This window comes from Halomonas sp. GXIMD04776 (assembly GCF_049808615.1).
In the GTDB taxonomy this organism is placed as follows: Bacteria; Pseudomonadota; Gammaproteobacteria; order Pseudomonadales; family Halomonadaceae; genus Modicisalibacter.
Genome location: NZ_JBNCAN010000028.1, coordinates 1 through 50,115, shown reverse-complemented (window position 1 = coordinate 50,115; position 50,115 = coordinate 1). Strand labels below are relative to the sequence as shown.

The following is a 50,115-nucleotide window of genomic DNA, read 5'->3' as shown; positions in this document are numbered from 1 at the left end:
CGTTCTGAAACCAAAGAACTGATCAAAAAACCATCAAATTAGAGGCTTGGGCGCGGCAACGGCCCGCGCCCTCGGAATCTGGGCGCTGCTGACCAGCCCGGTGCAATATCCGGGCTAGCCGTGATTCATAAAAGGCGGCATGTGAAGCCAGAAGATATTTTGAGGGAGAGCTAGAGGGCGGGCTCAGTGGTCACATTCAACACCTGACCCATCGGGGGCCATGTCTCAAGAACCGTTTTGCCACTTTTCTATCTGCGCCCGTTCGACATTAATCCGCCATAAAAGCAGCGAATCGCGATACGTGACCAACGACTGGATCAGATAAAAAAACCGACGCCAGGGTTTCTGGCGTCGGAAATGTTCATGATCAATGAACATGAAGCGAACTTACATCGACAGGCTTGGCTTCGAGAGCCACCTTTTTACTGACGATTTCTTAAAACGAGTAGCGCAGGCCGGCAGCAAAGGTATCGGCTTCCATATCGTCCAGATAGTCGGCGGTATCGATGTCGTGGATGCGCTCCCAGCGGCCGTAGGCGGCCACGGTGTCGGTGAACTGGAATGATGCGCCCAGGCCGTAGGTGGCGGTGAAATCGGAGTCGCTGTCGGAGCCACCAATACGCGTCCCGGATCTTGGGACTTCGCCGCGCAGCCCTTCCTCAGCGTGATAATCGGTATCGACGTAGGCGACACCCAGCAGGGCTTCCAGCGAGAAGCTCTCGGTGATCGGCAGGATGCCGACCCCGCGCAAAATCACTGCGTCCGACTCATAGCCGCCGTCGAAGTAGCCAGAGCCATCGACATTGCCTCCGATCGGATCGGTGCCGGCGATGGCTACTTCACTACCGTAGGTAGCTTCACCGAGGTCCTTGTAGGCCAGTTCTGCAGCGAAGTTTTCATGGAAACGGAAGCCGATGCCGATTCCGAAGCCGGAATCGCTGTCGTCAGAAGAATCGTTGCGGGTTCCGGTCAGATCCCCACCGAGATCATTCCCTTCCTGTACCCATCCATCTAGTTCGTTCGCAACAGAATCGGCAATTGCTTCGCCTTCGCTCGATTCGAGTTGAGAGTGATTGTATTCACCAAACACATAGACGCCCTGAGCCTGAGCGGCGGTTGAAACCGAAGCGGCGGTGGCAATGGCGAGGGCGATGGCGATGGCGACTTTCTTCATTTTCTTTTCCTACGCTGCTTGAATAGTGCTGAGATTAAGTGAATGTCCCAAACTAATAACGGCAACGAGAAAATGAACTTTAGAAATTAATTGAAAAAGGCTTGCCCCATTCACGGGGCAAGCCTTTGCCTTAAAAACCCGCTCAACACTTCAGCGCTTACGCCGCGGCTCCTTGGGTTTGCGCATGGCGCGCACCGGGCGGCGCTTGTTCTTGTCGCGGCTCCAGCGGTTCTGTTCCTCCGGGGTCATGTCCGGCACCTTGCGCGGCTCCAGACCCGCCAGATTGGAAAGATCGTCGATCTCGTCCTGGGTGAGTTCGACCCATTCGCCGGCCTTGGCCCGCTTGTCGATGAAGATATTGCCGTAGCGCACCCGCTTCAGGCGGCTGACAGTGAGCCCCTGGGACTCCCACAGCCTACGCACCTCGCGGTTGCGCCCTTCCATGATCACCACGTGAAACCAGGTGTTGATGCCTTCGCCGCCGAACTCCTGCACGTCGGTGAAGCGCGCCGGGCCATCCTCGAGCATCACGCCCTCGACCATGGCCACGACCTGCTCGCGCTTGACCTCGCCCATCACCCGCACGGCGTATTCGCGCTCCACCTGAGTCGAGGGGTGCATCAGGCGGTTGGCCAGTTCGCCGTCGGTGGTGAACAGCAACAGACCACTGGTGTTGATGTCCAGGCGGCCGATGGCGATCCAGCGCTCGCCCTTGAGGCGCGGCAGACGCTCGAACACGGTGCGCCGGCCTTCCGGGTCCTTGCGGGTGCACAGCTCGCCTTCGGGCTTGTTGTACATGATGACCCGGCGCGGCACTTCCTCGGCGCCGCGCAGGTTGAGCGGGCGATCGTCGAAGGTGACCTTGTCCCGCGCCTCGATGCGATCGCCCAGGGTGGCGACCTGGCCGTTGACCTTGACGCGCCCGGCGCTGATGGCGGTTTCCATCTCGCGGCGCGATCCCAGGCCGGCGCGGGCGAGAACCTTCTGCAGTTTTTCGGTGGTGCTGCTGGGGGTAGTCATGAGTCGGACGTTTTCTCGTCTGATGAGTGTTCCACGCCCGCGAGGCCGTCATCGTCGCTTTCGCTCTCGACGGTCTGCTTGGTGCGGGCGCGTTCGGCCAAGCGCGCTTCGAGATCGGCGAAGCTGAGTCTCGGCCGGTCGGACGCCATCCCGGCGTGGGTTTCGTCGTCGGCCGTCCCGGCCGTCGGTTGCTGTTCTTCCAATGGCTGCAGCGTTTCTATGCGCTGTGGCATTCGCTCCTGTTCTTGCTGCTCGTCTTTCCTGGGTTCGTCTTGCCTGGGTTCGTATTGCCCGGCTGCATCTTCCTGCGGCTGCGCTTGCGATTCCCCCGTGTCATCCGCGGGGGTAGTCGCTCTCGCGGCCTGGGCATCGAGTTCGTCCTCGTAGTGTGTCTCTTCGAACATGTCGAAGCCCTTGAGTTCGTGCATCGGCGGCAAGGCGTCCAGGGTCTTCAGGCCGAAGTCGTCGAGGAACTGACGGGTCGTGGCATAGACCGCCGGGCGCCCCGGCACATCGCGATGGCCAACCACGCGAATCCAGCCCCGTTCGCTCAGGGTGCGCATGATCGAGCTACTGACCGCGACGCCGCGCACTTCCTCGATGTCGCCGCGGGTGACCGGCTGGCGATAGGCGATCAGCGCCAGGGTTTCGAGCAGCGCTCGCGAATAACGCTGCGGGCGCTCGTCCCACAACCGCGAGACCCAGGGCGACAGACGCTGACGGATGCGCACCTGGAAGCCGGAGGCGGATTCGATCAACTCCAGCGCCGAGTTCTCCAACCGAGTGGCCAGTTCCGCCAGGGCATCGCGCAACTCGCTGCGGGGAGGGCATTCCCGTTCATCGAACAGTCCTTCCAGACGCTCCACCGGTAGTGGCTCGCCCGCCGCCAATAGCGCCGCTTCGAGAATCTCGTCGAGCCGAACGCTATCGTTCATGCGTCCTCCTCGAAAGCGCTTTCGCCGTCTTGGTCGTCGCCGACCACGATATCATCGAGATCCTCTAATGCCTCCACGGGCTGACGCGCTCGCACATGGATCGACGATAGCGGCGCATTCTGCACGATCTCGATCATCATCTCCTTGGCCAGTTCCAGGATCGCCATGAAGGTCACGATTACTCCGGCGCGCCCTTCCTCGAGGCTGAACAACGACTCGAAGGAGGTGAAGTGTTCGTGATTGAGGCGCTCCATGATGGCCAGCATGCGATCTCGGGTCGAGAGCACCTCGCGGCTAATGGTGTGGGACTGGTTGAGCTCCGCGCGGCGAAGAATACCCGACAGGGCGCTCAGAAGCTCGTCGAGCTCGACCTCCGGATGCACCACGCGGGTTTCCAGCGCCGGCAGCCCCGCACTGGCGCCGAACCAGTCCCGGCCCAGGCGGGGCAGCTCGTCGAGCCCTTCCGCGGCGAGTTTCAAGCGTTCGTATTCTTGCAAGCGCCGAATCAACTCGGCGCGAGGATCCTCTTCACCATCCTCGTGGTCTTCCTTGGGCGGGCGCGGCAGCAGCGTTCGCGACTTGATCTCGGCGAGCATCGCCGCCATCAGCAGATACTCGCCGGCCAGCTCGATCGCCATCGCCTTCATCAACTCGACGTACTCGATGTACTGATGGGTGATGGCGGCGACATCGACAGTGAGGATATCCAGGTTCTGGCGGCGAATCAGATAGAGCAGCAGATCCAGCGGCCCCTCGAAGGTCTCGAGGAAAACCCGTAGCGCCTCCGGCGGAATGTACAGATCCTGGGGCAGCTCGGTGATCGGTTGATCGTGCAGACGCGCCAACACCGCCGCCGTTTCCTGAACGGCGGCCTGATCCGGCGATTCGACGATATCCGACATGTCACTCACGCTTGCAGGCACTCCTGGCTGATTCCGCGCCTGCAGAGTGTAACGAAACTAGACGCTGGGCAGAACGCCGAATTGCCATGCTTTCATGCTTCTTCCCCAGCGGCGGCGGCCTTGCGATAACGCCCTGTGTAATTGAAAAGCTTCTCCCGCACCTGCCAGTGGCGCCCTACCCGACGACCGATGACAAAATCCGGTGCCTTGAGACGCCGCTGCTCGGCGATGACCGCTTCCGGCGAGGTCGGCCGCCAATCCGTTCCGGGTGCCCGCAGATGATGGCGGAGAAAGGCCGCGACGAAGGCACCGCGTTGAGCAGACGTTTCCAGGGCGAACCATTCATTCAGGGTCGCACCGTCCTCGTCATGATAGGTCACCTTGAGTCGAGGCAGACCGCGACCATTCACGGTCGCGTCGAGTTGCATACCGCTGACTCGCAGCACCCGGGCCTCTTTCAGGCGCAGTGCATCCTTCAGCTTGTCGTCCGGGTCCACCAGCCGTTCGCCACAGCCGTGACAGCGACGCGCGGCGATGTCGTTCTCGGCACCGCAGGCCTCGCAGGTCTTGAAGCGAAAGCGGAACGAACATTGCTCTAGCGCAGGCGAAGTCGGTTTTGATTTTGTGCTTTTAGCGCGTGGTCGGGCGCTATCAAAAGCGCGGGGATGGGCGCGATTAGAAAGCACAAGCCCTTGGCAGCGCCGACCATGATGCTCGATGACGATATCACCATCCCGCTTGCCCCAGAACAGGTTGGCATGACCGCAGGCCGGGCATTCCACCTGCACCGGTTCGCTGTCGCTGTCGGGTTTGGGAGCGCCGATCTCCGGGGCATAGAGATCCCAAGGGTTGCCGGCGTAATCGAGGATCAGACAATCCGTCTTGTTCGGTGCCAGGCGCAGTCCACGTCCGACGATCTGCTGATAGAGCCCCACGGATTCCGTGGGCCGCAGGATGGCAATCAGATCGACATGGGGCGCATCGAATCCGGTGGTCAGCACCGAGACATTGACCAGATACTTCAATTGCTGCGCCTTGAACGCCCCGATCAGCCGTTGACGCTCTTTCGAGGATGTTGCTCCTGTGATCAGCGCCGCCTCACCGCCAGGTAGATAACCGAGAATTTCCTCCGCGTGATCCACGGTGGCGGCGAACAGCATCACCCCGCGGCGATCTCGGGCACGAGCGACGATCTCCTCGATGATGGTAGGTGTGGCCCGGTTACCGCGTACCACCCGATTGAGTTCTTCCTCGGCGAACAAGCCCCGCACGTTGGTCGCAAGTTGAGAAAAGTCGTAACGTTCGACCGCTGCATCAATGCGCGTCGGTGGCGCTAGATAACCCTGTTTGACCATCAAGCGTAGGGGCTGTTCGAACACACAGGTCTGGAAGAAGCAGTCCGCCTCGCCTCGTACCATGCCGTGATAATGACGGTGATAGATGAAGCCCTGACCCAGGCGATAAGGGGTGGCGGTCAGGCCGAGAATCTTGAGCCGCGGATTGGCCTGACGCAGATGATCGATGACCTGACGGTAGCTGGCGTCCTCGTCCGGCGACACGCGGTGGCACTCATCGATCACCAGCAGGGTGAAGCCACCGTCATTAAAGGCATCCAGGTTGCGCACCACGGACTGCACGGAACCGAACACCACCTGGCGGCTGGACTCCTTGCGCTTGAGACCCGCGCTGAAGATGTCCGCTTGCAGACCATAGGCCTGGTACTTGGCGTGATTCTGCTCCACCAGTTCGCGCACATGGGCCAGCACCAGCACCCGCCCCCGGGCCAGTCGTGCCAGCTCCGCGATCACCAATGACTTGCCGCTGCCGGTGGGCAACACGACCACCGCCGGGTCGTCGGTCTCGCGGAAATGCTCGATCACCCGCGTCACGGCCTGGTGCTGATAGGGCCGCAACGCAGGCGGTGTGATGGCCTTGAGAGTGCTATCCGGCATGACGCTCCTTGGTTAGGGGATCGCTGAATATTCAGTCAGTGGTTCCCAAAGGGCGTCATTCTACTGCGGATAGGCCATCCATCCATCGCCTTTCAAACGGATGTAGGGCGTCTCATTCACCGGCATCACCACCACGCCTTCATTGGATGACACCGGCTCGGTGGTAGGCAGATCCGCGGTCAATGCCTGCCAGTCCACTTCCCGCTGCGCGTAGACATCTTGCTCCAGGAAACGCTCGACCAGCTCGGATACCGCCAGATAGCTGCTCGGCGCCTCGATGTGGATGGGCGCTCCCTCCCGGGGCTGCTCCAGACCGGTGAGTTTGACGCCGACGGGCACATGGGTGATCGATGGCGTCGGTATCTCGCGCATGCCGGCGAACTGCATCTTGTCGCCGCTGAGGGCCGCCCCGTGTTCCGGTACGATCAACACTGCCACCTGACGCCCTTCGCTCTCCAGGCGTTGTAAAAACGCCAGCAGATCATCGAAGAGTTGACGCAGCAACGGCTCGTAATCGGCAAAGCCCTTTTCGCCGACGATACGATTGCCGTCGTGCAACGTGACCGTGTTGTAGAAAGTGGCGGTGGGGTTGTCCCAGTCCTGCTGCGCCATCCAGGTATCGAACATATCGCGGTCGCGGTATATCGGTGAGTCGTCGAAGGCGGTCATCTGCGGCTTGAGGCTATTCTGGGGTAGCATGGGTGCCTCGAGACCGCCCTGCTCGCGAATCGTCTTGAGATAGTCGTCGAACACACCGTCGTGGTTGAGCGCCAACTCCGTGGCAAACCCGTGCTCGGCCAGGTTCTCGAACAGATGGCACTGCTGTGGCGTCTGGCCGTAGAGTTCGCCGTGAGGAATCTGGCCACAGCTGGCACGCAGTAGGCGCAGGCTGGCAGGACCACTGTAGGAGGTGGCCGAGTTGAAGTTGTCGAAGACCACGTCCAGATAGTCGAACAACGGGTGATTCGTGACCCCGGCTTCCGACATGTCATCCCAGGACAGCGAACAGACATTGACGATCAGCACATCGAAGGGCTGCCCCGGAGCTGTGGAAAAAGGCGTCTGACGTTCGCTCTCGCTGCGGTAGAAGGCCTTGAGTTGAGCATCGAGTTCGGCGTCATTCGGGGTGGCAGAAGCACGGGGCGCGGGCGCTGCATTCTGCTCGACCGCCGCCACACCGTTGGCGCTCTCCTCCGCTGGAACCGTGGTGACGGTTGCCGGGGTGGGTAAAAAAGAAGTCGCGCTGACCATGCTCAGCACCGGCAACAGGGCAATCCAGATCAACCCCAGTACCACCGGCACCGTGACGCGAACCCAGCTTGCAATGAAGGCATAGCCCACCGCCAGCACGAACAGCACCGCCATCCAGTCCCAATTGATAAAACGGCTGGCCAGCTCCAATAGATAGTCGAGGCTGAAGGCGGATACCTGGGAGGACTGGGCCAGTAAGCGACTGAAGGGCGGCAACCAACTATCCTGATAGAACAGGGCCACCCCGATGGGAATGGCTACGAGGTGGCGCAGCCGATGCAGCCAGCGCGGCGGCAGGGGCACCAGCAGGAAGGCGGCAAAGGCAAGATTGGGCAGCGCCTGAAACCCGATCACCCCCTGCCAGTAGAGGGCCAGTTTGAAAATGAAATAAACATTCCAGGCTCCCAACCCACGCCAGTAGCGACCGGTTGGGGAAGACGTTGTTTCCATCGTCTGTTCAGCGTGACTCATCGACACTTACATCCTTGTTGACCGCCGCTTCCTTGCCATCCATCCGCCGTCGCACACCGAGCCGAATCAGATGGCGCGGGCGACGCGGCCAGGCCCGAAACAGGCGGTGCCCTATCCAAGACAATGCCACACCCAGTAAAACGCCCCCCAGTGCGATCAGCGCCAGTAGCTCATTCATGACGGCGTCTCCACCGCCAATGTCAGGGGCGAGGTTCTAGGGACGGTGTGGTAGTGCTCGAGCCGTGCTTCATTCATGACATCGGAGCCATGCTCAACCTCTGCCACTGCGGGCAGGCTTTGCCGCTGCGTCCAGCCAAGCCGCGTCAAACGCTGTATTTCCTCAGCGATCGCGGCATGGCCTTCGAACACAGTACGTTCGCGGAAGAGCGTCGAGATGGGTAGACCAAACAGACGCTGCAGCGCCATATCGCTGTCGCTAGGTCGGCAGCCGAAAAGAAACAGATAGACACGCCCTTCCATTAGAGTAATGACATCCCCCTGCCGATGAATGTGACAGTGAGCAATCACCCGAGAACCCGATAGTCCTCCCGCAGGAACGAGCGTCACCAGGAGTCCTGGCGCCAGGCGAGCGGACTCACTTTCCAACCAGACCCGCAATTGATCGATGAACGCTGCCGGCGCACAGCGCCCATTGGCACCGACAGGGCGCATCGCCTTGATCAGCCTCTCCACGTCGTCATTCACTGGGCGCGTCAAGCGCTGACCTTGCAAGGCTTCGAGACTGCTCAAGAGATGAGAGAACCTCATCTTGCTGCGCACCACCATATTGATACCACTCAGGATCAGTAGTCGCTCGTCCTGATAGCGCAGGCACGGCACGATTTCACGCACCACCAGCTTGAGCGCACCACCCCGGGATTTGCGCAGGCCGTGCAGCTTACGCACCAGCGACTCGATGTCCTCGCTTTGTTCGATACTGACGATCACCGTAGCCGCCCGCGCTCGCAAGGCTCGGGCGATGACCTCATCGACCTGTTCGAAAACTTGCCAATCGCCAAAGGACATCGGCGTGTTGGCAAACGCCGAACGCTGAACGAGATACAGGTGTTCGTCACTGCTCCCACGAGGGGAAGACGCAGTATCGTGCTCTCTGCGCCAGCCGACAGAGGCCGGAGTAAGGAGCATGTCGTCCACACCGCAGACACCATGGTCGCTGCGCCAATAAAGCAGATGACACTGTGCTTGATCGGCATTGGGCTGCAGATGCATCAAGCCATCCATGACGTCGTTGTAGGTCTCGAATCGCTCGCGCAGCGCCAGGCTTTCGGCGCCATACGCCAAGAGCAACAGACACATGCCTCGCTTGGCGAGCCACAGATGCCAACGCCAGCACCAGCGCCGTAATGCCCGCGGCTTGAACGCGACCAAGGCCGATGCCGGTATCTCGAGAACGATCAGGCGCGGGGCACCGCGCTTGCTACGTATCCCCGAAAGATCCTCGGGTAGCGCGTGGAGCGCCTCGTCCAGGCGCTTGTCGGGTAACGACCACTGCGTCAGTGTCTTCGGTCCGGCATCGACAGGCAGCACCTGAAGCACATCACGAACATGCTCGTTTAGCGCTATCCAGTCAGCAAGCGTATCACCGGGTTGGGCCAGCAATACGCCCTGGGCCATACGCTCAGCCTGATCCATTGAATCCGCCAGCACGGCATAAAAGCCCGGACAACGCAGAGCATCGAATTCCGGCAATGCCTCTTGCAATCCCAAGGGGAGATGATGGCGCTTCGATACAGTATGCAATCCCTGCATGCGGTGAGATTCCCATTACTTATTTAATTAAACCAATATTATTGTAAACAAAACTTACTGGGCTTAAAATTACGCGCCTTTGAATAATTCACTGAAACGTAACAAAAAATTCATAAAAACATGAATTCATTCCATTTTTAAATTATTAATTAACCCGGTAATTTGATTTTTAATATGATTAAAGAAAAATCGTTTATAAAAACAAACCAAAAAGAATTAATAAAATACGACGAAGATATTTATTTGTTGTTAGAAAAATCAGACTTGACAGAATTCAACTATCGCAATCTGGCACAGCTCGAACGGATAAAAGCGATCGCCGCACGTTGGCCCCTGCTCGCAGAGCTCAGGCTACAGCATCGAGATCCTTCGCAATGATCGTCGTGGCAGTCCAAGGCTGTCGCGGCGGTACCGGTGCCAGCAGCATCGTGGCAGGGCTAGCCCAGGCGCTGGTCCAGGCAGGGGAACGCGTATTGTGCATCGATCTTGATCCGCACAATTTGCTGCGTCTGCATTTTAACCACGACTGGCATGACGACCGGGGTTGGGCCAATGCCGTGAACGCCGGTCAGGCCTGGCACACCCATTCCTTCGCACTGGGATCGCTCCTGCACTTCTTGCCCTATGGCTACGGTGATAGTGAATCTTCGGCAGCGATGCAATCCGCTTCACAAGGAGACGCCTGGTCGCGACGTTTGAGAGAGCTCGACGGTGATACTTATCGCTGGGTGTTGCTCGATATGCCCGTCACTGCGTTCACGCGGCGGCAAGATGACTCCTTGACGGATATGGTTCTGACGGTGGCTCATGCCGACCCTGCCTGTCACGCCCTGCTGGCCAGACGCGAATTTCACGAAACCGATTATCTACTGGTCAATCGCTTTGCGCCTTCCAGCGCCTTGCAGAACGATCTGTACACGCTGTGGCAGGCACAGTATTCCGATTGGCTACTGCCCTGGACCATTCATCGGGATGAAGCGATGTTCGAGGCATTGGCACACAAACAGAGCATCATCGCTCATCGACCCGACAGCCTTGCGGCTCAGGGGGTTCGCAATCTGGCGTCATGGCTACTGGCCCGCCATGAGGAAGCCGCATGAGCTTTTGGTTGCACCCCGGCGCAGGAGACCGCTGGAAGCATCACTATCGCCACCTGCGTGATGAGCGCGGCGCTACCCCGCTGACGGCGGCGACACTGACTCTGGCCTGGGTCATTGCCTGGTGTCTTTTGCCGCTGGAATCCAAGCGCTGGCAACGCCTTCTCTCGACGCATTCCGGAAGCTTTGCGCACTTGCAGCAACGCCGCCCGGGTATTGCCGATCCGTTGCGCTATGGCCTTCAGCTAGTGTGGCTGATGCTCGTGCGTCCACGCCGCTCCGCGGATACGCCTCGGCATGAACGATTCAAACCAGTGAGCCGTGCTCGCGAGGCTCTGCATTCCTGGGCAAGGAAGGTAGCGCAACCTATCTCCGGCCACCTGCGCCCAACGCTACGCAATCTTGATCCCGTGGATCGCGCAAGCAGCACTACACAGAACACCCCTTGGCTCCTGGTTTTGATGGGGGGAACGACCGCCATATTAATGCTGCTGGTCATCACCCAGCCCTTTACTCTGCCAGCCCAGGCCTTGTTTTCCGTGCTGCTATGGATCATGGCGTTGATCGTGCGCCGGTTACCCGGGCGTTTCTCCACCCTGATACTGATCGTGCTGTCGCTGACGGTGTCCTGTCGTTATCTATGGTGGCGCTACACCTCGACGCTCAACTGGGACGACGCCCTGGACATGACCTTCGGCTTGCTTCTGCTAGGTGCCGAAACCTATTCCTGGCTGGTGCTCGTACTGGGGTATTTCCAGACCCTATGGCCGCTCAACCGCAAGCCGGTAGCCTTGCCCGAGGATACCCACGAGTGGCCAAGCGTCGATCTGATGATTCCTACCTACAATGAGTCTCTCGAGGTGGTGCGGCCCACGGTGCTGGCGGCACTAGGACTCGACTGGCCCAAGGACAAGCTCAACATCTACCTGCTCGACGACGGTAAGCGTTCGTCATTTCGTGACTTTGCTGCAGAGGTAGGGATCGGTTACATCACCCGCAACGACAACAACCATGCCAAGGCGGGCAATCTCAATCATGCGCTGACCCTGACCCAAGGGGATTACATCGCCATCTTTGACTGCGATCACGTCCCGCAACGCTCCTTCCTGCAGATGACCATGGGCTGGTTTTTGAAGGACCCCAGGCTCGGCCTGGTACAGACACCGCACCATTTCTTCTCACCAGACCCCTTCGAGCGCAATCTCGATCGCTTCCGGCGCATGCCCAACGAGGGCACCCTGTTCTACGGCCTGGTTCAGGATGGCAACGATCTGTGGGACGCAGCCTTCTTCTGCGGTTCCTGTGCCGTGCTCAAGCGTCGTGCCATCGAGGCTATCGGCGGCTTCGCGGTGGAGACCGTCACCGAGGACGCCCATACTTCGCTGCGCCTGCATCGCAAGGGCTTCACCTCCGCCTATCTGCGCATTCCGCAGGCCGCGGGGCTTGCCACCGAGAGCGTATCGGCTCACATCGGTCAGCGCATTCGCTGGGCGCGGGGCATGGTCCAGATATTTCGACTCGACAATCCGCTTTTCGGGCCTGGCCTGCGCCTGAGCCAGCGACTGTGCTACGTCAATGCCATGTTGCACTTCTTGGCGGGGGTGCCGCGACTGATCTTCCTGACCGCGCCGCTGGCCTTCCTCTTGCTGCATGCCTACATCATCTACGCACCGGCCTTCTTGCTGCTGGCCTTCGTGATCCCGCACATGCTGCATTCCGGTCTCACCAACTCGCATGTCCAGGGGCGCTATCGTCACAGCTTCTGGAGCGAGGTCTACGATACGGTGCTGGCCTGGTACATCGCTCTGCCCACCACCGTGGCGCTGATCAATCCACGCAAGGGCAAGTTCAACGTCACGGCCAAGGGCGGTCTGGTGGACAAGCAGTACTTCGACTGGGGCATTTCGCGCCCCTACCTGTTGCTGATCCTGCTCAATCTGTCGGGCGTCGTGGCCGCGGCCTGGCGCTTGCAGAATGGGCCCGCCGACGAGATTCCCACGGTACTGGTGAGCCTGGTCTGGGTGTTCTACAACCTGGTGATTCTGGGTGGCGCCATCGCCGTGGCGGCGGAGGCACGTCAGGTAAGACGTAATCATCGTGTCAGGGTCACGCTGCCCGCGGCGGTACAGCTCCCTGGCGGCTACGCCTATCCCTGCACGCTGCAGGACTATGCTGAAGGCGGCCTGGGCATCTACCTGCCGGCGGCCGACCTGGTGAAAGTCGGCGACACCCTCACCCTCCTGTTGCGCCGTGGTCAGCAAGAGCACGCCTTCACTGTCCGAGTAGTCAATGCCAGCGGTGAGCGGGCCGGGCTGGAACTGGAGAAGATGTCTCTCGCTCAGCACATCGACTATATCCAATGCACCTTCGCCCGGGCGGACACCTGGTCCTTGTGGCGTGATGACCTACCACAGGATCGCCCCATGAAAAGCATGGTGGACGTGATCTGCCTGGGTTTCGAAGGCTACCGCCGGCTCTTTCAGCATGCGCCTCGTGGCGTGCGCGCCCCTGTCTCCTGGCTAGGGTCTTTCATACCGCAACGCCCCCGCGAGGCGACTGGATCGTCATCCATATAACGGACTAAGTCTCATCGAATAGGAATGTTCACGACATGCGTCATCGCTGGATTTTATTGTCATTGTTGATTGCCCTGCCGGCCTGGGCGCAATCGCCATCGTCTCCTTCCGTCAATGCCCCGGAGGCTGCCCGGCAAGGGGCACCGACGAAGAAGCACACCTTGTCTCTCGCGGAGCTGTCTCAGCGCGATTTGGAACTGAGTGGCATGTCGCCTCAGCGCCTGATCGAATTCAAGATACGCAGCGATCAATTGGTGAGCGAAGCCACGCTGGAACTCGGCTATACCCCCTCGCCTTCGCTATTGGCAGATGTGTCCCACCTCAAGGTCTACCTCAATGATGAATTGATGGGTGTGGCGCCCATCGAGGCAGGCGCACCGGGGGAAACCCAACGCCAGACGCTATCCCTCGATCCTCGCTTGATCAGCGATTTCAACCGCTTGCGTCTGGAACTGGTCGGCCATTACAGCAAGATCTGTGAGGATCCGACCCATTCCAGTGTCTGGGTCAATGTCGCCGGCGACAGCACGCTGACCCTGCAGCAGCAGACGCTCCCGGTGGCCAACGATCTGGCCAATCTGCCGTTGCCCTTCTTCGACGACAGCGACGACTCCCCTCTGGAACTGCCCTTGGTGTTACCTCCCAGCCCGTCCCTGGACGCTCAGCGCGCGGGCGGTATCGTGGCTTCTTATTTTGGTGCCCAGGCCAATTGGCGCGGGCAACGTTTCCCGGTCTCCTTCGATACGCCTCCGGCGCAACACGCCATCGTACTGGCGACCAACGAGCATCGGCCAGCCGTGCTGGCCGATTACCCCGCCGTCGACGGACCCACTATCGAAATGATCAGTCATCCCGACTCGCCCTATGACAAGCTGCTCGTGCTGATGGGGCGCGACGACGCCGAGCTGGTCACCGCCGCTCAGGCACTGGCCCTGGGCAATACGTTACTGCGGGGCCAAAGCGCGCGTATCGACGGGCTCGACACCCTGGAACCCCGCAAGCCCTACGATGCACCGGCCTGGATAGTCACGGATCGACCGATAACCTTTGCCGAACTGATCGACTATCCCGAGCAGCTGCAGACCCAGGGCCGCACCCCCAGACCCCTGAACGTCGATCTACGCCTGCCGCCGGATCTGTTCATCTGGCAAAACGAGTTGATCAAGCTGAAACTCGATTATCGCTACAGCCAGCCGGTGAAGGACGCCACTTCCCGGCTCGATGTCAGCATCAATGACGAGTTCCTGAAATCCTTCGTACTCGATCAGGATGGCAGCGAGGGTGAGCGCAGCCTGCTGCAGGTGCCGCTGCTCAAGAACTGGCTATTGCCTGAACAGGAAGCGGACATTCCGGCCTTGAAGGTCGGCACCCGCAATCATCTAACCTTCGACTTTGCGTATGCCAATCGTGTCGGCATGTCCGGCTCCGAGGAGCAGTGTCGTCCGCTCATCTCGGTGCCTCATCAGGCCGGCATCGACAAGAGCTCGAGCCTCGACTTCTCGAGCTATCCGCACTATCTGTCCATGCCCGCCCTGCGCACCTTCACCCATGCCGGCTTCCCTTTCAGCCGACTGGCGGATCTTTCTCAGACCCTGGTGATCATGCCCACGTCACCTTCTGAGCTCGAGCTGACGGCACTGTTCGACAGCCTGGGGCGTATCGGCGCCCAGACCGGCTACCCCGGGGTGGCGCTGAAGCTCAGCGACGATTGGGCGAGTGCCGAGAAGACCGATGCGGACATTCTCGCCCTCGGTTCCCTCCCGGACAACCTGGATGACAGCGCTCAGATCGTGGCCCTGGGCGATGATGCCCGCAGTCGCTTGCGCCTGGTCTCGATCAGCGAGGATGACAACACACCTGATGCAACGCAGACCGATGCCGTAGATCGAGAGGTCAGTGTAACCGCTCATGGCCCCATCGCCGCCTTGGTCGGGCTGAAGTCACCCTACTTCGATCAGCGCAGTATCGTTGCTCTGTTGGCCAAGACGCCGGGCGACTATCGTCTGCTCAATGCCTCCATGAACGATCCTGTGGTGATTTCCCAGATACGCGGCTCGATCGCGGTGATCCGCGATTCCGGCGTGCGCAGCGACGTGGTGGGCGAACGCTATCATGTGGGCGAACTGCCCTGGGCCACCTGGCTGTGGTATCACCTTTCCACCCATCCCAAGCTGATGGCCGCCATCGCTGTGATTGCTATTGTGTTGATGGCGCTGTTGCTGTGGGTGCTGCTGCGTCGTTTGGGTACGCGGCGCCTGAGTCGTGACGAGGACTGACCATGCGCATGTTGCTGTGTCTATTGGGGCTCTGGTTGTTGGCGCCAAGTACCCAGGCCGCAAGCGTCGAATGGCCAGCCTGGGAGCGTTTCAAGAGCGCCCTGATCAGCGATGACGGTCGGGTGATCGATGTCTCCGACGAGCGTCTGATCACCACCTCGGAAGGCCAGTCCTATGCGCTGTTCTTCGCCTTGGTGGCGAATGATCAGGACACCTTCGCGCGTCTGCTCGCCTGGACTCAGAATAACCTCGCCAAGAGCGACCTTGGGGCAAGGCTGCCGGCCTGGCTGTGGGGACACGACAAGGATGACAATCGCTGGGGGGTGCTGGATGCCAACAGTGCTTCGGACGCGGACCTGTGGATTGCCTATTCCCTCCTGGAAGCCGGACGCCTATGGCAGCGCCGCGACTATCAGGTGCTGGGCACGCGCCTGGCTCGGCTCGTCGCCGAGCAGGAAGTCGCCGATCTCGAAGGCTTTGGGCCCATGCTGCTACCCGGCAACACGGGGTTCGCAGACCCTCCCCTGTGGCGTGTCAATCCAAGCTATGTACCGCCTCAGCTGCTCCGCCGTCTGAGCGTGCTGGGAGCCCCCTGGCCCGCCATCGCCGATAACGTGCCGGCCTTGCTCAAGGGCACCGCACCCAAAGGATTGGCACCGGACTGGGCAGCTTGGCATGCAGATCACGGCTGGCAACCCGATCCAGTGCATGGCGTCGAGGGCGACTATGACGCCATCCGGGTCTATCTATGGCTGGGCATGCTGGCCGAGGACGCGCCCGGTCGCGAGTCGTTACTGGTGCATTTTGCCCCCATGGCACTACTGACCAAACGTCTCGGCGCACCGCCGGAAAGCATCGATGCCCAGAGCGGCGAGCATGACAACACCGCCAACACCAGCTTCTCCGCGGCGTTATTGCCCTTGCTTGCCGACACCTCATTGCTCGAAGAACAGCGCCAGCGCCTGCTCGACAATCCCCCCGCGGATGATGCCTATTACGCTCAGGTACTGACCCTGTTCGGGCTGGGCTGGGACCGCGGACGATATCGTTTTGCCAATGATGGCACTTTGCAACCTGAATGGAGTTCACCGTGAAGCCGACCCCCCGCTCCCATTGGCCCTTTTCGCTGTGTCTACTGGCCAGCGGCATGACCGCGGCCCCGCTGCATGCCCAGACCGGCATGGAGCCCCTCCCTAATGAAAATCAGGCCAATGATGCCCGAGCCGATAAAGCGCTAGCGAATGAGAGCCAGGCCGTGGCCCCGCAAGAATGGCTGCTGCAACAGCTGCGCCTAGGGGAGGCACGTCACAACGATGTATTGGTGAAGCAGGCCCTCGAACGCCTGCAGATCATCGCTCCGAACGATCCCCGGGTGCTTCAGGCCCAGGTTCGCAAGGCAGTGCGCGAAGGCGATCTGGAAGAAGCGCAGCGTCTGGTGGATCGTCTGGCTGAGGAAGCGCCGAACAGCGACGCCTATCGCATGGCTCGGCTCAATCTTGCCTTGACCGACCCCGAACAGCGAAGTGCTCTGAGCAAGGCGCGGTTGCTTGCCACCACCGGTCAGGCGGAACAGGCCAAGTCCATTTACGACGACGTGCTGGCAGAGGGGCTGCCGACGTTGCCCCTGGCGCTGGAATACTGGCAAGTCGTCGCCCAGTTGCCCGATGGCACACCCCGGGCCATTAACGAGCTGCAAGCCTTGGACAACCGCTATCCGCAAAGCCCGGAGCTGCGCTTTGCCCTGGCGCGCCTGCTGTTCAGCGTCGATCGCAACGAAGAGGCTTTCACGCGTCTGGAACAACTCGCCGACAATCCCTATTCCCGTAAGGACGCCGCTCGCCAGTGGCGTGATGCCCTGCGTGAAATGGAGGCAAGCGAGGAGAGTGTGGCCGCCTGGCAGCGGTTTTTAAATGTGTTCGGCGACACGGATTACGCCGAGGAGGCCCAGCAAACCCTGACAGATCATCGCGATCTGCTTGCCGATCCCAACTATCAGGCCCGCCTGCGTGGTCTGGCGCGTAATGAAACCGAGGGCGGTGACGCGGGCGAGGCCGACATACAACGCGCCCTGGCAGCATATCCAGAGGATATCGAACTACTCGACGCACTGGGCACCATTCGTCTACGTCAAGGCCGTCACGAAGACGCCCTGGCACTGTTTCGGCGTGGTCAGCAACTCGACGACAGCCCCTACGCCAGTGATAAATGGAACAATCTGATCGCCACCGCCACCTACTGGCAACAGATCGAGCGGGGTGATGAAGCTCTGGCCAACGGAGATGATCAGAGCGCCGAACAGGCTTTCGAACTGGCTCGACAACAGATTCCCAAGGCCAACGAAGCCTGGCTCGGCCTGGGGGATGTGGCCCGCTACCGCAATGAGCGGGACAATGCCGAGCGCGCCTACCGCCAGGCGCTGCGTCTCGAGCCCGGCTACACCACGGCGCTGGAACGACTAGCGGCACTGTATGCCGAGCAATCTCCCCGGGCTGGGCTCGATTTCATCGAAAGCCTGCCTCCTTCGCAACAGGCCGCTCTGGAAGGCACCCGGCGCCGTTTGCAGATCGCCGTACTGCGCGCGGAGGGTGAAGAGCTGATCGCCCAGTCGCGTTGGTCCGAGGCCAGCGGACGCTTCGCGCAGGCCAGAAAGCTCGACCCAAGCGATGTCTGGGTGACCTATGCCCTGGCCAATGCGCTGGCGGCCCAGAGGCGCCAGACCGACGCGGATCAGGCTTTCCGCGAGCTCTTCTCCCATCTTGAGACACCGGAAGAACGCGCCCAGGGTCGTTATGCCCAGGCGCTCTATCTTTCCAGCGACGATCGCGACATTCTGGCCCTCGATGCCCTGGATCGTATTCCAGAAGATCAGCGGGACGACAGTGTCCTGGGTCTGCAGACACGACTCGAACGCAGCCAGTTGCTGGAACACGCCGAGCAACGCCGTGCCCAGGGTAACGAAGCCGGCGCCATCGCCATGTTGCAGGGCGCCCCTACCCATGTCGATGTGACCTTGCGTTTGGGCGATTGGGCTCTGGAACGCAACGATTACGCCACAGCGCAGGGGTATTATCAGCGCGCCCTGCAACTCGACACCGACGATACCGCCGCGCGCCTGGGCCTGATCGACACTGCCCTCGCCCGAGGCGACCGGAGCGTCGCTCGCCGCCAACTCGAGACGCTCGACCCGGCACCGGAGGACTTGAATGCGCGGCGGCGTCAGATCAATGCCTGGGCGGCGCTGGGCGAAACGAGGCGCGCCCAGAGCATGATGGACGAACTGCTCGCCGATGAAACGGCATCACAGGATGCACTGACCCTGCGTGATGCGGGTCGTCTGGCCGAGGCTCAAGGCCAATCGTCTCAGGCGCTTCAGCGTTATCGTCAGGCCATGGTTGCCGCGGAGCTGGGCGATCAGGAAAGCCTGGCCGACGATGCCGCCTTCACCCGCCAGACACGCCCCCGCCCGGGAGACGACTGGCTGGTGTCCAGCCTGCGCTCCTCTGCAGCCGAGGTTTATCAATCCCAGAACACTCGGGTTCGTTACGGTCATCAACGGGAAGACGAAAGTGGTACCGCGGGGGTCTCCGAGCTGACCACGGACGTCGACATGCTCGAAGTCGATACTCCGCTGGCCGGGGGACGCGGGCTCCTGCGTATCGATCGAGTGCGACTCGATGCAGGGCGCTTGGACGCCGAGGCAGACGGTTTCAATCGCGACACCTTCGGCACCTGCGCCGAGGCCGGTTGCAACGACGACTTCAATCAGCAGCAGACCGGGGTCAGCGTGGGGATAGGCTGGTACAACGAGACCTGGCGCGTCGACATCGGCACGACCCCGATGGGATTCGAGGTCACCGATGTGGTTGGCGGCATTCAATACAACGGCGACGCGGGTCCGCTGTGGTTCGATGCCACGATGTCCCGGCGCGCGCTGGACGATTCGCTACTGGCCTATGCCGGGGTCGAGGACCCTCGTACCGGCATCACCTGGGGCGGGGTGCGCGCCACCGGCGCAAGCCTCGGGCTGGGCTATGACCAGGGCGGCCCCTGGGGCGTCTGGTCGAAGTTCGGCGCTCACCATCTCGACGGGGAGAATGTCGAGGACAACACTCGCCTGCAGGCCATGGGGGGTGTTTATCGCAAGCTGATCAATCGTCCGGACGAACGCTTGAGTGTGGGGGTCAGCGCGATGTTCATGCATTACGACAAGGAACTCGGCGGCTACAGCCTGGGTCAAGGTGGATACTACAGTCCTCAACGTTATGCTTCGCTGGCACTGCCGGTCACCTATGCCCGACGCACCGAGGAGTGGTCCTGGGAGGTCGGCGCCTCGGTCTCGCACTCCTGGACCGATAGCGACGACAGCCAACGCTATCCGCTCGGGGGCAGTGAGGTGGCATCCCTGAGCGATGCCAATGCCTTGCGCACCGGCGGTAGCGGAGGCGATGTGGGCTATGGCCTCAGTGGCCAGGTCGAGCGCCGGTTGGGCAACCACTGGGCGGCGAGTGTGGGCTTTGCGCTACAGGAGGCTGAGGACTATTCACCCAACATGTTCAATCTGACACTGCGCTACAACTTCGCTGCCTGGCAAGGCGAGCTTGATATTCCGCCATCGGCCCTATCGCCTTACTCGGAGTTCGATTGATCCTGCGGTGATGGCGTAGACTGTGCCACCCACTAGACTGAAGACTAGGCTCTGTCTGAAAAGTCGGCGAGCGAAGACCAGACAAGGCAAAATTGGCGAAAGAGCGCAGTTTACATGAAGTAAATGAGCATCTTGAGGCGATTTTTAACGCCGTATGGTCGAGCGCAGCCAGTTTTCAGACAAAGCCTAGGGCAGGCCCTCGTGCCTGCTCTGAACCATAGAGGAGATAGCGATCATGAAATTTCCCGCCAAGGCTGCAACCGGGCCCGGCTGCCCCGAATGTGGGAGCGAGGAGAAGCGCTTCCCCCCTGGCCGCGAAGGGCAATACCATGTCTTCTGCGAGCAGTGTGGATACGACTTCGGTCGTTACGACAGCCTGGTCAACGACTATAAACACATCCTCGACGACCTGGAACACAAGCTCGGAATCGATCATGCCCCCCTGGACGAACGGGGCAAGCCTGTTCAGGGTCAATAGCGGGGAGGGAAGGGATCCACCCCCTGGCGGGTGGCGGATCTCTTTGGCGAAGCGGACGATGACTGGCTCAGACTAGCCCAGCCACACCCTCGCATTGCGGAATAGTCTCAACCAGGCGCCGTCCCGGGTCCATTCCAACGGCCGCCAGGAGTTGGTCACCGCCCGGGCCACCCGTTCCGGGTGCGGCATCATCGTCGTGACCCGGCCGTCCGGCGTGGTCAGCCCGGTGATACCCGCCGGTGAGCCATTAGGATTGGCGGGATAGCGCGTGGTGACCTGCCCGTAGTTGTCCACATAGCGCAGGGCGATCTGCCCACTGCTCTGCATGCTACGCAGGTGCGCACTGTCCCGGAATTCTGCGCGACCTTCCCCATGAGCCACGGCGATCGGCAGCCGCGAGCCTTCCATTCCGGCCAGAAGAATCGATGGGCTCTTTTCGACCTGGACCATGGAGAGGCGCGCCTCGAACTGCTCGGACTCGTTACGCACGAAGCGCGGCCAGTTCTCGGCACCGGGGATCAGTTCCCTGAGTTGGGAGAGCATCTGGCAGCCGTTGCAGACCCCCAGTGCGAAGCTGTCGTCCCGGGCAAAGAAGCCGGCGAACTGCTCCCGGGCGCGAGGATTGAACAGCACCGACTTGGCCCAGCCGCCACCGGCACCCAGCACGTCGCCGAAGGAGAAGCCGCCACAGGCCACCAGCCCCTTGAAATTATCCAGCGACTGCCGCCCGGCGAGAATATCGCTCATGTGCACGTCGACGGCCTCGAAGCCGGCCTTATCGAAGGCCGCCGCCATCTCGACATGCCCATTGACACCCTGCTCCCGCAGGATCGCCACGCGTGGCCTGGTCGTGTTGATCTGGGGGGCGCTGATATAGCGCGCGGCGATATCCTCCTCCACCTCGAAGCTCGGCATGGCGGTGAGTCCCGGGTCGCGCAGATCGAGCAGGTCGTCGAACTCGGACTTGGCGCAATCCGGATTGTCGCGCAGCGCCTGCAAGCGATAGCTGGTCTCGGCCCAGGTACGCTGAGTCAAAGCGCGGGTGGTTTCGAGCAGCGGTTGCTCGAACAGCGTCACGCGTATCTGATCATCGTAGCGGGGCCGGGCGATGACGCCGCAGGTATCGATGCCTGCCGCGGCAAACTGCGCCAACACGAACTCGGTATCCTGGCGGTTGACCTGGATCACCGCCCCCAGTTCTTCCGCAAATAGCGCACCGACCGCCTCGTAGGCATCGTCGACCAGCCAATCGAGCTTGATCTCGAGCCCACCGCGACCGGCAAAGGCCATTTCCAGCAGGGTGACCAGGAGTCCGCCGTCACTGCGGTCGTGATAGGCCAGCAGCTTGTCGTCGGCATTCAGGCCCTGAATCACAGTGAAGAATGCCTTCAGGTCTTCCGCATCGTCGAGATCCGGGCACTCGTTCCCGACCTGGCCATACACTTGAGCAAGAGCCGAACCGCCCAGGCGATTCTTGCTGTCACCCAGGTCGATCAAAATCAGATCGCTCTCATCCTGGTCCAGGCGCATCTGGGGGGTCAGTGTCTTGAGCGCGTCCGTCACCGGGGCGAAGCCGGTCACGTTCAACGACAGCGGCGCGGTGACTGCCTTGGATTCGGCCTCTCCGTCCTTAAGTTCAGACTCCCCCTCCTGCCAGGCGGTGCGCATCGACATGGAGTCCTTGCCCACCGGAATGGCGATACCCAGCGCTGGGCACAGCTCCATGCCCACCGCCTGCACGGCATCGAACAGCGCCTGGTTCTCACCGGGATGATTCGCGGCGCTCATCCAGTTGGCGGAGAGTTTGACGTCACCAAGCTTGGCGATCGGTGCCGCGGCCAGATTGGTGATCGCCTCGGCCACCGCCAGGCGAGCGCTGGCAGCAGGGTCGATCAGCGCCACCGGTGGGCGCTCGCCGAGCGCCATGGCCTCGCCGGCGTGGGTGTCGAAACTGGCGGTGGTCACCGCCACGTCCGCCACCGGCACCTGCCAGGGGCCGACCATCTGATCCCGCGCCACAAGACCGGTGATCGAACGATCGCCAATGGTGATCAGAAAACTCTTGGAGCCTACCGCCGGCAAGCGCAGCACGCGATCCAGGGCTTCGCGCAGGTCGAGATTGTCGAAGTCGGCGCCGGGCATCTCCAGGCGCTGGCGCTGGAACTCGCGCTGCATCTTCGGCGGCTTGCCGAACAGCACGCTCATCGGCAGGTCGATGGGGGTGGATTCGAAATGCGCGTCCTGCACCGTCAGATGGTGTGACTCGATGGCCTCGCCGACCACCGCATAAGGGCAGCGCTCCCGGTCGCAGAGAGCGTCGAAGGTGTCGAGATCCTGCGGCGCCACCGCCAATACGTAGCGCTCCTGGGCCTCGTTGCACCAGATTTCCAAGGGGCTCATGCCCGGCTCGGCGTTGGGCACTGCGCGCAGTTCGAAACGCCCGCCACGGTCGCCATCCTTGACCAGTTCCGGCAAGGCATTGGAAAGCCCGCCGGCACCGACATCGTGGATGAAACGTATGGGGTTTTCTTCCCCCAACGCCCAACAGCGGTCGATGACCTCCTGGGCCCGGCGCTCCATCTCCGGGTTGTCGCGCTGCACCGAGGCAAAGTCCAGATCGGCGCTGGAACGCCCGGAGGCCATGCTCGAGGCGGCGCCGCCGCCCAGACCGATCAGCATGGCCGGCCCACCCATCACGATCAGTTTGGCGCCAACGGGAATCTCGCCCTTTTGTACGTGGCCTTCACGGATATTGCCGTAGCCGCCGGCGAGCATGATCGGCTTGTGATAGCCGCGACGCTCGATGCCCTCGAGCCCGACGATATCCTGCTCGTAGGTGCGAAAGTAGCCGGCCAGATTGGGCCGTCCGAACTCGTTGTTGAAGGCCGCGCCGCCAATCGGGGCTTCCAGCATGATGTCCAGCGCCGACTTGATGCGCTCCGGCTTGCCGTAGTCGAAGGCTTCCCAGGGCTGCACGAACTCGGGAATTCGCAGATTGGAGACCGCGAAGCCGGTCAACCCCGCCTTGGGCTTGCCACCGATGCCGGTCGCGCCTTCATCGCGGATCTCGCCCCCAGAGCCGGTAGCCGCGCCGGGAAATGGCGCAATGGCGGTGGGATGATTGTGGGTCTCGACCTTCATCAGGATATGAATCGGCTCCTGATGCGCCGCGTAGACGGCCTGTTCGTCGGTCCGATCTGTCAATGGCGCCGCAAAGAAACGCCCGGCCTCGCTGCCCCTGATGACCGCAGCGTTGTCGCTATAGGCCGAGAGGATGTCACCGTCGGCGCACTCGTAGGTGTGCTTGATCATCTGGAACAGCGAATGCGGTTGCGCTTCGCCGTCGATGACCCAGTCGGCGTTGAAGATCTTGTGCCGGCAGTGCTCGGAGTTGGCCTGGGCGAACATCATCAGCTCGACGTCGCTGGGATTACGGCCGAGCTCCTCGAAGGCCCTCATCAGGTAGTCGATCTCGTCTTCGGCCAGGGCCAGACCCAGTTCGCCATTGGCGACCTCCAGCGCCGTACGACCACCGCTCAGAACATCCACCTGCCCCAGCGGCGCCGGCTCTCGATGAGAAAACAGCTTGACCGCGTCCGAGGCGTTGGCCAGTACTGACTCGGTCATGCGATCGTGCAAGGTGGCGATAATGGCGTCAAACGCCTCCTCGCTCAGCACACCTCGCAGATTGACCCGATAGGCGATGCCACGTTCGATACGATGCACCTGAGTCAGGCCGCAGTTACGGACGATGTCGGTGGCCTTGGATGACCAGGGCGACAGAGTGCCCAAACGCGGCACGACCAGGAATAGATGTCCGCGAGCGGCGTTTGGCTTGTCGTGCTCCCCACTCTGGGGATGGGTGGAATAGGCGAGCAGGCTTTCCAGCTTGCTGCGCGCATCAGCTGCCAACTCTCCCTCATGATCGATGAAATGGACATAGTCCGCCGTGAGAGAGTCAACCTCGGGAACCCTCTCCTGCAGGGTGTTCAGCAGCTTGGTGTGGCGGAAAGCGGAAAGGGCGGGCGCTCCTCGCAGTTCGAGCATCTCGGGAAAAGCCTCTGAAGAAAGCCGAATGGGGGGCCGCAAGCGGCGGCAACGAGGGCCACATGATACTGGAAAGCGAGGCCGGCGAGAAATCCACCACATGCGTGACATGACAGCGCCTCGAACCAACGGTATCGTACGAATTCCTTACTAGTCGATTAAGATGCATGCACAAGGTTTTCACCCGCGATCCGCGCTGGTGGCGAATTTCGCTAAGCATTCTGGTCTTGACCCTGGTGCCGAATGTCGCCTGGAAGCCGGATGATCCCTTGCTGAAGGACATTCGCACGCGGGATTTTCTTCAGGCTATTACTCGCGATACCCCGACCACCTACTATCAGGGCAGACAAGGGCCGACTGGCTTCGAGTTCGAGTTGATGCGTCGTTTCGCGGATCACCTGGGGGTCAGTCTGGCTATCGATACCACCGAAAGCATCAACGGTGTGCTGACGGCCGTCCGCGAAGGCGAGGCGGATGTGGGCGCGGCGGCCCTGCCCATGGGGCCGATTTCGTCCGGCGTCCATTACAGCCGTCCCATACTCGTGCTACAGCCTCTGGTGGTCTATCGTCGCAGCCTGCCGGTGGTGCGCGGCCCGGAGGATCTGACCGGGCTCAAGATAGGGGCTATTCGCGGCTCCGGTGCCGGCACTGCGCTACGTAAACTGCAGGCCCGCATGCCCAAGCTTAGCTGGCAGGAGTCCACCGGGCTCGAGGTCGCCGATCTTTTATACATGATCGAGCAGGGCAAACTCGATGCCGCGGTCATCTACGCGCATCAGTTCAAGCTCAACCGCCTGTTCTATCCCGGTGTCGAGGATGCCTTCCCTATTGGCAAGCCGTTGAGCCTGGTGTGGGCCTTTCCCTCAAAAGATGGTCTCGCGCTGCTGCAGGAAGCCAATCGCTTTCTCGATGAATTGCGCAGCCAAGGGACTCTCGATACGCTGATCGACCGCTACTTCGGCCATGACGACTATCTCGAGTACGTCGGCGCTCGCTTGTTCATCCGTCATGTTCTAAAGCGCCTGCCCCAGTACGAGAGCGCCTTCAAGAAAGCCGCCCGAGAGACCGGGTTCGACTGGAAACTGCTGGCGGCGCTAGGATATCAGGAGTCGCACTGGAAGCCTGAGGCGACCTCCCCCACGGGGGTTCGCGGACTGATGATGCTGACCGAATCCACCGCCAAACAGGTGGGCATCGCGAATCGACTCGACCCGCTACAGAGCATCGACGGCGGAGCACGCTATCTGGTCAGTGTGAAGGAACGGCTGCAACCGCAAATCAAGGAGCCCGACCGCACCTGGATGGCCCTCGCGGCCTACAATGTCGGCCTGGGTCATGTTTACGACGCACAGAAAATTGCCGATATTCGCGGCGGCGACCCCTATAGTTGGGACGATGTGCGCGAGGCATTACCGCTTCTGCAGGAACGCAAATGGTACTCAAAGGGACGTTATGGCTATGCCCGCGGTGGTGAACCGGTCATCTATGTGCGTAACATCCGGCGTTATTACGAGATTCTCAACTACGTCAGCCGCAGCCAACAAGAGTTCTATCAAATCAATCGGCGCCCACCGAACGATCAGGAAACGAGTCAACTATTCGATATCGTGCCACCGGTACTTTGATCGCGTCGCTGCTCGAAAAACGTCTGCAGCAGTCGCTTCGAACGCGCCGCCAGCACACCGCCTTCGACGATGATCGTGTGGTTATGCCAGGGCTGGGCGATGAGATTGGCGCGAGATTCGATCATGCCGGTACGAGGCTCCGGCGCCGCATAGACCAACCGCGCCAGGCGGGCATGGATAATCGCGCCGCTACACATCATGCAGGGTTCCAGCGTCACGTAAAGCGTGCAGCCATCCAGACGATAATTGCCAAGGCGGGTTGCGGCGTCGCGCAGTGCCTGAATCTCGGCATGGGCGCTGGGGTCGCGGCGGGCAATCGGTGCGTTGTAGCCGGCACCCAGTATATCGCCCTGGGCATCCACTACTATTGCGCCCACCGGCACCTCACCGGCAGACAGCGCTTCCCGGGCCTGATCCAATGCCCGATGCATGTAGAATTCGTCGCTGCGCATGACATCGCTCTCCAGTATGCTGCAGCCGGTATGCTGCCGCCATTCGAACAGTTTAAACGCCTGTTTGAGCCCGATACTCTCACAGCATGATCGCAGCGTTTCATCAGGATTCAATCAAAGAGATACCGATATGACCCACGCACTCGATACCCTCGTCACCTTGTTGGGGCTCGAACCCCTGGAGGAAAACCTGTTCCGCGGCCATAGCCAGGATCTGGGCTTTCCCCAGTTGTTCGGCGGTCAGGTACTTGGGCAGGCACTCTCCGCGGCCAGTCAAACGGTGGACCCGTCACGTCGCGTTCATTCCCTGCACGGCTACTTCCTGCGCCCCGGTGATGCCAAACGCCCGGTCGTGTATCAGGTCGATCGCGTGCGCGACGGCGGCAGCTTCACTACCCGGCGCGTCAGCGCCATCCAGAACGGCAAGACGATTTTCTTTTGCAGTGCTTCTTTTCACGGTGAAGAAGAAGGCCTCCATCATCAGTCGACGATGCCCGACCTATCCAGGCCCGATGAGCTGATGGCCTCGGGAATGGACGTGGTCAGCTTCAAGGGCCATCCCATCGAGTTCCTGCATTTTCCGGATGATGAGAGCGTTCCACAAAAACGTCTCTGGTTTCGTCTGGCCGGCGACCTTCCCGAGGATACGATCCTCAATCGCTACCTGCTCGCCTACAGCTCCGACTTCAACCTGCTGACCAGTAGCCTGGTACCGCATGGCATCAAGTTTGGCGACCCAAGGCTGCAGATCGCCAGTCTCGATCATGCGCTATGGTTCCATCGCGACGTCAAGGTCAACGACTGGCTGCTGTACGACATGGAAAGCCCATGGGCGGGCGGTGCTCGTGGCTTCGCTCGCGGCAGCATCTACAGCCAGCAGGGCCAACTGGTGGCGTCCAGTGCTCAGGAAGGGCTGATCCGCATGCGGGGTTGAGAATCCAGCCCAGGACAAGGCACGGGGTGTCTCTGTTTCGTTCATGGCTTATCTCTAGGCGCGCCTGCCTCGCATTTCACGCACTCGAGCTCGAACCCGAGCATTGCCGCTCGTCCTTGTACGGTCGTGACCCAAGGCCGGACCACCCAGGGCGGCGTATGGCGTACATGCTGAAAGTGACCGCAGGCCAGCTCCGCCACCCAATGATCCTCTTCATCCTTGTGATAGCCGGTAATGGGCTGCTTCATTCGTTGATACCCCAAATGCCTATGCACATCTTCCTTCCCTACCACCCTACTACGCTAACGACTCTGGGCTGCAGGATCGAATATTAGAAACTATGATTAGCGGAGGCGGATCGAGCGATATTCCATGCCTATTTTTTGCGCAACTCATAGGAAAAGGACAACCCTCATGAACAAACCCCTCTCGATGTTCACTGTTTCGGCCCTCGCCTTGAGCATGGCGGGGCCGATCAGCGCTGCGGATACGACAGAAAGCATCAAGCGCGACACCCTACAGAACCTGCAGCAAACCTACGCCGAGACGTCCTTCGACAGCTTCGAGGACTTTCTCGAGCAGGTGCAAGGCGAGACCGACAACGATGCCCTGAAGAGCGCGATTGATCGCTATCGTCAAGATGAAACCCTCGAAGGGACGGACTTCATCAACGTTTATCGTCTGCTGGGGCTATACACCCGCCTGCACTACGGTGATGACGTCGTTGACCTGTTGAGTGACATGGTGGCCATTCGCACCGGCAAGCAAGGCGATACTCCTCAACACGAAAACCCGGGTATTGCCGAGTTCGGAGAGCTGGTCAAGGCCAAGGCCGAGGCATTCGGACTGGAATTTCGCAATGTCGATAACCGCATTTTCGAGGTGACGCTCCCGGGCAGTAGCGATGAGGCCTTCGGTATTCTGACCCACAGCGATACCGTCCCTGCCAACCCTGCAGACTGGGTCCTGGAGGACGGCACGCAACTCGATCCCTTCACCACCACGATCAAGGACGGCAAGATCTACGGCCGGGGCACCGAGGACGATAAGGCCTCCATTGCCGCCTCGCTCTACGCCATGAAGGCCATCGAGGAGAACGATGTCCCGCTCAAACGCAGTATCCGGCTGATGATCGAAACCACGGAGGAGACCGGCGGCGAGGGGTTCGAGTACTACAAGGAACACGCCGACCTGCCCGCCTATAATATCGTGCTCGACAGCGGCTACCCGGCGATCACCGCGGAAAAGGGCTTCGGCACCATCGATGCCTACTTTCCCATGGTCGAGCCGAGGGACGAAAACCCGGTCATTACCAAGATCACCGGCGGGCTAGCCACCAATCAGATCCCCTCCACTTCGATCGCCACCATTCAAAGTGACGATCCCGAGGGGCTGAGCAAGAAACTGCAGGCCCAGGGCCAGGCCTACGCGGGTGACAATGGTGGCGACTTCGAGGTTTCCACGGACGTCATGGATGATACCGTCACCCTGACGGTCAAGGGGCAGTCCGCTCACTCCTCTCGACCACAGTCCGGGGTCAATCCGGTGCCGCGCATGGCGGGTCTATTAGCGGAATCCGACATTGACTTTCAAGACAATCACTATGCCCAGGCCATTCATTATATTGACGACAACTACGGCCTGGATTTTCAGGGCGAGAAACTGGATGTCGGCTATAGTCACGACTTCATGGGCCCCTTGACCCTCACCCCCACCTACCTGGAAGAGCAAGGTGATAAGCTTCGGGTAGCGGTCAACGTGCGTGCTCCCAAGGGCGAGCAATCCGTGGAAGAACTGGCCCAGACCATTGAAGACAAACTCAAGGCCTATGCGGAACAGAACGCTCAGGACATGAACGTCGAGGTGGAAATCAGCGACTGGATGCTACGCGATCCCAGCGGTGAGTGGCTGCAGACCCTGCTCAATATCTTCGGTGATACCACGGGACAAAAAGCAGAGCCGATCTCCTCCGCCGGCAGCACCACCGCCAAGCAGTTGCCCAACGCCGTCAACTTCGGCCCCTCCATGCCGGGTGAGGAATACACCGGCCACACCGCCAACGAGTTCAAGAAGGTGGATAACCTGATGCTGGATATCCAGATGTTCACGGAAATGCTCGCGCGTATCGGCAATCAGGAACAGCTGGACTGAAGGTACGTTCTTTACCCACGTTACTCGCCAACACGTCCCCGACCGGCCGGTCGGGGACGTCTATCGAGACTTTCTTCAAGATCCTCTTCAAGATTCTCTTCAGGACTTACCGCGTAAATAACCCTGTTCCCTGTTTCCGTCGTTGCGTAAAATCCAACTTTCGAACACGACGTCACAGGAACGCAACATGGGCAGGGCCTTCCAGAACCGTAAGGAATCCATGGCCAAGACGGCCGACGCCAAGACCAAGGTGTACAGTAAATACGGTCGCGAGATTTACGTCTGCGCCAAGGCCGGTGGCACCGATCCCGCGAGCAATCTGACTCTTCGTGGCCTGATCGATCGTGCCAAGAAGGATCAGGTGCCCTCCCACGTCATCGACAAGGCGTTGGACAAGGCCGCTGGTACCGGCGGCGAGGACTTCTCTCCGGCCCGCTACGAAGGCTTTGGGCCCGGTAGCTGCATGGTGATCGTCGAGTGCCTGACCGATAACCCCAATCGCACCTTCGGTGATGTGCGAGGCTGTTTCACCAAGACCAAGAGCAAGATCGGTACGCCGGGCAGCGTCAGCCATCTGTTCGATCATTGCGCTGTGTTCGCTTTTGCCGGCAACGACGAAGACGCCGTACTGGAGGCGTTGATGGACGCGGATGTGGACGTCACGGATATCGAAAACGAAGCCGGCCGCCTGACCGTGTTCGCCCCCCATACCGAATATGCCAAGACCAGGCAGGCACTGATCGACGCCTTCGGCGAAGTCGACTTCGAAATTGACGAGATTCAGTTTCTGCCGCAGACCACTACGCCACTGGAAGGCGACGACGTGGCGATGTTCGAGAAGCTCCTCGATCTGCTCAACGACCTGGACGACGTTCAGAACGTCTATCACAACGCCGAGGTATGAGCCGAAGTCATCGTCGGGGCAATTCGACCCTCATGGTCTCGCCGCCGTAGCCGTGAACCTGGTCCCGCGCCTGTACGATCACGCCCCGCACCTCCGGCGGAATATCGACACCAGACAGGCGTCGTGTAAACGGCTGCTCATCTGCATGGTCATGCAGCAATTCGCGTACACCATACACGTCGCCATCGTCGCTCATGACGCGAAAGGCATCCGCATAGCGCTTGGTGGAATCGTAGGGTGAGGACACGGTGACGTCGAAATCGAAGCGATTCTCGCCGCTGGACATGGCCTCAACGCCGACGACATCCGGATATCTTTGCTGGTCCGGATTATCGGATTCGGCAACAGCGAAGCTTGATGTAGCGAAGACCAGTACGGCAATGATGGACCTGGCAATGGACGTCATGTTGGCTCCGTTGTAAACATCATCTCTTGGAATGTGTGATCTTTGACAGAATTCATCTAGCTCAAAAAAGCACGATACGCCTCTAACGCATCTTCCACCCCAGCTTCCAGGAAGCGCTGGCCGTGCTCGACGCAGGCCAAGGACGGCGCCGACCCCATGCGGCCATCCGGAAAGCGCTTTCGGAAGGTCAAGGCATCGCATTGGGCGCTTCCCTCGGGAGCCACATGGGGCGACATGGCCGCTTCCTTGACCGCCTCGGGATAGGCCGCCCAGGACAGTGACACCTCGGAAGGCGTAGCGTGGCCACCTTCCGCATCGCCATAGAGCTCCTTGGCGATCTCGCGCCCACGCCGTCCCATGAACCAGTTGAACAGTGTCAGTTGCAGATCGCCATTCGGCTGCCCACCCAGGCTGCGCTCGGACAGGCTTCTCTCGGACAAGATTTCGGCAAAGGCCGCATTCACCGTGGCGATATTGCCACCGTGGCCGTTGAGGAAGAACACATGAGTGAAGCCGTGATGCGCCAAGGAGCTCACAGTATCCCGCAGCACCTCGATCAGCGTGCTGGGGCGCAGGCTGACGGTGCCCGGAAAGGCCAGATGATGCTGCGCCATGCCCAGGTTCTGGGTCGGTCCGATCAAGACATCATGGCGCTCACCCAAGGCCCAGGCAATCGCCTCGGGGCAGATCGCATCGGTACCTACCAGCCCGTTGGGCCCGTGCTGTTCGGTGGAGCCGATGGGCATGATGATGCCCGTGGAGCGCTGGAGGTAGGCCTCCACTTCCTGCCAGGTGGCCAGTTGCAGTCGCATGATTCAACTCCTTTTCATATCCGTCTAGTTGGACGGTGTCTTTGCACTCTTCAATTCCTGCTCGCTGAGTATTGTCGGGGTGACCACACACTTACCGGACTGCGCATGGAAGAAAGGTGTCTGTTTGTAGCGTCCATCGAGACGAGCCTTGGTAATCATGCCAGCCGCCTGGGCGCCACAGCCAAGCAGGCCTTGGGACGAAGGCTTGGGCTCCCCCAGCGCGGATTTGGTAAATACCCGCATGCGCACCGGGCCGAAAGCCTCATTTAGAGAAGAGTCCAGAAAGCCCGATTCAGGCCGCAGACACGCATGGATCAATCCCACGAAAGGCATATTGTAGTTTGACGGGGTATTCGCAATAGGCATGTTGCAACAGCTGGCATACCAGCGTAGCAGCCCTTTTGGCGTCAACCGCAAGCAGGCCAGATTGTCGGTACCTTCATTGAACGTCACATTATCCGGGGTGGTTTGGACGAGTTCGGTACCACCGTCGGCGTCGAGCACCTCGTTTTCCCGATCCAGGAAACGGGGAAACGCCTGACAATCCGTGCAATAGCACACGCAATGAATGAAGTTATTGACGGGCCCGAGCGTGCCTTTCAGATTACCGCACCGGCATTCGATGGTGTGGATCATGGTTGCCATCCCTGTTGTCATAAAATATGCAAGAGATGCTGACCGTCAGTGAACAGCGATCAAAGTGAGCTCTTCCATAGCCAGAAGCCTACCTGTTTTTACCCCCATCACTCACCCGCCAGATAACGTTGCCCACATCGTCCGCCACCAGCAATCCACCCCGCTGATCGATGGCCACACCCACCGGCCTGCCTTGCGCCTTACCCTCCTCGTCGAGGAACCCGGTCAATACATCGACCGGCTCGCCGGCGGGCATGCCGTTCTCAAAGGGTACGAAGATCACCTTGTAGCCGCTGCGGGGCTTGCGATTCCAGGAGCCGTGCTGGCCGACGAACATGCCATCGCTGAACCGTTCGGGCAGACGATTGCCTTCCGCGGCAGTCAGACCCAAGGACGCGGTGTGCGGCCCGAGGGCGTAATCCGGCACGATGGCACTGGCGACGAGATCGGGCTTTTGCGGCTTTACCCGCTCATCCACGTGCTGACCGTAATAGCTGAAGGGCCAGCCATAGAAGCCGCCGTCTTGAACGGAGGTCATGTAATCCGGCACCAGATCGCTGCCCAGCTCATCCCGCTCGTTGACCGCCACCCAGAGCGCGCCGCTCTCGGGTTGCCAGGTCATACCCACCGGATTACGCAGCCCCGAGGCGAAGACCCGGTGTTTGCCGCTTTCGGGATCGATCTCCCAGATCGCTGCGCGGCCTTCCTCGTTTTCCAACCCGTTCTCGCCCACGTTGCTATTGGAGCCCACCCCGACATAGAGCCTGCCACCGTCCGGACTCGCTATCAGGCTCTTGGTCCAGTGATGATTGATCGGACCTGCCGGCAGATCGACGACCTTCTGTCCCGGTGCGGTGATCAGCGTCTGGCCTTCCTGATAGGGAAAGCGCACCACCGCGTCCGTATTGGCCACATAGAAGTCGTTGCCAACCAGCGCCATGCCGAAAGGCGAATGCAAGCCTTCGAGAAAGATCGAGCGCTGGTCCGCCACCCCATCGGCATCGGCATCTCTCAACAGGGTGATGCGATCGGCACTTTCGCCACCGGCACCGGCCCGCTTCATGAACCAGCCCATGACCCAGGCTCTGATGCCGCCCGCCTCCTTGGGCGGACGGTTGGTTTCCGCCACCAAGACATCGCCATTGGGTAGCACATAGAGCCAGCGTGGATGATCGAGCCCATCGGCAAACGCGGTCACCTCGGCACCCTCGATGGCCGTCGGCTTGGCGCCGGACGGCCATCCCGTGGCCGGAGCAATATTCACCGTCGGTATCAATGTCTCATTGGGCTCGGGTAGCTGCGGGTTGGGCCCGGTACCGGCGGATACCGGCAACTTGGCCGTTTCGCCGCAGCCCACCAGAGTAAATGCAAAAAACCCGAAGACAATCAAACGCAAGGCAATCATGGTGACGTCCTGTTCCGACAAACGGTGGTTATTGTTGTAGCACCGAGATCAGTGTCGACCAAAATTACCGATTCTGCACAAGAGACTGCAGCTTCTTGAAGACCTTTGAATCCTGCCGCAGGCCGTCGTGTTCGAATTCGTTGGTCAGCCAATAGGTCAGATTATCGACCACCTCGGCGGTCGGCAGCGATAGCTCCACATCGACGTACATATCATCGTAGTAAATGGCGGCGGCTACCGGCACAGTGTTGTGCGCCAGTCGCTCTCGATCATAGAAGGCCCTGGGCAGCGGTTTATGGGCAAGCGCGTTGACTGCATCCTTGAAAGACCTCAGAGCGCTTATCTCCTCGAACATCCACGGATAGATCATCTCCCCGGTCAGATAAAGGGGTCGATGATCCTCGGAAAATTCAGGATGCCGCTGTCGTTCGCGCTCTGCCGACCAGGCGCACTGCGCACCCGGCGATGCATAAATGTGCTCATGCAGAGCGGCGAACAACGGATTTTCATCAAAGCCTGTCAACATCATCACCTCATTGAGGAAATGACGGTTCAGTTCGCTTTTTTGCTCATCGACGAAAGCCTCTTCTATCAACCAATGAAGCCGCTCCGCTCCGTCTCCCATGCCGATCATGAGCCCCAGGCTCTGAAAACGCCGGACCGTAAGCACGTCCCCATTGGGCAAGCGAGGCTCATTGGCTTGAATATGATCGGCAATATCGTTGAGCTTTTGCGCGTCCGAGGGAAAGCGCGCGTAGTAGGCCCGCATCTTCTTTGCCACCTGAGGATAGGTGCGCCGATAGACTTCGTCAGCATTGGGGGACAGGCTGGGAATGCCCCCGGCGATATAGCATTTCGTAAGACCTTGTGGTGCATAGGAAAGATAGGTCAAGGTCAGAAAGCCGCCGTAGCTTTGCCCCAGGGTTTCCCAGCACGCGCCCTGATAGGCATTTTTCCTGATGTGTTCCAGATCCGAGACAATGGCATGGGCGTCGAAATGGGAAAGATAGTCAGCGGCCGCCTGGGCATCATTCATCGCCTCCATGGTGGTACCGGTGATTCGGCTGCTTCGGCCGGTGCCGCGTTGATCCGGCAGAATGACCCGGTATTTCTTTACTGCTTCCAATAGCCAACCGGGGCCGTTCGAGGTGGGCCTGGGAGATTTGCCGCCGGGCCCTCCTTGAAGAAACACCAGCAGCGGAAGTTGAGCGTCTTTTTGCACAGGATCGCAGATCTCCCGAAAGAAGACGGAGATAATCCTGCCATCATCCGGATTCATCCAGTCGAGCGGCACCTCCAGATGATGATCGGTGACATGCAATCCGGAAAAGCGATAGTCGTCAATTTCCATGGTGAAAGGCTCCATCAGCGAGTGCAGTAGACCGTGGACAGGCTCTCAGTCCGCGCCTTGAGTCGCCCGCCTGATAAAGGGAAGACACACCAACAGCAAGACAGCGGTCAACATCCCGATTACCGCCATGGCGATGAAGTAGCCCACTTCCGTCTCTTCTGTATAAAACGTGCCCAGCTTGCCCCCTGCGGCAAATCCAAGCGCCAGGGACATGAAAAACAGCGCAAGCATCTGGGTTTGAAAAGCGCCAGGGGCCAGTTTGGTGGATACCGAAAGCCCAATGGGCGACAGGCATAGCTCCGAGGCAGTAAAGCCGATCAGCAAAATGACCAACATGATCAATGGCATGCTTTCCCCCTGGGCGCCGAGATAAGGAAGATACCCCAGGAAAGTGAGTCCGATGATGACCATTGCGATGATGAACTTGGCTGTGGAGGATGGCTGGCGCTTCCCGAGAGTCGTCCATAGCCAGGCAAAGACACCGGAGAAAACGATGACGGACAGCGCCTGAATCGATACCAGCCAACCTACTGGAACTGTCCAACCAAAGAGCGTGCGATCCACTCGCTGATCGAAGAACGCTGTGATCACGGTGTAGGACTGGCTATACAGTGCCCAATAAACCGCGCTGGTCAGAAACAGCGGAACAAAGGCATAGACCCGACGGCGCTCTTCCGGAGTGACTCGACTCGAACGCAAAATGATATAGAAATAAATGGCGGACACGATCGCAATAATGCCCAGCAATACGTCCGCCAGGTTGTCGGCGCGAACCCAGCCTAGGCTAATGGCCAGTAATAGCATTGCGATGGCGATGACACCGCCCGCGACATGATATTTGGCGCTTCCGGCCTCCAGCGGCATTGGGGGTTTTCGTTGGGAGTCAGGAAGCAACTTGCGCCCCTGGGCGTATTGGAAGAGCCCAATCGCCATACCGATAGCGGCAATACCGAAGCCATAGTGAAAGCCGGCGTTCTGCTGCAGCAGCCCTGTCAGCAGTGGCCCGACGAACCCGCCTATATTGATACCGAGATAAAAGATCGAAAAGCCAGCATCGCGCCTTGGACTCCCGGCTTCATATAATGAACCGACCAGCGATGAACAGGTCGATTTGACACCGCCACTGCCGAGGGCCACGAGGATAAGACCCGTGGTGACGCCATACACGCCGGGTAAAATCGCCAAGGCGATATGCCCCAGCATGACAATGATGCCGGAGTAGAAAAGCGTGCGTTCCGCGCCGAACACTCGATCGGCGAACCAGCCCCCAAGAATTGCCGCTAGATAAACACCGCTGCCATAGGCCCCGACGATACCGATGGCAACGGGCTGGCGGATGCCTAGTCCACCTTGGGCCGTCTCGTAATAGAGATAGATGAGCAGGATCGCCTGCATCCCGTAAAAGGAGAAGCGCTCCCACACCTCCATACCGAATAACGTGGCAAGTGGCCAAGGATGGCCGAAGAAGCGTCGCTCTCCTTGGGTACTGGCGGTGTCTTGGGTATTGCTCATCATTTCTCCGTGTGATTTGTCAGAAAATATCGTCGATCTAAAGGCTCTGTCGTAGAACGTGTTGCACGACGCCATTGAATTGCAGTCATCGATAAACTCAGGTGCCGACAACCCTTTCATTCACATCATGGGAACTACAGCATTTTTTGGTAAAACAGCAAATTCTTGTCGGTTTCCTGCACTTGATCGATGTCTTTCCAGCGAAAGGTGGCCATCGTATGAGGTATTGGCTGGTAACCAAAATGCTGCCAGATGCTATCCAGCGGCTGATAACCGACCGGTCGCAACGGATGATCGGCGGGACGCTGTACCGCACAGAACACACTCATTCGTTTACCTAGGCGGCGCGCATGGGCCTCGCGTTCGTCGAAAAAGGCCCGATACAACCCCCGCCCACGATACTCGGGCAACAGAGTGGATTCGGCACAGTAAAAAATCGATTCGACATCCCAGCCGGCATCGCAAAGGGGCTGACGAAACTCCTTGGTCTCATCTGCCATTGCCAGGCCTGTGGAGGCCCCCACCACTCGCTCACCGTCCAGCGCAAGCACACAGATCGACGTGTCTGTCTCGGTATAGGTACGCAAATAGTCCTGTTCGTAGTCCCGCGAGCCATCATAAAGATAAGGAAAGTCGCGAAAGACTCCTATACGAAGATCCGCGACATCCCTCAGCCAGGGCTTCAGCTCATCTCCCTTCACGACCAGTGTGCGCATCGTATCCGACATTCGCTTGTCCTCCCGATCCTCGAGCTTGCTGCGGTACTCAACAAACATTAGCAACAAAAAGGCCCGCTCACCTTGCAGTGAACAGGCCTGAAACTTGCCTGAGTGAAAAGCGATCAGCCTTCCTTCACGGCTTTCTCAATGCGCGCACCGATATCCTTATCGATATTCTTCCAGTATTCGAATACGCGGGACAGCACGGGTTCTTTCACACCATCCTTGATATGCCCCGCTGCGTTGTTGACCAGTCGTTCGCGCGCGGCGTCATCCATCACCTGATTGATCAGCGCATTGGCCTGGCCGAAATCGTCGTCATCTTCACGCAGGGTATAGGCGGCACGCATCAATTCGCCGTCGGCGTACCAGGTCGTATCCTCCGGGTAGCGCTCCGGGTCCGCTGCCGGGCCGCCCTTGCTGTTGGGCGCATACACCGGATCGGAAACCTTGTTGATGCGCATGGCACCATCCTTGGAGTAGCTGTGCACCGGTGCGGTGGGCGCATTCACCGGAATCTGCTTGTAATTGGCTCCCAAACGAGCACGGTGGGCATCGGCGTAAGAGAAGCCACGAGCCAGCAGCATCTTGTCCGGCGAAAGCCCGATGCCTGGCACCAAGTTGTTGGGTTCGAAGGCAGCCTGCTCGATCTCGGCGTGATTGTCCGTCGGATTGCGATCTAGAGTCATCTTGCCGACCTTGATCAGCGGATAATCCTCGTGAGGCCATACCTTGGTCAGATCGAAGGGATTGAGCCGGTAGGTCTTGGCCTCCTCGAAGGGCATGACCTGCACATACAGGGTCCAGCTCGGATGATTACCCTCTGCAATGGCACCGAACAGGTCACGCATGTGATAGTCGCTGTCCTCGCCGGCCAACCGGTCGGCATCTGCCTGGGTCAGGAATTCGATACCCTGATCCGTCTTGAAGTGATACTTGACCCAGAAGCGTTCACCTTGGGCATTTACCCACATGTAAGTATGGCTGGTGTAGCCGTTCATATGGCGCCAGGTCTTGGGAATGCCACGATCCCCCATCAGCCAAGTCACCTGGTGAGCGGTTTCCGGCGACAGCGTCCAAAAGTCCCACTGCATATCGTGGTCACGCAGGTTGTTGTCGGCTCGCCGCTTCTGAGAGCGAATGAAGTGTTGGAACTTCATGGGATCGCGCATGAAGAACACCGGCGTGTTGTTGCCCACCATGTCGTAGTTGCCTTCGCTGGTGTAGAACTTCAGCGAAAAACCGCGCGGATCGCGCCAGGTATCGGGGCTACCGCGCTCACCGGCAACGGTGGAAAAGCGTGCCAGCATATCGGTCTTGGTGCCCGGCTGGAACAATGCGGCCTTAGTGTATTGGCTAACGTCTTCGGTGGTCTCGAAATGACCGAAAGCGCCGCTGCCCTTGGCGTGAGGTTGACGCTCGGGGATGCGCTCCCGATTGAACTGGGCCATCTGCTCGATCAGGTAGTGATCGTGCAACACGATGGGACCATCCGGACCGACGGATAGCGAGCGTTCATCGCTCGCGACAGGAATGCCCGCATCCGTGGTTGTGGGCTTACGATTATCATTTGCCATGGTGATCTCCCTTTTCGATGGCGCGCGTGACAGGAACTACCACGCTTAGTCAAAGCTAGCATGAATATCTACGCTTAAGGCCTCTGATGCACAGAGACAATTTTAGTGGCGCATATATCCAATGCGTGTTGGGAGGTATAGATGGAAAACCCAGTTGCTGTCTAGCGGCCTGATGCGCCTTGGATGGCCCCAAGGCCTCTGCTGGGTAGCACACGCTCCCGGGTGCCAGATCAGCGAGGAATATTGCCAGGCAAGACGTGCAGCGCTATTGCGCGTGTTCCATACTTGCCTATGAGGGCTCAGCCCATAGCCCTTGTTTATCCATACTATCGGGAGATTTCATCGCTTTTCTTGCCCATTACCAATGCGCCCAACATTGCTTGTGAATACCATCGGATAAACATTGAGCCGAGCCCGGCCACGCTAATCCAGTCACCCCAACCACAAGCCAGCCGATAGCAACATAAGAGTCGTCAAAAGTGTCGCCACGTTGACACTCAATGTTTGCTGCAACGCCACCTCATCCTTCAATGCTCGGGGCAATCGCAGGGCGATCCATAGCGCAGCGGGAAGCATTAGCCAGGCCAGCCAAGCGTCCATAGGCATCAGATTACTCAGTTGCCCCAAGGCGATTAGCGCAAAAGCACCGAGTAGCAGTCCCGCCACCCATCGCGAGGCGATGGGCAAGCCCAGCACGATGGGCAAATGGCGACGACCGATGCGACGATCGGCTTCCACATCGGGGAATTGATTGATTAACAGCAGCTCACTGACCAGCAGCAATGTCACCGCTGAAACTGTCAGTGCCACAGCATCGATGTGCCCCCCGAGGGCCACCAGGGTTCCCAATACCATGATCGGCCCGAAGCCCAACCCCGGCGCCAGCAGGCACCATAGCGGCGAACGGGTCAGCCAGCGGGTGTAGGCGACCATCAGGAACACGCCGCTCAAGCCAATAATGAGCATCGGCCAGCCACGCTGCCATAGAAAATACATACCGATCGCTGCTATGCCGACGAGCGTGGCAATGGCCACTATCAATACCTGAGGGGCCGCGGACGGATGCTCCGGCAAGGCACCGCTACCTCCAGAAAAGGGCGTGCGGCGCGTGATGAGATCCAGCCCAGAGTGGAAATCGTCGTATTCGTTGAGCAGGTTGACCCCGGCATGGGCCAGCAGCCCACCGATCAGCACCAGTGCGACATCGACTCCATGAAGGGTGATGGGCTGGTTGGCCGCAAGGCTCACTCCCAGCAGCACGCACAGCGGCGCCAATATCAGAAAGCTCGGACGTGAAGCGCGGGCCACTGCCGTAATTGACATGGATTGCATGGAGTATTTACTCAAAATAATGGCCGATATCACCTTGCGGTCAATGTAAGGCGCTCATCGACCGCAAGGTGGCAGGCTTTCATGACTGGATATCAGCGGATATGACATATTGCTTAGCGCAAACTCCGGAAGTGCCAGCATGCTGTGTAGCGTGGCATCACCCTAGCACGCCATGCTAGACGGCCGACTCGCACACCGAGCTTTCGGGCGCTGACTCATGCTTACGCTCGGTGCGTGCGATGATCGACGACCCGACCAGATCGCCGGTCACGTTGAGCCCCGTAGCCCCCATGCCGACGAGGGCATCGATGGACGTCAGCAACGCCACCGTCTCGATCGGCAGACCCACCTGGGAAAAGACGGTGGCAATCATGACGATACCAGCGCCCGGTACCCCGGCGGTTCCGATCGAGGTGAGCGTACCGATCAGCACGATCTCAATCATGCTCATGAGATCCAGCGGGACGCCCACCACGTTCGCCGCAAAGACAGCGGAGATCGCGATGCGGATCGCCGCGCCATCCATATTGATGGTGGCGCCCAGTGGTAAACTGAATCCATACAGCGCACGCGGCAATCCCAAGCGCCGAGCGGCATCGAGCGTGAGCGGCAGCGTGCCGGAGCTGCTCTGGGTCGCGAATGCCGTCGCCATGGGCGTACGTGCCTCGCGAAAAAAGCTTTTTAACTGCACCCCGAACAGACGCATCAGCACACAGTAAAGAACGAATTGAACGGCCAGCGCAATATAGAGCACCGCCACCATATCGCCCAATGACAGGATCGTGTTCATCCCCTGTTTACCAACGGTCTCGGCAACGATCGCAAAGACCCCGATGGGCACGTAATGCAACACACCGGCCATGACCTTCAGGGTGACTTCATTGAGGCCGTTGATCGTCTTGTAAAGATGCTCGCCAAGCTCGCCATGAGTTTCGGAGGTACGCAGCTTCAGAAGCGCAATACCAAAAACGAACGCCGTGAAGATGATACCCAGCAGATTCATCTCGGCGAAGGCCGACACAATGTTATCCGGCACGATGCCCAATAGAACCTGAGCAACACCCGGATCCTCGGGCACCTCGATCTGGGCGTTTTCGTCCAGCCTCAGGCCACTCCCCGGCTCGAACAGCGTGGCAACGGCAAGCCCGACGACGATCGCCAACGCGGAGGTGGCGACATAATAGGCAAACAGCTTGCGACCCATGCGCCCCATACTGCCGAGGTTCGCCTGATTGATACCGACCATGAGCGTGAACAGCACGATCGGCACGATGAGAAACTTCAAGAGCCGCAACAGCAGATCGCCGAACGGCGCCAGCCAGTCGGCAGCGGCCTGTCCGCCCAGCAGCCCAACGATCACCCCGAGCACGAGGGCGATGCTGACCCTCAGGATCAGCGAAGCATCAAGATAGATTCGCAGCGCTTTTTTCATTGCTCGCCCACCGCCGAAACCGGCCTATGAAATGTCATTGAACCACATTGGCAAGGCCTTGAGGGCTCGTCCATGAAGCAATACTTGTCCGACATAGGTTGTGTCCAGATGGGATAACAGGAGCGTGTTGGTACCATGAAGCGGCATTCTTCGTCCATGATGCCGACAATAGTCAAAAACTTTCGAAACGATATTTAAAATAACCTGAGTTAATGTTTGAGCCGGGTGTATGTTTATCCCTATAGAGATTACTCCATTATCGCAACAACAATAGGAGAGAGACATGGATGGGAGTAACGCCAAGACCGCAGGCAAGTGCCCGGTCATGCACGGGGCTCAGACCAGGATGGGTGGCAACGGTACGGCAAACCAGTACTGGTGGCCGAACCAGTTGAACCTCAATATCCTTCATCAGCACTCCCCGACGTCCAACCCGATGGGCGAGGATTTCGACTATGCAGAAGCATTCAAGACGCTCGACCTCGCGGCGGTGAAGCAAGATCTCGAAGCCCTGATGACCGACTCCCAGGACTGGTGGCCGGCGGACTATGGTCATTATGGCCCGTTCTTTATTCGCATGGCCTGGCACAGCGCCGGCACTTACCGCATCGGTGACGGTCGCGGCGGAGCGGGCACCGGCAATCAGCGTTTCGCACCCATCAACAGCTGGCCGGACAATGGCAATCTGGATAAGGCGCATCGCCTGCTGTGGCCGATCAAGCAGAAGTATGGCAACAAGCTCTCCTGGGCCGATCTCTTCATCCTGACCGGTAATGTGGCGCTGGAATCCATGGGATTCAAGACTTTTGGTTTTGCTGGGGGCCGCGCCGATATCTACCAACCGGAAGAAGATATCTACTGGGGGGCAGAAAAGGAATGGCTGGCCACGAGTGACAAGCCTAACAGCCGCTACAGCGGTGATCGGGAACTCGAAAACCCGCTGGCCGCCGTGCAGATGGGCCTGATCTACGTAAATCCGGAAGGCCCGGACGGCAATCCCTACCCCCTTGCCTCCGCCCGAGACATCCGCGAGACGTTTGCCCGCATGGCGATGAACGACTACGAGACGGCTGCCCTGACCGCCGGTGGTCATACCTTCGGTAAAACCCACGGCGCCGGTGATCCATCCCATGTGGGTCCAGAGCCAGAAGCCGCTCCGATGGAAAACATGGGCCTGGGCTGGATCAGCAGCTACGCGAGCGGTAAAGGTCGCGACGCCATCACCAGTGGACTCGAAGGCGCCTGGACACCGACCCCAACCCGGTGGGACATGAGCTACTTCGATATGCTGTTCGGTTACGAGTGGGAGCTGACCAAGAGCCCGGCCGGTGCCAATCAATGGCAACCGAAGGGCCTCACGGGAAGGGACATGGCCCCGGACCCGGAAGACTCATCCAAGCGCGTGCCGATCATGATGTCCACCGCCGATATCGCGATGCGGGAAGATCCGGCCTACCGGAAAATCTGTGAACACTTCCATAAGAACCCAGAAGAATTTGCGGACGCCTTTGCTCGTGCCTGGTTCAAGCTGACCCACCGAGACATGGGCCCGAAGGTGCGCTACCTCGGCCCGGAAGTCCCGGCGGAGGATCTGATCTGGCAGGACCCGGTACCGGCGGTGGATCACGAGCTGGTCGATTCCCGGGACATTGCCGACCTCAAGGGCAAGATTCTCGCCTCCGGTCTGTCTGTGTCTGAACTGGTCGCGACCGCCTGGGCGTCCGCTTCCACCTTTCGTGGCTCCGACATGCGCGGTGGCGCCAACGGCGCTCGCATCCGCCTGGCGCCGCAAAAGGACTGGGAAGCCAACCAACCCCATCAGCTGGCGAAAGTGCTTCAGACACTCGAGGATATCCAGGAGGCCTTCAACAGCGCTCAGTCCGGCAACAAGAAAGTGTCCCTCGCCGACCTGATCGTCCTCGGCGGTGGTGCCGCCATCGAGAAGGCGGCAAAAGATGCCAGGCATCATGTCGAGGTGCCGTTTGCGCCGGGGCGCACCGACGCCACGCTGGAGCAGACCGATGTCGACTCCTTCAAGCCTCTCGAACCGGAAGCCGACGGGTTCCGCAACTACCGCCGGACCGCATTCACCGTCTCCGACGAAGAAATGCTGATCGACAAGGCGCAACTGCTGGGGCTGAGTGCACCGGAAATGACCGTGCTAGTGGGCGGCATGCGAGCGCTGAATGCGAACGTCGGCCAGGCACAGCACGGTGTGTTCACCCAGCGTCCCGAGACACTCACCAACGACTTCTTCGTGAACCTGGTCGACTTGAACACCGAGTGGACGCCGATCTCGGCTGACGCCGACGTGTTCGAGGGCCGTGACCGCAAGACGGGTGAGGTGAAGTGGACCGGCACCCGGGTGGACCTGATCTTCGGCTCCAACTCTCAGCTGCGCGCACTGACTGAGGTCTACGCCCAGGACGACGCGCAAGAGAAGTTCGTGAAAGACTTCGTTCGCACCTGGAACAAGGTGATGAACGCGGACCGCTTCGACCTGACGTGATATCGGCAAACGGACACTCGGGTGCTCCCAGAGAATGGAAGTGCCCGAGCGTTTTTGTGACGCTGCCAGCGTGACGATGTTTCTGGGATAAATGTCTCTGGGAAGCAAGTGTCATCAATTCATTGGCTGAGCCCCAGGATCCAACCCTCCAGATTGCGCTGCCATGGCGTCAGCCGGAACGCCGACGCCAGTCGTCCTTCCGCGACCTCGACCATCATCAACAACCCCAGCATGGCATCGTAGGGATCCTCACCACCAGCGCCGGGGCCAAAACCATCCGCAAGCCGCTCACCGGCATCGCTATCCAGCACGCAAGATCGATTACATTCCAGCAATTGTTGCCCCTGGATAGCCCGATCCCGTTGACGGCGCTTGCTCTGCCCCGCCTCCATCCCGACACCCAGTAAATGCGCAACCAATGTCGGCCAGGTTTCACACAGCACGGAATGAGAACACACAGCCAACGTTTCAAGATCGTCATCGAACGGCCAGAGCGCTGCCCCTCGGGCACGGGCCGGCATGAGCACCTCGCGCCAGCCGGCAATGGCGGCCTTGCCCACCTGGTTGGCGCCCAGCGTCCAGAACAGCGGACAGGGACGGCGACCCGGGGTTCGTCGCTCGCACTCGCGGCGCAGGTCATCGAAATCGACGGCACCCAGCGCCTGAATGAGTTCCGCCTGGCGCACTCCACGTCGAGACCGACGGGGATAGAAGGGTCGCCCGAGCGCGATCTCATCGGGATATTCGGCGACGGTGAAAAAGTCTGGCCACTGGTGATCGGCAAGCTGACTGAGCAGATCGCTGAAATCACCGATACCCGCCTGCCAGGCCCAGCTGGCCGGCACGCCGATGGGGAAATCGAAACCAACGAGTGTCGTGCCCGCATTCTCTTCCAGCAGTGTCGACAACCAGGCATCGATGTCGCCCACTCGGCGCGGTGCCGAAACACGCCAGTGCTTGTCATCCCTTCTCGCCTCTGCTGCCCAGCGCTTACCACTTGACCGGCTCCAATCGGCGTGCAGCAGGCGGTTGAACGCGAGTCTCGTCATCGGTCGCTATGGATACCCCGTGGATCGGACGCAAGGAAGGCCATCGATGGCGCAAGAACCGCCACACTTTCATAACCTGTCTGCTCTCGATCATTTGTAGATGAAAGGTACAGGCTATCGATTATCCGGTGGACGCTTCGGGTGTCGCTCAACGACAGAAACTCATGCCACGCATTCCAAGGTGAAAATGATTGGCATGAGCCGCATTGTACTCCGGCCCGAGTGCGGTGCCGAACAGACCACAGGCGTCTTCTTGAGCGCGCTTTAGAAAGGTACCTGCCTTGCCTTCGCCACCCCAGTCCTTCAACACCTCGATGCGTCGACCGTCTGAAAGCCGAAATGCCGCCACATCGAGCGCCTCGGCACCGGCGTGTTCGCTGCGCCGCCCTTTTTCGCGCCCGTAGACATTTCGGCAGGCGAAGCTGCCATAGTGCTGCACCTGAGCAATCGACTGACCAAAGAGCTCCCGGGCCAACGGCTGTAGACGATGCTGTTCATAAAGCGTCCAGGTCAGTGCCAACGGGCAGGAGGCAACGAAGCTGCGATTGAACGTTGTCTCACCGCGCCGGACCCGCACGACATTGGTCAATGGGCAGTCTGCGACCGGAGTGTAATCGTCGAGCGGTGTGTAGCCTAAAGTCCCTTCGGGAGCGGTCTCCAACGCCGCCAGGCAATCATCGCGACTTCTCTTCAGGCGTGAGAGTTTCCACCGGGTAATAGGAGTCAAAGGGTCAGATACGTGCAGTGGTTGCCAGGGGGCCCACTCCCGAGGTATTACCCACCACTGCTTGTCGAAGCCGATGCCCACGACGATCAACAACAAACCAAGGATTTCACGCGCATTCAGTGCCATCGAGGGTTCCTTGGTATCAGCGGATTGGAATAAACACCGACCGCGTGGTTCGACGCTACCGTGAAACAATGATGATGATCAGCTGCATACTGACCATATCACCTGATGGCGATCATCATGGTCTTCCTATAGATGTCTTGCCTGCTGGACACTGTAAAAATATACCGGGCCAAGGCCCGGCATATTCACTCAAGGGAACAATACCTTGGGGTATCAGAAACGCAGGGTAATGCCGCCGCCAATAGTGACAGGATCAACATCCGCCGTTCCGATTCCCGACCCATTGAGACTGGCATCCGCCTCCACATCCGCATAGCTGATCGCACCATTGAGCATCAGAAAGTTGGTGATGGCGAGATCGACACCGAACTGGCCGATGGCTCCCCAGGAATCGTCGATATCAAGTCCCGCAAGCTCTTCGTCCGAATAGGTGGTGTAATTGACCCCGACACCAATGTAGGGCTGTACACTCGCTCCCGTGCCCCCCAGAAAATAGTAATTGGCCAAGAGATTGATCGGGGTACGTTCGATGCTGCCGAGAGGTCCTAGTGCGCTAGTGGAAAGGTCGTGTTCGAAGGCCTCGCTGCTATTGAGTTCGATACCGATATTGTCGGTTACCAGAACGCCGACACCATAGGTAAAGCCGCGCTCGTCGGACACGTCCAGCTCGCTGCCCGCCACATCGCCGTTGTCAGACGTTGGTGCTACCTTGGCATAGCCACCCCGCACGAAAAAGTCACCAGCCTGATAAGCCATGGCTGCTTGAGCGGTAAAAAGAGCGCTTGTGACGGCGACGGCGGCGGAAACCCGTATTATCTTTTTCATGAGAAATTCCTGATCTTCTTTTTAAGTGAAGGAGCCCCCCTATTGGTGATCCGAGCCATATCCATCATCAAACTAGCCAGATCTGAAATAGAAACCGATGGTTCCTTTAGTATCACCGTCTTTATTATTTGCCTCACAAACGATTTGAGTATATGCCCTCCCAGGTGAGTGACCACTAGCACAGCGTGTGTTTTTGTAACATGATTGCGCTGGTTCGAGGATGAGCACAGGCCACGAAATGGCCTCGATGACTCTAAACGTTTTATAACCCGGGCAAAGACTAACGCTCCGAGGAAGCCGCCCACAGATTGACACCGCCTTCCACCGCGTAGCGGTCGATGTCGGCCAGTTCCTCATCGCTAAAGCCTGGATGATCCAGAGCCGCCACACTGTCGAGCAGCTGTTGTGGGCGGCTGGCGCCGACCAGTGCCGACGTCACCCGACCCTGACGCAACACCCAGGCGATGGCCATCTGCGCCAGCGTCTGGCCGCGGCGCTGAGCAATATCGTTCAAGGCACGTACTCGTTCGAGATTGTCCTGGGAGAGATGTGAATCCTTCAGAGTCTTGCTTCTCGCCGCACGGCTGTCCCCAGGTACACCCTGCAGGTACTTGTCGGTGAGCAGGCCCTGGGCCAGCGGGGAGAAGACGATCGATCCCATGCCCAACTCATCGAGGGTATCCAGTAGACCGTCCTCCTCGATCCAGCGATTGATCATCGAATAGCTCGGCTGGTGAATCAGGCACGGGGTGCCAAGTGAGCGCAGGATGTCGACGGCCTCGCGGGTGCGCTGGGAATTGTAGGAAGAGATGCCAACGTAAAGCGCCTTGCCCTGACGCACCGCCTGATCGAGCGCGCCCATGGTTTCCTCGAGAGGTGTATCGGGGTCGAAGCGATGCGAGTAGAAGATATCGACATAGTCGACACCCAGGCGCTCGAGGCTGCGATCCAGACTGGACAACAAATACTTGCGGCTACCCCATTCCCCATAGGGCCCAGGGTGCATCCGATATCCAGCCTTGCTGGAGATCACCAATTCGTCACGGTGGCCGGCGAAGTCGGTTTTTAAAATACGTCCGAACAGCTCCTCGGCGCTACCCGGTGGAGGGCCATAATTGTTCGCCAGATCGAAGTGGGTAATGCCGTGATCGAAGGCGGTACGACATATTTCCCGCGCAGTGTCGATGCGGGCGTTCTCGCCAAAGTTCTGCCACAGCCCCAGCGACAGGGCCGGCAACTTCAATCCACTGCGCCCACAACGATTGTAGCGCATGCGTTCATAGCGACTGTCCGAGGCAAGGTAACTCATGGGCCCCTCCTGGTATTGATGATTTACCCAGTGCCTCAGTATGCGCGAGTGTCGCCACAGGACAACTTGGCTCTGGACTAGCCGCCGAATAGCGGCGATTTACGTCACTGCCGCCTCGTCCTCCGCTATCATGACCGTGACCATCTCCCCCACCCCGCGAATCGCTGAAGCAATAGAGGGCGTCAATGGTGAAGCGTAGTTGAGGCGCAAGCAATGACGATACTTGCCAGAGGCGGAGAACAGTGATCCAGGCGCGATACGGATGTTTGATGCGGCCAGCCGCTCATTGAGGCGTACGCAATCGATATCCGCCGGCAGTTCCAGCCATAGCAAGAAGCCACCTTGCGGATAGCTGATGCCGGTGCCAGCGGGAAAATGCCGTTCGACCCAGCCGAGCAGGATGTCGCGGTGACGCTGGTACTGGCGAATCATCTCGCGCAGGTGATGCTCGTAGTGGCCTTTGGCTATGAACTCGGCCACCGCCAGTTGCGGCAGGGTTGCCGAGGCACCGGTCGAGACATACTTCATGTGCATCACCTGATCACGATAGCGCCCCGGCGCGATCCAGCCGACCCGCAATCCCGGTGTCAGCGTCTTGGAAAACGCACTGCATAATAGCACCCGGCCATCGTCGTCGAAGGCCTTGAGCGTCTTGGGCCGCGGCGTTGTGAAAGCCAGGTCACCGTAGATGTCATCCTCGATGATCGCCACGTCGAAACGCTGAGCCAGGGCCACCAAGGCGCGCTTGCGCGGCTCGGGCATGGTATAGCCGAGCGGGTTATTACAGGTCGGGGTTACCTGGATGGCGCGAATCGGCCACTGCTCCAGCGCCAGTTCCAGCGCCTCGAGACTGATGCCGGTGCGGGGGTCTGTGGGAATTTCCAGCGCCTTGAGCCCGCTGGCTTTCAATATCTGCATGGTGCCGTAAAAGCTCGGCGAATCGACCGCGACCACGTCCCCCAGCACGGTCAGTGTGCGTATCGCGATCGACAATGCCTCCTGACACCCGGTGGTGATCAGTGCGTCGTCGGGATGCAGCAGACAACCGGAGGCTGTCGCCAGGCGAGTGATTTCGTGACGGAGCTCAAGACTACCAATCAGCGTATCGTAGTTCAGGCCATGGCTGCCGCCGCGCCGATGTAGGCCAGCCAACGAACGCTTCAGGGGATTGAGCGTCGGACTCGCGAGATCGGGAATGCCATTGCCCAGCATCAATATCTCGTCGCTGCAAGGCACAGCCACCAGTTCCAATACCTGATCCCACTGCGACACGTCCAGCGGTCGCTGGGCCGGGCGTGTCGGCGCCGGCAGCACCGTCGGCGTCTGACGCGGCAACACGTAGTAACCGGATTTGGGCCGCGCCTCGACCAGCGCTGCATCCTCCAAGCGGCCATAGGCCGCCTGCACCGTGGAGACACTCACCTCGAATTCACGACACAGCGCCCTGATCGACGGCAAGCGATCACCGACCCGATAAATGCCGTGTTCCATCCGTTGACGCAAGGCCGCCGCCACTTGTTCATAGCGCTTCATGACAGGGAGTTTCTCCCATCCGCACTCAACCGGTACAGATCACGATCTTGAGTAGGATACAGTCGACTTTTTTCTTCAACCTGAATCCGTGAGACCGGCCCCCAGGAATGCTTCTAACCTACTGAACTGCATGGCAATATAGCGAATATCGCCATTCACCCAGACAGTGCCATGCCCAACGTCAAGTTCCGCGCC

The 50,115-nt window shown here is 59.6% G+C and carries 38 protein-coding genes; 12 read left to right on the top strand and 26 right to left on the bottom strand.

Annotation, left to right across the window (positions count from 1 at the left end; genetic code table 11):
* Positions 1-436: 436 nt before the first annotated feature.
* From ACPF7Z_RS16960 to bcsE, 8 genes are all read right to left on the bottom strand, one after another.
* Positions 437-1,174, bottom strand: coding sequence for an outer membrane protein (locus ACPF7Z_RS16960; protein ID WP_425194441.1), 738 nt, complete (start codon positions 1,172-1,174; stop codon positions 437-439).
* A 150-nt stretch (positions 1,175-1,324) separates the two neighbouring features.
* On the bottom strand, positions 1,325-2,194 hold the full coding sequence (gene rluB, locus ACPF7Z_RS16955) for a 23S rRNA pseudouridine(2605) synthase RluB (RefSeq protein WP_425194440.1): 870 nt from the start codon (positions 2,192-2,194) through the stop codon (positions 1,325-1,327).
* Positions 2,191-3,129 (bottom strand): SMC-Scp complex subunit ScpB, encoded by a 939-nt coding sequence (scpB, locus tag ACPF7Z_RS16950; protein ID WP_425194439.1) that lies wholly within the window; start codon positions 3,127-3,129, stop codon positions 2,191-2,193. Before scpB ends, rluB begins: the two co-directional genes overlap by 4 nt.
* Complete coding sequence (locus ACPF7Z_RS16945; protein ID WP_425194442.1) at positions 3,126-4,031, bottom strand: segregation and condensation protein A; 906 nt, start codon at positions 4,029-4,031, stop codon at positions 3,126-3,128. The genes scpB and ACPF7Z_RS16945 overlap by 4 nt, the downstream gene beginning before the upstream one ends.
* Positions 4,032-4,123: 92 nt before the next feature.
* Positions 4,124-5,983, bottom strand: a complete 1,860-nt coding sequence (locus ACPF7Z_RS16940) for a DEAD/DEAH box helicase family protein (protein WP_425194438.1) — start codon at positions 5,981-5,983, stop codon at positions 4,124-4,126.
* 60 nt (positions 5,984-6,043) lie between these two features.
* Positions 6,044-7,705 (bottom strand): cellulose biosynthesis protein BcsG, encoded by a 1,662-nt coding sequence (gene bcsG, locus ACPF7Z_RS16935; RefSeq protein WP_425194437.1) that lies wholly within the window; start codon positions 7,703-7,705, stop codon positions 6,044-6,046.
* Entirely contained in the window at positions 7,692-7,883 is a 192-nt protein-coding gene (locus ACPF7Z_RS16930; RefSeq protein ID WP_425194436.1) for a hypothetical protein, read from the bottom strand. The genes bcsG and ACPF7Z_RS16930 overlap by 14 nt, the downstream gene beginning before the upstream one ends.
* Positions 7,880-9,475 (bottom strand): cellulose biosynthesis protein BcsE, encoded by a 1,596-nt coding sequence (bcsE, locus tag ACPF7Z_RS16925; RefSeq protein WP_425194435.1) that lies wholly within the window; start codon positions 9,473-9,475, stop codon positions 7,880-7,882. The genes ACPF7Z_RS16930 and bcsE overlap by 4 nt, the downstream gene beginning before the upstream one ends.
* Before the next feature lie 174 nt (positions 9,476-9,649).
* Here bcsE and bcsR point away from each other — a divergent pair, with 174 nt between their 5' ends.
* The 7 genes from bcsR to ACPF7Z_RS16890 all read left to right on the top strand — a co-directional run bounded on the left by bcsR (position 9,650) and on the right by ACPF7Z_RS16890 (position 20,547).
* On the top strand, positions 9,650-9,853 hold the full coding sequence (gene bcsR / locus ACPF7Z_RS16920) for a BcsR/BcsP family cellulose biosynthesis protein (protein ID WP_425194434.1): 204 nt from the start codon (positions 9,650-9,652) through the stop codon (positions 9,851-9,853).
* Positions 9,850-10,575 (top strand): cellulose biosynthesis protein BcsQ, encoded by a 726-nt coding sequence (gene bcsQ, locus ACPF7Z_RS16915; RefSeq protein ID WP_425194433.1) that lies wholly within the window; start codon positions 9,850-9,852, stop codon positions 10,573-10,575. The genes bcsR and bcsQ overlap by 4 nt, the downstream gene beginning before the upstream one ends.
* Complete coding sequence (gene bcsA / locus ACPF7Z_RS16910; protein ID WP_425194432.1) at positions 10,572-13,148, top strand: UDP-forming cellulose synthase catalytic subunit; 2,577 nt, start codon at positions 10,572-10,574, stop codon at positions 13,146-13,148. The genes bcsQ and bcsA overlap by 4 nt, the downstream gene beginning before the upstream one ends.
* A 35-nt stretch (positions 13,149-13,183) precedes the next feature.
* The gene (bcsB, locus tag ACPF7Z_RS16905) at positions 13,184-15,424 is read left to right on the top strand and encodes a cellulose biosynthesis cyclic di-GMP-binding regulatory protein BcsB (protein WP_425194431.1); all 2,241 of its coding nucleotides are present in this window, start codon (positions 13,184-13,186) and stop codon (positions 15,422-15,424) included.
* A 2-nt stretch (positions 15,425-15,426) separates the two neighbouring features.
* Positions 15,427-16,518: a cellulose synthase complex periplasmic endoglucanase BcsZ gene (bcsZ, locus tag ACPF7Z_RS16900; RefSeq protein ID WP_425194430.1), complete on the top strand. Its 1,092-nt coding sequence runs from the start codon at positions 15,427-15,429 to the stop codon at positions 16,516-16,518.
* On the top strand, positions 16,515-20,069 hold the full coding sequence (gene bcsC / locus ACPF7Z_RS16895; protein ID WP_425194429.1) for a cellulose synthase complex outer membrane protein BcsC: 3,555 nt from the start codon (positions 16,515-16,517) through the stop codon (positions 20,067-20,069). The genes bcsZ and bcsC overlap by 4 nt, the downstream gene beginning before the upstream one ends.
* Before the next feature lie 235 nt (positions 20,070-20,304).
* The gene (locus tag ACPF7Z_RS16890; RefSeq protein WP_425194428.1) at positions 20,305-20,547 is read left to right on the top strand and encodes a hypothetical protein; all 243 of its coding nucleotides are present in this window, start codon (positions 20,305-20,307) and stop codon (positions 20,545-20,547) included.
* Between the two features lie 72 nt (positions 20,548-20,619).
* On the opposite strand, the gene purL is transcribed toward ACPF7Z_RS16890, so the two are convergent.
* Positions 20,620-24,594 carry a phosphoribosylformylglycinamidine synthase gene (gene purL / locus ACPF7Z_RS16885; protein ID WP_425194427.1) on the bottom strand — a complete coding sequence of 1,325 codons (3,975 nt, stop codon included), beginning with the start codon at positions 24,592-24,594 and terminating at the stop codon, positions 20,620-20,622.
* A 167-nt stretch (positions 24,595-24,761) separates the two neighbouring features.
* Between purL and mltF the strand changes: the two genes are divergently transcribed.
* Entirely contained in the window at positions 24,762-26,219 is a 1,458-nt protein-coding gene (gene mltF / locus ACPF7Z_RS16880; protein ID WP_425194426.1) for a membrane-bound lytic murein transglycosylase MltF, read from the top strand.
* Here the strand turns inward: mltF and tadA are convergent.
* Positions 26,186-26,671: a tRNA adenosine(34) deaminase TadA gene (gene tadA / locus ACPF7Z_RS16875; RefSeq protein WP_425194425.1), complete on the bottom strand. Its 486-nt coding sequence runs from the start codon at positions 26,669-26,671 to the stop codon at positions 26,186-26,188. The genes mltF and tadA overlap by 34 nt on opposite strands.
* 130 nt (positions 26,672-26,801) lie before the next feature.
* Between tadA and ACPF7Z_RS16870 the strand changes: the two genes are divergently transcribed.
* On the top strand, positions 26,802-27,605 hold the full coding sequence (locus ACPF7Z_RS16870) for an acyl-CoA thioesterase (RefSeq protein WP_425194424.1): 804 nt from the start codon (positions 26,802-26,804) through the stop codon (positions 27,603-27,605).
* 41 nt (positions 27,606-27,646) lie between these two features.
* On the opposite strand, the gene ACPF7Z_RS16865 is transcribed toward ACPF7Z_RS16870, so the two are convergent.
* Positions 27,647-27,853 carry a DUF3565 domain-containing protein gene (locus ACPF7Z_RS16865; RefSeq protein WP_425194423.1) on the bottom strand — a complete coding sequence of 69 codons (207 nt, stop codon included), beginning with the start codon at positions 27,851-27,853 and terminating at the stop codon, positions 27,647-27,649.
* Between the two features lie 166 nt (positions 27,854-28,019).
* Between ACPF7Z_RS16865 and ACPF7Z_RS16860 the strand changes: the two genes are divergently transcribed.
* Positions 28,020-29,756 (top strand): dipeptidase, encoded by a 1,737-nt coding sequence (locus ACPF7Z_RS16860; protein ID WP_425194422.1) that lies wholly within the window; start codon positions 28,020-28,022, stop codon positions 29,754-29,756.
* 187 nt (positions 29,757-29,943) lie between these two features.
* Complete coding sequence (locus tag ACPF7Z_RS16855; RefSeq protein WP_425194421.1) at positions 29,944-30,660, top strand: YebC/PmpR family DNA-binding transcriptional regulator; 717 nt, start codon at positions 29,944-29,946, stop codon at positions 30,658-30,660.
* 7 nt (positions 30,661-30,667) lie between these two features.
* Here the strand turns inward: ACPF7Z_RS16855 and ACPF7Z_RS16850 are convergent, their stop codons facing one another.
* The 10 genes from ACPF7Z_RS16850 to ACPF7Z_RS16805 all read right to left on the bottom strand — a co-directional run bounded on the left by ACPF7Z_RS16850 (position 30,668) and on the right by ACPF7Z_RS16805 (position 41,842).
* Positions 30,668-31,066 (bottom strand): hypothetical protein, encoded by a 399-nt coding sequence (locus ACPF7Z_RS16850; protein ID WP_425194420.1) that lies wholly within the window; start codon positions 31,064-31,066, stop codon positions 30,668-30,670.
* 56 nt (positions 31,067-31,122) lie between these two features.
* The gene (locus ACPF7Z_RS16845; RefSeq protein ID WP_425194419.1) at positions 31,123-31,878 is read right to left on the bottom strand and encodes a creatininase family protein; all 756 of its coding nucleotides are present in this window, start codon (positions 31,876-31,878) and stop codon (positions 31,123-31,125) included.
* Between the two features lie 24 nt (positions 31,879-31,902).
* Positions 31,903-32,514, bottom strand: a complete 612-nt coding sequence (locus ACPF7Z_RS16840) for a DUF6151 family protein (protein WP_425194418.1) — start codon at positions 32,512-32,514, stop codon at positions 31,903-31,905.
* A gap of 88 nt (positions 32,515-32,602) precedes the next feature.
* On the bottom strand, positions 32,603-33,919 hold the full coding sequence (locus ACPF7Z_RS16835) for a PQQ-dependent sugar dehydrogenase (RefSeq protein ID WP_425194417.1): 1,317 nt from the start codon (positions 33,917-33,919) through the stop codon (positions 32,603-32,605).
* A gap of 64 nt (positions 33,920-33,983) precedes the next feature.
* Entirely contained in the window at positions 33,984-35,270 is a 1,287-nt protein-coding gene (locus ACPF7Z_RS16830; protein WP_425194416.1) for an alpha/beta hydrolase family protein, read from the bottom strand.
* Positions 35,271-35,315: 45 nt separating this feature from the next.
* Positions 35,316-36,782, bottom strand: coding sequence for a peptide MFS transporter (locus ACPF7Z_RS16825; protein ID WP_425194415.1), 1,467 nt, complete (start codon positions 36,780-36,782; stop codon positions 35,316-35,318).
* Between the two features lie 134 nt (positions 36,783-36,916).
* Positions 36,917-37,510: a GNAT family N-acetyltransferase gene (locus ACPF7Z_RS16820; protein ID WP_425194414.1), complete on the bottom strand. Its 594-nt coding sequence runs from the start codon at positions 37,508-37,510 to the stop codon at positions 36,917-36,919.
* A gap of 113 nt (positions 37,511-37,623) precedes the next feature.
* On the bottom strand, positions 37,624-39,078 hold the full coding sequence (locus ACPF7Z_RS16815) for a catalase (RefSeq protein ID WP_425194413.1): 1,455 nt from the start codon (positions 39,076-39,078) through the stop codon (positions 37,624-37,626).
* 432 nt (positions 39,079-39,510) lie between these two features.
* Complete coding sequence (locus ACPF7Z_RS16810; protein ID WP_425194412.1) at positions 39,511-40,410, bottom strand: prenyltransferase; 900 nt, start codon at positions 40,408-40,410, stop codon at positions 39,511-39,513.
* Positions 40,411-40,585: 175 nt separating this feature from the next.
* Positions 40,586-41,842, bottom strand: coding sequence for a dicarboxylate/amino acid:cation symporter (locus ACPF7Z_RS16805; RefSeq protein ID WP_425194411.1), 1,257 nt, complete (start codon positions 41,840-41,842; stop codon positions 40,586-40,588).
* A 283-nt stretch (positions 41,843-42,125) separates the two neighbouring features.
* Between ACPF7Z_RS16805 and katG the strand changes: the two genes are divergently transcribed.
* A complete protein-coding gene (gene katG, locus ACPF7Z_RS16800) occupies positions 42,126-44,351 on the top strand; it encodes a catalase/peroxidase HPI (protein ID WP_425194410.1) in 2,226 nt (741 codons plus the stop codon).
* Between the two features lie 119 nt (positions 44,352-44,470).
* Here the strand turns inward: katG and ACPF7Z_RS16795 are convergent, their stop codons facing one another.
* From ACPF7Z_RS16795 to ACPF7Z_RS16775, 5 genes are all read right to left on the bottom strand, one after another.
* Positions 44,471-45,400, bottom strand: coding sequence for a hypothetical protein (locus tag ACPF7Z_RS16795; protein ID WP_425194409.1), 930 nt, complete (start codon positions 45,398-45,400; stop codon positions 44,471-44,473).
* A gap of 148 nt (positions 45,401-45,548) precedes the next feature.
* Positions 45,549-46,253, bottom strand: coding sequence for an extensin family protein (locus ACPF7Z_RS16790; RefSeq protein WP_425194408.1), 705 nt, complete (start codon positions 46,251-46,253; stop codon positions 45,549-45,551).
* A 213-nt stretch (positions 46,254-46,466) separates the two neighbouring features.
* Positions 46,467-47,078: an OmpW/AlkL family protein gene (locus ACPF7Z_RS16785; protein ID WP_425194407.1), complete on the bottom strand. Its 612-nt coding sequence runs from the start codon at positions 47,076-47,078 to the stop codon at positions 46,467-46,469.
* Between the two features lie 280 nt (positions 47,079-47,358).
* The gene (gene mgrA, locus ACPF7Z_RS16780) at positions 47,359-48,387 is read right to left on the bottom strand and encodes an L-glyceraldehyde 3-phosphate reductase (RefSeq protein ID WP_425194406.1); all 1,029 of its coding nucleotides are present in this window, start codon (positions 48,385-48,387) and stop codon (positions 47,359-47,361) included.
* Between the two features lie 99 nt (positions 48,388-48,486).
* Entirely contained in the window at positions 48,487-49,920 is a 1,434-nt protein-coding gene (locus ACPF7Z_RS16775; protein ID WP_425194405.1) for a PLP-dependent aminotransferase family protein, read from the bottom strand.
* Positions 49,921-50,115: the final 195 nt, after the last annotated feature.

Bases quoted from the DNA above. Each gene is read 5' to 3' on its own strand.
- ACPF7Z_RS16960 (WP_425194441.1), bottom strand. From the start codon at position 1,174: ATGAAGAAAGTCGCCATCGCCATCGCCCTCGCCATTGCCACCGCCGCT.
- rluB (WP_425194440.1), bottom strand. From the start codon at position 2,194: ATGACTACCCCCAGCAGCACCACCGAAAAACTGCAGAAGGTTCTCGCC.
- scpB (WP_425194439.1), bottom strand. From the start codon at position 3,129: ATGAACGATAGCGTTCGGCTCGACGAGATTCTCGAAGCGGCGCTATTG.
- ACPF7Z_RS16945 (WP_425194442.1), bottom strand. From the start codon at position 4,031: ATGTCGGATATCGTCGAATCGCCGGATCAGGCCGCCGTTCAGGAAACG.
- ACPF7Z_RS16940 (WP_425194438.1), bottom strand. From the start codon at position 5,983: ATGCCGGATAGCACTCTCAAGGCCATCACACCGCCTGCGTTGCGGCCC.
- bcsG (WP_425194437.1), bottom strand. From the start codon at position 7,705: ATGAGTCACGCTGAACAGACGATGGAAACAACGTCTTCCCCAACCGGT.
- ACPF7Z_RS16930 (WP_425194436.1), bottom strand. From the start codon at position 7,883: ATGAATGAGCTACTGGCGCTGATCGCACTGGGGGGCGTTTTACTGGGT.
- bcsE (WP_425194435.1), bottom strand. From the start codon at position 9,475: ATGCAGGGATTGCATACTGTATCGAAGCGCCATCATCTCCCCTTGGGA.
- bcsR (WP_425194434.1), top strand. From the start codon at position 9,650: ATGATTAAAGAAAAATCGTTTATAAAAACAAACCAAAAAGAATTAATA.
- bcsQ (WP_425194433.1), top strand. From the start codon at position 9,850: ATGATCGTCGTGGCAGTCCAAGGCTGTCGCGGCGGTACCGGTGCCAGC.
- bcsA (WP_425194432.1), top strand. From the start codon at position 10,572: ATGAGCTTTTGGTTGCACCCCGGCGCAGGAGACCGCTGGAAGCATCAC.
- bcsB (WP_425194431.1), top strand. From the start codon at position 13,184: ATGCGTCATCGCTGGATTTTATTGTCATTGTTGATTGCCCTGCCGGCC.
- bcsZ (WP_425194430.1), top strand. From the start codon at position 15,427: ATGCGCATGTTGCTGTGTCTATTGGGGCTCTGGTTGTTGGCGCCAAGT.
- ACPF7Z_RS16890 (WP_425194428.1), top strand. From the start codon at position 20,305: ATGAAATTTCCCGCCAAGGCTGCAACCGGGCCCGGCTGCCCCGAATGT.
- purL (WP_425194427.1), bottom strand. From the start codon at position 24,594: ATGCTCGAACTGCGAGGAGCGCCCGCCCTTTCCGCTTTCCGCCACACC.
- mltF (WP_425194426.1), top strand. From the start codon at position 24,762: ATGCACAAGGTTTTCACCCGCGATCCGCGCTGGTGGCGAATTTCGCTA.
- tadA (WP_425194425.1), bottom strand. From the start codon at position 26,671: ATGCGCAGCGACGAATTCTACATGCATCGGGCATTGGATCAGGCCCGG.
- ACPF7Z_RS16870 (WP_425194424.1), top strand. From the start codon at position 26,802: ATGACCCACGCACTCGATACCCTCGTCACCTTGTTGGGGCTCGAACCC.
- ACPF7Z_RS16865 (WP_425194423.1), bottom strand. From the start codon at position 27,853: ATGAAGCAGCCCATTACCGGCTATCACAAGGATGAAGAGGATCATTGG.
- ACPF7Z_RS16860 (WP_425194422.1), top strand. From the start codon at position 28,020: ATGAACAAACCCCTCTCGATGTTCACTGTTTCGGCCCTCGCCTTGAGC.
- ACPF7Z_RS16855 (WP_425194421.1), top strand. From the start codon at position 29,944: ATGGGCAGGGCCTTCCAGAACCGTAAGGAATCCATGGCCAAGACGGCC.
- ACPF7Z_RS16850 (WP_425194420.1), bottom strand. From the start codon at position 31,066: ATGACGTCCATTGCCAGGTCCATCATTGCCGTACTGGTCTTCGCTACA.
- ACPF7Z_RS16845 (WP_425194419.1), bottom strand. From the start codon at position 31,878: ATGCGACTGCAACTGGCCACCTGGCAGGAAGTGGAGGCCTACCTCCAG.
- ACPF7Z_RS16840 (WP_425194418.1), bottom strand. From the start codon at position 32,514: ATGATCCACACCATCGAATGCCGGTGCGGTAATCTGAAAGGCACGCTC.
- ACPF7Z_RS16835 (WP_425194417.1), bottom strand. From the start codon at position 33,919: ATGATTGCCTTGCGTTTGATTGTCTTCGGGTTTTTTGCATTTACTCTG.
- ACPF7Z_RS16830 (WP_425194416.1), bottom strand. From the start codon at position 35,270: ATGGAAATTGACGACTATCGCTTTTCCGGATTGCATGTCACCGATCAT.
- ACPF7Z_RS16825 (WP_425194415.1), bottom strand. From the start codon at position 36,782: ATGAGCAATACCCAAGACACCGCCAGTACCCAAGGAGAGCGACGCTTC.
- ACPF7Z_RS16820 (WP_425194414.1), bottom strand. From the start codon at position 37,510: ATGTCGGATACGATGCGCACACTGGTCGTGAAGGGAGATGAGCTGAAG.
- ACPF7Z_RS16815 (WP_425194413.1), bottom strand. From the start codon at position 39,078: ATGGCAAATGATAATCGTAAGCCCACAACCACGGATGCGGGCATTCCT.
- ACPF7Z_RS16810 (WP_425194412.1), bottom strand. From the start codon at position 40,410: ATGCAATCCATGTCAATTACGGCAGTGGCCCGCGCTTCACGTCCGAGC.
- ACPF7Z_RS16805 (WP_425194411.1), bottom strand. From the start codon at position 41,842: ATGAAAAAAGCGCTGCGAATCTATCTTGATGCTTCGCTGATCCTGAGG.
- katG (WP_425194410.1), top strand. From the start codon at position 42,126: ATGGATGGGAGTAACGCCAAGACCGCAGGCAAGTGCCCGGTCATGCAC.
- ACPF7Z_RS16795 (WP_425194409.1), bottom strand. From the start codon at position 45,400: ATGACGAGACTCGCGTTCAACCGCCTGCTGCACGCCGATTGGAGCCGG.
- ACPF7Z_RS16790 (WP_425194408.1), bottom strand. From the start codon at position 46,253: ATGGCACTGAATGCGCGTGAAATCCTTGGTTTGTTGTTGATCGTCGTG.
- ACPF7Z_RS16785 (WP_425194407.1), bottom strand. From the start codon at position 47,078: ATGAAAAAGATAATACGGGTTTCCGCCGCCGTCGCCGTCACAAGCGCT.
- mgrA (WP_425194406.1), bottom strand. From the start codon at position 48,387: ATGAGTTACCTTGCCTCGGACAGTCGCTATGAACGCATGCGCTACAAT.
- ACPF7Z_RS16775 (WP_425194405.1), bottom strand. From the start codon at position 49,920: ATGAAGCGCTATGAACAAGTGGCGGCGGCCTTGCGTCAACGGATGGAA.